The organism is Pseudomonas sp. RC10 (assembly GCF_038397775.1).
In the GTDB taxonomy this organism is placed as follows: Bacteria; Pseudomonadota; Gammaproteobacteria; order Pseudomonadales; family Pseudomonadaceae; genus Aquipseudomonas; species Aquipseudomonas bambusae.
On the sequence record NZ_CP151650.1, the window covers coordinates 3869112 to 3926628 of the forward strand.

Here is a 57517-nt window from a genome sequence, read left to right on the forward strand (position 1 = left end):
GCCGAACGTGCGCTTGGGTAAATTGCGTCAGGATCAGTTCGCCTATGAGGAATTCACGGTCATCGACACCGTGATCATGGGTCACGAGGAGCTGTGGAAGGTCAAGGCCGAGCGCGACCGTATTTATTCGCTGCCGGAAATGAGCGAAGACGACGGCATGGCCGTGGCCGAGCTGGAAACCGAGTTCGCCGAGATGGATGGCTACACCGCCGAGTCCCGTGCCGGTGAGCTGTTGCTGGGTCTGGGCATTCCACTGGAGCAGCACTTCGGCCCGATGACCGAAGTCGCGCCGGGTTGGAAGCTGCGGGTGTTGCTGGCGCAGGCGCTGTTCTCTGATCCGGAAGTGCTGCTGCTCGACGAACCGACCAACCACCTGGACATCAACACGATCCGCTGGCTGGAAACGATTCTGACGGCGCGTAACAGCACCATGATCATCATTTCCCACGACCGTCACTTCCTGAACAGCGTGTGCACCCACATGGCTGACCTGGATTACGGTGAGCTGCGTCTGTTCCCGGGCAACTACGACGAGTACATGACCGCGGCGACCCAGTCCCGCGAGCAGTTGCTGTCGGACAACGCCAAGAAGAAAGCCCAGATCGCCGAACTGCAAACGTTCGTCAGCCGCTTCTCTGCCAACGCCTCGAAAGCCAAGCAGGCCACCTCCCGCGCCAAGCAGATCGACAAGATCCAGTTGGCCGAGGTCAAGCCGTCGAGCCGTGTCAGCCCGTTCATCCGTTTCGAGCAGACCAAGAAGCTGCACCGTCAGGCTGTGACCATCGAGCACATGTCCAAGGGCTTCGACGGCAAAACGCTGTTCAAGAACTTCAGCTTCACCGTCGAAGCCGGCGAGCGCGTCGCGATCATCGGCCCGAACGGTATCGGCAAGACCACCCTGCTGCGCACGCTGATGGGCGAGCTGACCCCGGACGCCGGTTCGGTGAAGTGGACCGAAAGCGCCGAGCTGGGCTACTACGCGCAGGATCACGCCCATGACTTCGAAGACGATATCAGCCTGTTCGACTGGATGGGTCAGTGGACGTCGGGCGAGCAGATCATCCGTGGCACCCTGGGCCGGATGCTGTTCTCCAACGACGAGATCCTCAAGTCGGTCAAGGTCATCTCCGGTGGTGAACAAGGGCGCATGCTGTTCGGCAAGCTGATTTTGCAAAAGCCGAACGTGCTGGTGATGGACGAACCGACCAACCACCTGGACATGGAATCCATCGAAGCGCTCAACCTGGCGCTGGAGAACTATCCGGGCACGTTGGTGTTCGTCAGCCACGACCGCGAGTTCGTGTCCTCCCTGGCCACGCGCATCATCGAGCTGAGCCCGAACGGCGTGACCGACTTCAGCGGCACGTACGACGATTACCTGCGCAGTCAGGGCGTCGTGTTCTAAATCGCCTGGCGTGATCAAAAGCCCTGTCCACGTGACAGGGCTTTTTCGTGGGCGGTAAAAACCCCGAGGATGACGCTGTCATCTCTGACGTCTCCTACAGGGTTGATGGGGAAAACAGACAGGGGTGCCGAACGTTATTTCTGCGCCACCTGATGACTTTCGGTGGCATCCCAACCGCCGCCCAGTGCCTTGTAGATCCCCACGATTCCTCGGTACTGATCGGTTTCGCCCTGGGCCTGTGCGTCTTCGGCTGTCAGCCGTTCGCGTTGCGCGTCGAGCAGCACCAGGTAATCGGCGGTGCCTTCACGGTACTGGATCGCGGCGAGGTCAGCGGCCTTGCGGCTGGACTCGCTTTGACGGACCAGTGACAGCAAACGTTGTTGGCGCTTGCTGTAATCGCTGAAGGCGTCGTCCGACTCTTCCAGCGCGAGCAATACGGTCTGCTCATAGGTCGCCATCGCGCCTTCCGCGTTGGCCTTGGCCCCGCGCAAGCGCGCCCGAACGCTGCCAAGGTCGAACGCCGCCCAACTGATCTGCGGTCCCAGTCCCCACGCTTGTGCCGCCGATGAGCCGATCTGCGAACCACGGGCCGCCGTGAACCCGAGGAAGCCGCTCAGGCTCACCCGGGGAAACAGATCCGCCGTGGCTACACCGACGTTGGCCGTGGCCGCCGCCAGTTGCCGCTCGGCGCTGCGCACATCACTGCGCCGTTGCAGCAACTGGGCAGGGTCGCCAATGGGCAGATTCTTCGAGATGGCGGGCAGGTCTTTCGGCTGCAAGTCGACGCTCAACTGATCAGGCCGTTCGCCCAGCAAGGTCGCGATGCGATTGCGCTGATGCACCTGTTCGGCCTGCAACGCGGGAATCGTCGCTTCCACCGCCGCCAGTCGCGCGTCGGCGCGGACCACGTCGATTTCGTTGCCCAGGCCTTCGTCTCGCAGTTGCGCGGTCACGCCTCGGGAATCCTGCTGATTTTTCAGGTTGTCCCGGGCGATGCGCTCACGCAGTTGCGCGCCTCGCAATTGCCCGTAGGCGTCGGCCAGTTCGGCGATCATGCTGACTTTCAGCTGTTCGAGGTCGGCCAGCGCCGCGTCCTGTTGCGCCGTGCTGGCTTCCAGTTCGCGCTGGATACGCCCGAACAAGTCGATTTCCCAGGCCATGTCCAGGCCCAGATCGTACCGCTCGATGTTGACGCGGTGCTCGGTCTGGCCCGGCACTTGGGCCCGGCCGAGGTCGCTGCTGGCATGGCTGGTGACCACCGGCAGCGCGTCATTGCTGATGTCGTCGCGAATCGCCCGGGCCGATTTCCAACGGGCAAAGGCCACGCGCAAATCCCGGTTACCTTGCAGCGAACGACTGACCAGTTGATTAAGGGTCGGGTCGTCGAATTGCTGCCACCAGACGCTTTCGAAATGGCTACGGTCGTACTGGCCGACTTGCGCCGACGTGACGTTGGCCGCCGCCGTCTCCGGTGTCTTGTAATCCGGGCCGACCGCACAGGCTGCCAAAGCCAGCACCAACAGGCTCGGCATGAACAGTTTCAAGGTTTTCATCAATGAGCCTCCGGTTTCAGCGAGCGCACGGCATGAGACCGGGCCGCGTTGCGCGCTTTGCCGCGCTCGACGAAGTTACGAATCAGGACGAAGAACACCGGGGTCAGCAACAGCCCGAAGAAGGTCACGCCGAGCATGCCGGAGAACACCGCAACGCCCATGGCATGGCGCATTTCCGAACCCGCGCCCGTGGAGGTCACCAGCGGAATAACGCCCATGATGAACGCGAACGAGGTCATCAGAATCGGCCGCAGACGCATGCGGCAGGCTTCCAGCACCGCGTCCAGCGGCGACAGCCCTTCGTCCTGTTTGTCCTTGGCGAACTCGACGATGAGGATCGCGTTCTTACACGCCAGGCCGACGAGGACGATCAGGCCGATCTGGGTAAAGATGTTGTTGTCACTGCCGGCGATGATCACCCCGGCAATGGCCGACAGCAGCGTCATGGGCACGATCAGGATCACCGCCAGCGGCAGGCTCCAGCTTTCGTATTGAGCGGCCAGCACAAGGAACGCCAGCAGCACGCAGAGCGGGAAGACGAACAGCGCGGTGTTGCCCGAGAGGATTTGCTGATAAGTCAGGTCGGTCCACTCGTAGGTCATGCCGTGGGGCAGTTCCTCGGCCAACAGTTTTTCCATCGCCGCCTGGGCCTGGCCCGAGCTGTAACCCGGTGCGGGGCCGCCGTTGATTTCGGCGGTGATAAAGCCGTTGTAGTGCATCACGCGGTCCGGGCCGGAAACGTCGCTGACCTTGACGAAGGTCGCCAGCGGGATCATCTCGCCCTTGTCATTGCGCACCTTCAGCTGGCCGATCTGCTCAGGGTCCTGACGAAACTGCTGCTCGCCTTGAACGTTGACTTGATAGGTGCGGCCAAAGCGGTTGAAGTCGTTGGCGTACAGCGAACCGAGGTAAACCTGCAGCGTGTCGAAAATGTCGCTGATCGCCACGCCGTGGGTCTTGGCTTTTTCCCGGTCAATGGCGGCGTCCACTTGGGGCACGTTCACGGTGTAGCTGGTGAACAGGTTGGCCAGCTCAGGGATGCTGCGGCTCTTGCCGATGATGTTCATCGTCTCTTTGTAGAGCTCTTCGTAGCCCAGATTGCCCCGGTCTTCGATTTGCAGGCGGAACCCGCCAATCGTGCCGAGGCCCATGACTGGCGGCGGTGGGAACACGGCCGTGTAGGCTTCCTGAATCCCGGCGAATTTGTGGTTCAGGGAACCGGCGATGGCGCCCGCGGACATGCTTGCGTCTTTACGCTCGTCGAACGCGCTCAGGCCGATGAACACCACGCCGTTGTTGGGGCTGTTGGTGAAACCATTGATCGACAGGCCGGGGAACGCCACCGCGCTGTCGAAGCCCGGTTCCTTCATGGCGATGTCGCCCATGCGCTTGATCACGTCTTCAGTTCGGTCGAGGCTCGCGGCGTCCGGCAGCTGAGCGAAGGTCACCAGGTATTTCTTGTCCTGGGTCGGGACGAAGCCGGTCGGCGTTGTGGAAAAACCGAGGTAGGTCAGCGCGATCAGCCCGGCATACACCACCAGCGCGACGCCACTCAGGCGCACCACCCGTTTGACGGTGCCGACGTAGCCGTGGCTGGCCTTTTCGAAGACCCGGTTGAACGGTCGGAACAGCCAGCCGAACAGCGAATCCAGCACCCGCGAGAAGCGGTCTTTCGGCGCGTCGTGGCTTTTGAGCAACACGGCGGCCAACGCAGGCGACAGGGTCAGAGAGTTGAAAGCCGAGATCACCGTCGAGATGGCGATGGTCAACGCGAATTGCTTGTAGAACTGCCCCGTCAGGCCGGAAATAAACGCTGCCGGGACGAACACGGCGCACAGCACCAGCGCCGTGGCGATGATCGGGCCGGTCACTTCGCCCATGGCCTTTTTGGTCGCGGACACGGGGTCCAGACCGAGTTCGATGTTTCGCTCGACGTTCTCCACCACCACGATGGCGTCGTCCACCACGATGCCAATGGCGAGGACCAGCCCGAACAGCGACAGCGCATTGAGCGAGAAGCCGAACGTGTGCATCACGGCGAAGGTGCCGATCAGCGACACCGGCACGGCCACCAGCGGAATGATCGAGGCGCGCCAGGTTTGCAGAAACAGGATCACCACCAGCACGACCAGAATCAGCGCTTCGAACAGCGTGTGCACCACCGCTTCGATGGAGCTGCGCACGAAGATCGTCGGGTCATAGACGATGCTGTAGTCCATGCCTTCGGGGAAGCTTTTCTTCAGCTCGGCCATCTTCGCGCGAACCTGATTCGACACGTCGATGGCGTTGGAACCGGGGCGCTGGAAGATTGGCATTGCCACTGCCTGTTCGTTATTCAAGCGGGAACGCAGCGCGTAGGCACTGGAGCCCAGCTCGACCCGGGCGAGGTCTTTCAGGCGTGTGATCTCGCCATTGGCACCGGCACGGATCACCACGTTCTCGAACTCTTCCTCGGTGACCAGACGGCCTTGGGTGTTGATCGACATCTGAAAGCTGGTGGCGCTCGGCGACGGCGGCGCGCCCAGTTGTCCGGCCGCGACCTGACGGTTCTGCTCACGAATCGCGTTGACCACGTCGGTGGCGGTCAGGTTGCGCGAGGCGGTCTTGTTCGGGTCCAGCCAGACCCGCAGCGAATACTCGCCCAGACCCCAGACCTGCGCGTCCCCTACCCCGTTCAGCCGCGCCAGTTCGTCCTTGACGTTCAGCGTTGCGTAGTTGGACAGGTACAGCATGTCGTAGCGTTTGTCCGGCGAGGTCAAGTGCACCAGCAGCGTCAGTTCCGGGGACGCCTTGTCCACCGTGATGCCGATACGGGTCACCTCCTCCGGGAGTTTCGGCTCGGTGCGGGTCACGCGGTTCTGCACCTGCACCTGCGCGTTGTCCAGGTCGGTGCCCAGCGCAAAGGTGATGGTCAGGGTCAGCTTGCCGTCCGCCGTGGATTGCGAGGACATGTACAGCATGTTCTCGACGCCGGTGATCGCCTGCTCCAGCGGCGCGGCAACAGTTTCACCGATGACCTTGGGGTTGGCGCCGGGGAAGTTGGCCTTGACCACCACCGTGGGCGGCACGACTTCGGGGTATTCGCTGATCGGCAACTGGAACAGCGAGATGGCGCCTGCGATGAGGATCAACAGCGAGAGCACCGCCGCGAAAATCGGTCGCTGGATGAAGAATTGGGAGAATTTCATCGTCGTCGGCCTTTATCCGCGTGGGCCGGAAGCGCTGGCGATTTTCGCCGACGCTGCGGATTTGGCCGAGGGCTGATTGCTCGCCTCCAGGGCCTGGCGTTGTTGCGCAAGGGCGGCGAGGGTTTCGTCGCTGGCCATCGGGCGGTCTTGCGGATCGACGGGCGAACCCGGACGCACGCGCTGCAAGCCGTTGATGACGATGCGATCGTCTTTCTCCAGACCGCTGCGCACGATGCGCAACCCTTCCAGCTTCGGCCCCAGCTCGACGCTGCGGTAGGTAGCCTTGTTGTCCTTGTCGACCACAAGCACGAATTTCTTGCCAAGGTCAGTACCGACCGCCTCGTCCTTGATCAGCGTCGCGGCGTAGGTGCCGCTGCCAACCAGCTTCAGACGTGCATACAGGCCTGGGGTGTAGCGCCCGTCGGCGTTGTCGAACACGGCGCGACCGCGAATGGTGCCGGTGCGCGGGTTGACTTGGTTGTCGACGAAATTCATCTGTCCGAGGTGTTTGTTGTCCGCTTCGTTGGACAGGCCCATGTACACCGGCGTCGCGGCGCCGCGCTTGCCGTCGCGGGAGAGCTGGTTGTATTTGAGGAACACGCGCTCGTCGGCGTCGAAATAGGCGTAGACCTTGTCGGTAGAGACCAGGCGGGTGAGGATGCTTTGGTCGGCCGTCACCAGGTTACCGGCGGTGATCTCGGCGCGGCTGACACGGCCGGTGATCGGCGCAGCGACATGGGTGAAACTAAGATTGAGACGCGCCAGGTCCAGCTGCGCCTGGGTTGCCGCCACAGCGGCCCGGGCCTCTTGCGCGGTGGTGGTGCGCGACTCGGCGATCTCGGCGGAAATCGCGTTGTTGGTGCGCAACCGCTCGCCGCGCTGGGCTTCGGCGTCCGTACGCACGACGGTGGCTTTCACCTGTTGCAACTGCGCTTCGAGGCGATGCACTTCGGCTTCGAATGGACGCGGGTCGATCTGGAACAGCAGGTCGCCCTTCTTCACCAATGCCCCATCGACGAACGCCACGGAATCGATCTGCCCGGAGACCCTCGGCCGCACTTCGACGGTTTCGGGGGCTTCGAGACGGGCGGTCACTTCGTCCCATTCGATCACCGGTTGCTGCAGCACTTTGGCGACATCCACCTTGGGCGCACTCGGCGCCTGGGCTGTGGCTGCGGGGCCTTTGTCGCAGGCGCTGAGTAATACGAGCGCCAGTCCGGCAAGGGGATAACTAAAACGGGTCAATGGCTGTTGCATGGGAAAATCCGCCGAAGGTTATAAGAATTGCCGCGGAGTGTGTGGGACGCCACACCGGTCCACGAATTGAATGGATTCAATGTTGATATCAACTCAAATGATAGTTGTAATATTAATTGACGAAACGGGATGAGACGCTCTGCCACGGGGCTTACAGACGATTCAAGAACATGGGTCTGACACGCGGGTGGACGACCCGTCGCTGAGAAACAGGCCGATTCGCGAACGCAGCCACCGTTCGGATTCGTCGTTGTCCTTGGCCGTGGTCCAGACCATGTGCAGCGGGAAATCAGCCAGTTGCACCGGCAACGGCTGGCTGCGTAACCGACCACTCGCGGTCAGCACATCGGCTGCGTATTCCGGCACGGCCGCCACCAGATCAGTGTCTTCCAGCAGCGCGCCAAGGCTGTTGAAATGCGGCACCGCGAGGACCACTCTGCGCTGACGCCCGATCAGACGCAGCGCCTCATCAACAAACCCCACCGTGCCGCCACCAAACGACACGAGGGCGTGTGGCCGTTGGCAAAAATCATCCAGGCTCAAGTCGCCAGGCACGTCATCACCGCGCAATAGCACGATGCGGGTGCTGAGCAAGGTCCGACGTTTGGCGTTGGCCGGCAGCTCAGTCGTAAAGCCCACGCCCACGGTCACCTCGCCGCTGGCCAGCAGCCTCGGCATTTGCAGATAACTGGCACGGCGAACCACCAGCGACACCCCCGGTGCTTCCGCCCGGATACGCTTAAGCATCGACGGCAGCAAGGCAAATTCAACGTCGTCGTTCAAACCGATGCGAAACACCCGGTCGCTGGTCGCTGCATCAAACGCCTCGGGCCGCTTGACCGCCATGGCGATGGATTCGAGCGCAGGGCCGAGCAGCAACGCAATTTCCTGCGCCCTGGGCGTCGGCTCCATGAAACGACCTGAACGCTGGAACAGCGGGTCGTTGAACAGCAGCCTCAATCGGCCGAGCGCAGAACTCACGGCGGGCTGGCCGAGGTACATGCGTTCAGCGGCCAGACTCACGCTCCGGGCTTTCATTAACGCTTCAAAGATCAACAACAGATTGAGGTTGATATGGCGCAGGTCGCTGCGATTCATGGGGAGAAACCTGCTTTAGATTATATGTGTAATACTGGCAAATTCCAGGTCGTTAAGTCAAAGGTTAAAAGCGTCGAGGGGTTGGCGTTGGAGGGTGACTCTGTTGCCCTGGCGGGCCTAATCGCGGGCAACAGAGTAGCCATCCAGAGCCAACCAAAAAAAACGCGCCAGGGATCACCCATGGCGCGTTTTTTCGATCAAAAGTTCTGACTCAGTAGCTCAACAACACTTCGGCCCGGCCTTCCCGCCATAACGCGCATCCTGGCGTTCCCGAAAGAACACTTCGTACGACATCACCGGCTGGTCTGGGTGGGTCTTCTGCATGTGCTCGACGTAATTGTCGTAGTCAGGCATGCCCACCATCAGGCGGGCGGCCTGCCCGAGATATTTGCCGAGGCGACTCAGGTCATTGAACATCAGTGCGCTTCCGGCATCGCCTGGAACGGCGCTTCCTTGTCGCTGCGCTCTTTCTTGACCCACGCCGCACGGCCCACTTTCACGGCGTAGAACAGAATGCTCAGCACCACGAACAGGAACAATGTGGTCAGCGCTGCGTTAGTGTACGCGTTGAAGATCACGTGCTGCATCTGATCAACGGTCTTCGCCGGAGCGATGACCTGGCCAGCCTCCGCCGCTGCACTGTATTTCTTGGCCAGGGCCAGGAAGCCAACGGCCGGGCTCGGGTCGAACAGCTTGATGAAGCCTGCGGTCACGGTGCAGATCAGCAGCCATGACGCTGGCAGCATGGTCACCCACACGTACTGTTGACGCTTCATTTTGATCAGCACGACGGTCGCCAGCATCAGCGCGATACCCGCCAGCATCTGGTTGGAGATGCCGAACAGCGGCCACAGGGTGTTGATGCCGCCCAGTGGATCGATCACGCCTTGATACAGCAGGTAACCCCACAACGCCACGCAGCCGCCGGTGCCAATCACGTTGGCGGTCCACGACTCGGTGCGTTTCAGGGCAGGCACGAAACTGCCCAGCAGGTCTTGCAGCATGAAGCGACCGGCACGGGTGCCCGCATCAACCGCCGTCAGAATGAACAGCGCTTCGAACAGGATCGCGAAGTGGTACCAGAACGCCATGGTGTTCTGGCCTGGCAGCACTTGGTGCAAAATCTGCGCGATACCCACGGCCAACGTTGGCGCACCACCGGCGCGAGCCAGTACGGTGTTTTCGCCGATGTCCTTGGCCACAGCGGTCAACGCTTCAGGCGTGATGGCAAAGCCCCAACCGGTGATGGTCTGAGCGACTGCAACGACGTCGCCGCCGACCACTGCCGCCGGGCTGTTCATGGCGAAGTAGACGCCTGGGTCGATGACCGAGGCCGCGACCATCGCCATGATGGCGACGAAGGATTCCATCAGCATGCCGCCGTAACCGATGTAACGGGCGTTCTTCTCGTTATCCAGCAGTTTCGGCGTGGTGCCCGAGGAGATCAGCGCGTGGAAACCCGACACCGCACCACAGGCGATGGTGATGAACAGGAATGGGAAGAGCGCGCCTTTCCAGACCGGACCGGTGCCGTCGGTGAACTGAGTCAGGGCCGGCATTTTCAGCTCAGGCGCAAGGATCAGGATGCCGATCGCCAGGGCGACGATGGTGCCGATTTTCAGGAAGGTCGACAGGTAGTCACGTGGCGCGAGCAGCAGCCAGACCGGCAGCATCGCGGCAACGAAGCCGTAGCCGACGAGCATCCAGGTGATCTGCACACCGGTGAAGGTGAAGACGTGCGCCCACTCAGGGCTCGCAGCCACTTGGCCACCGGCCCAGATCGACAGCAGCAACAGCACGACGCCGATGATGGAAATCTCACCGATGCGGCCCGGACGGACATAGCGCATGTACACGCCCATGAACATCGCAATCGGGATGGTCGCCAGCACGGTGAACATGCCCCACGGGCTTTCAGCCAGGGCCTTCACCACGATCAGCGCCAGCACCGCAAGGATGATGATCATGATCAGGAAGCAGCCGAACAAGGCGATGGTGCCGGGAACGCGGCCCATTTCCTCGCGGACCATGTCGCCCAGCGATCGGCCGTTACGGCGAGTGGACAGGAACAGGATCATGAAATCCTGCACCGCACCGGCCAGGACCACACCGGCGATCAGCCAGAGCGTGCCCGGCAGATAGCCCATTTGCGCGGCGAGCACCGGGCCGACCAGCGGACCTGCGCCGGCGATGGCGGCAAAGTGGTGACCGAAGAGAATGTGTTTGTTGGTCGGCACGTAGTCCAGACCGTCATTGTTGATCACCGCCGGGGTGGCCCGGGTCGGATCGAGCTGCATGACGTGATTGGCGATGAACAGGCTGTAGTAGCGGTACGCAACCAGATAAATGGCGACGGCGGCGACGACGATCCAGAGTGCGTTGATGGCTTCGCCGCGACGCAGCGCGACGACACCCAAGGCGCAGGCCCCAAGGGCTGCAACGGCGAACCAACCCAGATGTTTGGTCAGTCGGGTCATTGTGGGTCTCCTGCCGAAGCTCATGGCTTGCGGCGTAATTGTTATTGTGTGATCCGGGGTAACGGAGCGTTGCCACTATCCGCGCAGTTGTCAGCAAGAGAAATTCGTACTACTACGGTTTCGTCTGCGTAGTTCTACGCAGACACACTTAGCGAGGCAATTTCCCTGTGTGGAGCCGGCTTGCTGGCGAATGCGGTCTGCCTGTACCTCATCAGGCGACTGACACGCCGCCTTCGCCAGCAAGCCGGCTTGTATGTTTAGACTTGATGGGGTGGGAGGGACGGAAAGCCGAATCTGACTCTAGCCAGTACAGACCGTTGGGAGACTTCCAGCCCCACCCTGTCACCTACAAGCGCCGATATGGAATGCATCGGCCTGGACCGACGATAGAAGCAAGCCAGCGCTTACGGTGAACCCCCAGCAAGCTCTTCAACCCTAACTCGGAGGGTGTGACATGGCAATCCTTGATGCAGCGGCGATTGTGGGTGTCGATGTGGCGATGGCGGAACTTGTCACCGCTCAGCGTGGTGTGGATAAAACTCATTGTTTGGTCAATGAGCGAACTTCGATTCACCACTGGCTCAAGACATTGCCTCAAGGCAGTGCCATCGCCCTCGAGGCGACCAATACCTACCATCTGGACCTAGTGGAAATGGCCCATGACATGGGGCACCTGGTGTTTGTCGTCGATGCGGCACGCGTAAGCAAATATCGAGAAAGTCTGGGCAAGCGCGCCAAAACAGATGCGTGCGATGCACATCTGCTGGCTCGCTATCTGGAAAAGGAAGGTGACGAGCTGCGTCAGTGGAGCCCGCCACCCCAGTTGCACACCCAGCTCAAGCATCTGCTGCATCGCAGGGCCTCGCTGGTCAATAGCCAGACGTCACTGCGCCAAGGCTGGAAGGATGAAAAAGACCTCAGGAAGGGGTTCGAGAAGTTGATGCGTCGCTTCAGCCATCTGATCAAAGATATCGAGAAACAGCTCAAGCAAGTGCTGATCAAGTCCGGTGAAATGGATCAGGTCAAACGTTGCCAGGGCATCGAAGGCGTCGGGTTCCTGACCGCCACAGCGCTGTTTGCGGCATTCCTTCGAGGCGAATTCAAAAACGTAGATGCGTACATCGCCTATCTGGGGCTGGATTTGCGGGTGTCGGATTCCGGGAACAAATCCGGTCGCCGCCGGCTAAGCAAGAAAGGCGACCCCGAGGTACGCCGGCTAGGCTACAACGCTTCAATGGCCGCCTGCCGATCGGCGACATGGAAACCGTATTACGAGAAGAAAATAGGCGAGGGGAAAGCCAGAACTGAAGCGTTGACGATATTGAGCAGGAAGCTCGCAGGGGTGGCCTTCTCGCTGATGAAGAAACGGGAAGAGTACGACTCTACGAAACGTTTGGGGGTTGCCCCCCAAACATAGAATCTCCCACAGTTTGAACCGTGTACACCTCGGTTTATGCGGCCACGCCTTTCTCCTGTGGGAGCGAATTCATTCGCGAAAAGATGTTCCAGTCGCCCCGGATGTTCATGCTGTAATACGCCCACAACAACACCCGCTCCCGCCGGACATCCCACGCCATGCAACTCAAACACAAGATCGTCGCCCTTGGCATCCTGCCGCTGATCCTTGCCGTGTGCGTGATCTGCGCGCTGGTGATCGTGCAGAACCAGCGTCTGGGCGAGCAGCAGGCGCAGTTGATCGAGGACAGCATTCTGTCCAGCAAGCGCGCCGAGTTGAAAAACTACGTGGAGATGGCCATGAGCGCCCTCGCCCCGATCTACGACAGCGGCCGCAATGACGAACAGACCAAGCAGCAGGTATTGGAAGAACTGGCCAAGCTCAGCTTCGGCATCGATGGCTATTTCTTCGTCTACGACCAGAGCGGCCGCAACCTGATGCATCCACGGCAGGCAGCGCTGGTGGGCAAGGACTTGTGGAACATGACCGACCCGCAAGGGCTGCTGGTGATCCGCGCACTGCTGCAAAGCGCGGAGTCCGGCGACGGTTTCCAGCATTACGCCTGGGAAAAACCGTCCACCGGGCAGATCACCGACAAACTCGCCCATGTGGTCATGCTCAAGCGCTGGGGCTGGATGCTCGGCACCGGGATCTATCTGGAAGACGTCGAACGGGCCACGCAACAGGCCCGACAGGAAGTCGCGCGGGGCATCTACGCGACCATGCTCGACATCGGCGGCGTCGCCCTGATCGCCGTGCTGCTGGTGTTCGTCTGCGGTGTGACTCTCAACGCCAGCGAGCACCGTCTGGCCGACCGCAAGCTGCAGATGCTCAACCAGCGCATCATGAACCTGCAGGAAGAAGAGCGCTCGCGGCTGTCACGGGAATTGCACGACGGGATCAGCCAGGTGCTGGTGTCGATCAAATTTCAGTTCGAGCTGGCCGGTCTGCAACTCGAGGGCCACGACCCGCTCGGCCTGGAGACCCTGCGTCACGGCACCGAACGGCTCGGCGAGGCCATCGGCGAAATCCGCACCATCTCCCACGACCTGCGCCCTTCCCTGCTCGACACCCTGGGGCTGGCGGCGGCGGTCACGCAACTGGTGGCGGAGTTCGAGCAACAGACCGGGCTGACCATCCAGTACACCCACAACCTCAGCAAGTTGAAGCTGGCAGAAGGTGCACCGGTGGCGCTGTTCCGGATTCTGCAAGAGGCGCTGACCAACATCGAGCGTCACGCCCATGCACAGAACGTCTACATCGACTTGCGCAGCACGAAAAAACAGGTGCAACTCACTGTGCGCGACGACGGCGTGGGCTTCCGGGTCGACGTCGAGCGTTTGCAAGAGATACAGGGCGGCATCGGTTTGCGTAATATTCGCGAACGCGTCGAGCATTTCCAGGGCCAGCTCAATCTCTACTCGGTCCCCGGCCACAGCGAACTGACCGTGACCATGCCCATCAACGTCGCCGCCTGACCCTTCATTTCAGACAGGAACCCGCACCCCATCATGACCGCCAGCCAGACCATCCGCATTGCCCTGGTCGACGACCATTCGCTGGTCCGTGACGGCGTGCGCGCCCTGCTTGCCACCCGGCCTTTGTTCGAGGTGGTAGGCGAAGCCGAGAACGCGGCGCAGGGACTAAAGATGTGTGAAGAGGTCAAGCCGGACATCCTGCTGGTGGACATCGGCCTGCAAGACATGAACGGCCTGGAACTGACGCAACTGATCCGCCAGCGCTGCCCGACGATCAAGATTCTGATCCTGAGCATGTACGACAATCAGGAATACGTCGCCACGTCGATCCGCGCCGGGGCCAGCGGTTACGTGCTGAAAAACGCACCGTCCCGGGAAATCGTCGCGGCCATCGAGGCGATTGCCACCGGCGGCACGTTCTACAGCGCTGAGGTGACCCTCAAGCTGGTGTCGAAAAAGACCGACGAAAACGAACTCACGCCCCGTGAAGTGCAGGTGCTGGTGGGTCTGGCCAAGGGGCTGGACAACAAAACCCTCGCCCGCGACCTGGCCATCAGCGTCCGCACCGTCGAAACCCACCGCCTGAGCATCCGCCGCAAACTGAAAGTCGACAAACCGGCGGGGCTGGTGAAATATGCCATGGAGCATGGGTTGTTGTTGCCGTGACCCTGTGTCGCCGCCGCTGAACCTGTGGAGAGGTCCTTCATGTCGCCGCCGAACCTGTGGGAGCGAATTCATTCGCGAAGGTGGGTCAGGCAACACAGCTCCATCGACCGGACGGGCCTCTCGCGAATAAATTCGCTCCCACAGTGGGTCGACGTTGACCGCGAAGCCGTTCACTCCCTCGGCAACACCCGCTCCGCCGTTTCCTGATCCACCGGCAGTGCAAATCGGAATGTCGCACCCTGCCCCGGCACGTCGATCAGCTCGATCCGGTGCCCATGCAGTTGCAGAATCTGGTGCACGATTCGCAACCCCAGCCCGCCATCTCGCCGTGCACCGCCAATATTAAACGGACGCAGAAACAGCCCTTCACGCAACTCGGCGGCAATCCCCGGCCCGGTGTCGCTGATCGTCACCTCGACAAAACGCGCCTTCGGCAATAACGCCACCTTGATCTCGCCGCCCTGGGGCGTGTGCCGCAGGGCGTTGTCCAGCAGGTTGGTCATCACCCGCTCGATCAGCCCCAAGTCGGCATGCACGCCGGGCACCGACGGCGCAAAGCTCGGGGTCAGGGTCACGGCCTTGGACTCGGCGCCGAGTTCGAACTTCTGGAAAATGTCCTGCACCAGATCGGTCAGCGAAAACCGCTCCACCACCGGCACCACGAAACCATGCTCCAGCCGCACCAGTTCCAGCAGCGACTGCGCCAACCCGCCCACCTTGCGGCTCTGGTCCAGCGCGATGCCCAGATAACGCCGCCGCTCCTCGGGCGTGAGGCTGGCGTCCTTGACCGACAGCACCTCCAGATAGCCGTGCAGCGATGCAAGCGGGGTGCGCAGGTCATGGGAAATGTTCGCCACCAGCTCGCGGCGGTCCTGGCTTTGGCGGGTCAGGGTTTGCCATTGCTCGCTCAAGCGGTTCTGCATTTGTTTGAACGTTGCGTCGAGCACGGCGATTTCATCGTGGCCCTGCCGAGCCGATTCGGTCGAAGACGCGGGCAACGGCACCGGCGCAGCATTGATGTCGAAATGGCTCACCGCGTAGGTCAGTCGCCGCAGTGGCCGGGTGATCCAACCGAACGCTGTTAGACCCGCCAACAGGCACAGCAAGGCAATCAAACCAATCGACCACAACGCCGTGTTCAGGGCCTCACTGGTGGCGCCGCGCTCGGCAAAGCGGTCATGGGCCTCGCCCAGCAGCACCACGTACAGAAAACCCGCCGGTTTGCCCATGACCATCAACGGCGCGGCGCTGAACACCTTGCGCGTGTCCATGCTGCGCGGGTCATCCCCCAGAATCGGCAGCGGCTCTCCGGCCAGCAGCTTGCGCACGGGCGCCAGATCGACTCGGTCCCGCAGCATGTGATCCTTGGGCGCGGCGTCGCCGACGATCTTGCCTTCGCCGTCGAGCAGGTACACCTCGACGCTGGGGTTCACCAGCATCAACTGGCTGAACAGCTCGCGCACGGCATCGGGTTTCAGGCCGTTGGCGTCCATCAATTGGGTGTCGCGGGCGATGTGCTGGGCGAGGTCGCGGGACAGGCCCTGCACCACCTCCAGCTCATGCATTTTGTTGGAGCGCACCTGCAACAGCACCGACGTGCCGCAGCAGATCAGCAACAGAAACGCGAAGACCAAGGACAGCCGCTGGGTCAGGGTCATGTTCACGACGCCTCTCCCGCATCGGCGAATTTATAGCCGCGCCCCCACACCGTCAGGATGCGCAACGGCTGGGCCGGGTCGTTCTCGATCTTGGCGCGCAGCCGGTTGATGTGGGTGTTGACGGTGTGCTCGTAGCCTTCGTGGTTATAGCCCCAGACCGAGTTCAGCAGGTCCAGCCGCGAGAAGACCTTGCCCGGCTGGCGGGCAAAAAAATACAGCAGGTCGAATTCCCTCGGCGTGAGGTCCAGCAAGCGGCCTTCCAGCGAGGCTTCGCGGGTCAACGGGTCGATGAACAATCCGGCGCTGTCGAGGCTGCCGGTGTCCATCTTCAGGTTGCGCGCCATGGCATCGACCCGCCGCAGCAGCGCCTTGACCCGCGCCACCAATTCCATCATCGAGAACGGTTTGGCCAGGTAATCGTCCGCCCCCAGCTCAAGGCCGAGAATCCGGTGCATCTCACTGGAGCGCGCGCTGGTAATGATGATCGGCGTGTAGCGGGTCATGGCCCGGGCACGGCGGCAGATCTCCAGGCCGTCGACGCCGGGCAGCATCAGGTCGAGGATCAACGCGTCCCAGCCGCCCTGCTCCAAAAGGCGCAAGCCTTTTTCCCCGTCGGCGCTGTGCACCACGTCGAAATGTTCGTCCCGCAGGTGCAGGCAAATCAGGTCGGCGATATGGCTATCGTCCTCGACCACCAGAATGCGTTTGGGCTGATCCATGGAAAGCAAACCTTGCCAGTGCTGAATGCGCGATGCCGCCATTGTGCCGATTTTGCGGTCGATCAGTTATCACGAATTGTTTAACTCTCGGTGAGGATTCCGGGAACAGCCCGGCCCTACTCTGGCGTCATCACATGACAAGCCTGCCCCGTGCAGGCGGCGCCAAGGAGACACCTCATGCTTTCGAGAAGACAGTTCATGGTCCTGAGCAGCAGCGCTGGCGTCGCGGCCATCGCTCTGGGCGTGCTGCCGAAGTTCGCGGACGGCGAAACCCTCGTACCGGCGGATTCGGCCGTGGGCACGTTCGAAGTCAGCCACAGCGACGCCGAATGGCACGCGTTGCTCAGCGACGACCAGTTTCAGGTGTTGCGTCGCGAAGCCACCGAGCGCCCTTACAGCAGCCCGCTGAACGACGAGCACCGCACCGGCACGTTCGCCTGCGCCGGTTGCCAGTTGCAGCTGTTCTCGTCGACGACCAAATTCGACAGCCACACCGGCTGGCCGAGCTTCTGGCAGCCGCTGGACAACGCCACCGCCATCCGCACCGACACCTCGTTCGGCGTGCTGCGCAAAGAAGTCCATTGCCGCCGCTGTGGCGGGCATTTGGGGCACGTCTTCACCGACGGACCGAAGCCGACCGGGTTGCGCTATTGCATGAATGGTCTGGCGATGACATTCGCCGAGTCGGCGACATGAACAACCAATCACAGGACTAGGCCCGGTGTAGGAGTGAGCTTGCTCGCGATGGCGGGATATCAGTCACCTCTCAATTGACTGAACACATGCATTCGCGAGCAAGCTCACTCCTACAGGTACGTCGTCCGCCACACTGCACGTAACTCTTTGATCCACCAGAAGGGAATTGACCCATGCTCCTGATCATCCTTGCCTACCTCGGCGGCGTTCTGACCATCGTCAGCCCGTGCATTCTGCCGGTGCTGCCGTTTGTCTTCGCCCGCACCGGCCAACCCTTCGTCCGCAGCGGCCTGCCGTTGCTGGTGGGCATGGCCGTGACCTTCGCGCTGGTCGCCACCCTCGCGGCAGTCGGCGGGGGCTGGGTCGTGCAGCTCAACCAATATGGCCGTGGCCTGGCGCTGATCTTCGTTGCGCTGTTCGGCCTCACCTTGCTGCTGCCGAAACTGGCCGAGCGCCTGACCCGTCCGTTGGTGGCCGCGGGCAGCCGACTGTCTGAAAACGCAGGCGTGCAGGCCAAACCCAGCCCGTGGGCCTCGTTCATGATCGGTGTTGCAACGGGCCTGCTCTGGGCGCCGTGCGCAGGCCCGATCCTCGGTCTGGTGTTGACGGGCGCGGCATTGCAAGGCGCGAGCGTCGGCACCACCTTGCTGCTGCTGGCCTACGCCGCGGGCGCCGCCACGTCACTGGCACTGGCGTTGTTGCTGGGGGGCAAGGTGTTCAGCGCGATGAAGCGTTCGCTGGGTGCTGGCGAGTGGATTCGCCGGGGGCTGGGCGCCGCGATGCTGGCGGGTGTCGCCGCCATCGCGCTGGGTCTGGACACCGGGATTCTGGCCCGTGTCTCGACCGCCTCTACCGGTGGCCTTGAACAATCGCTGGTGGGTCAGCTCACCGGCAAGGGCAAAGACAGCAACGTGATGCAAGGCGGTGCGATGATGGCGCAAAACATCCCCGGCAAGGATGAAGCGGGCGCGAGCATGCAAGCTTCTGGCGCGATGATGATGGCCGCGAAAAACAGCACATCGAGCCTGCCGGTCGAAGGCCAGCTGCCGTCCCTCGCCGGAGCAGTGCAATGGCTAAACTCCGCCCCACTGACCGCCGAACAGCTGAAAGGCAAGGTGGTGTTGGTGGATTTCTGGACCTACTCCTGCATCAACTGCCTGCGCACCCTGCCCTACGTCAAAGCCTGGGCTGACAAATACCGCGATCAAGGCCTGGTGGTGATCGGCGTGCACGCCCCGGAATTCGCCTTCGAGCGCGACGTGAAAAACGTCACCAAGGCCATGGCCGATCTGGGCATCCATTACCCGGTGGCCATCGACAATGACTACAAAATCTGGCGCGCCTTCGACAACCAGTACTGGCCTGCCCATTACTTCGCCGACGCCAAGGGTCAGATTCGCTATCACCACTTCGGCGAAGGCGCCTATGACGAATCCGAGCGCGTGATTCAGGAGCTGTTGCGCGAAGCAGGCAATACTCAGATCACCACCGACCTGATCGACGCCAACGGCAATGGCGTGCAACAGGCCGCCGACATGGGCGAGGTTAAGTCGCCGGAAACCTACCTGGGCTTCGAGCGCGCCGAAAACTTCGTGTCGCCGGGCGGCGCCAAGGCTGATCGGGTCGCCAGCTACAGCACCCCGCAAAGCCTGTCGCTGAACAATTGGGGCTTGGACGGCCAATGGAACATCAGCTCCGAGCGCGCCAGCCTGAACGCGCCCAACGGCAAGATCGTCTATCGCTTCCACGCTCGCGACCTGCATCTGGTGCTCGGCCCTGGCAGCGACGGCAAGCCGGTGCGCTTCAAGGTCTCCCTCGACGGCAAGGCGCCGGGGGATGCACACGGGACCGACATCGCGCCCGACGGCAATGGCACCGTCACAGAACAACGCCTGTACCAACTGGTGCGTCAGCCCGGCGACGTGGCGGACCACACCTTCAGCATCGAATTCAGCGATCCGGGCGTGTCCGCATACGCCTTCACCTTCGGTTGATTCCACCCCGTTTCAGGAGTGTCAGACATGAAAAAATTCAACGTTTCCACCCTTCGCGCCGCGCTGCCTGACGGCCGCCGCATGGGCCTGCGCGTGCTACTGGGCGCTGCCCTGCTGCAAACCGCCGCCTGCTCCTTCGCCGCCGAAGACGCCGTGAGCATCGCCCCGCCTATAAAGGATGAAGCCGTGAAGACCGCCGGGACCGAGACCGCCGTGTTTGCGGGCGGTTGTTTCTGGGGCGTTCAAGGCGTGTTCCAGCACGTGCAAGGGGTGAAGAAAGCTGTATCCGGTTACGCCGGGGGCAAGGCCGACACCGCGCAGTATGAGCGCGTAAGCGAAGGCGACACCGGGCATGCCGAGTCGGTGGAAGTCACCTTCGACCCGTCGCAAGTCAGCTACGGCACGCTGCTGCAAGTGTTCTTCTCCGTGGCCCACAACCCGACGGAGCTCAACCGTCAGGGGCCGGACCGTGGCACGCAATACCGCTCGGCGATCTTCCCGGAAAGCCCCGAACAGCAAGCCGTGGCCCAGGCTTATATCGCGCAACTGGACAGCGCCAAATCGTTCAATGCGCCCATCGTGACCAAGATCGAGACCTATAACGGTTTCTATCCGGCGGAGGACTACCACCAGAATTTCCTGACCACCCACCCGACCTACCCGTACATCGTGATCAACGATTTGCCCAAGGTCGGCCAGCTCAAGCAACTGTTCGCCGACCGCTACAGCGAACAGCCGGTGCTGGTGAAATAACCCGCAGCACTTGTTACAGCGGGCCGCACCGCCCGCGAGCCCTGCGTACACACCCCGAACTCTCCTCGTTTGGCGCCCTTATCGGGCGCCTTTTTTTGCGCGTGTAAAAATCGTCATCGATTTTTTAGCCCGTGACATCCGTCTGTCGCCAAAGCCGGGCTACGCTGATTCAACCTTCGCCGCCGCACGATCCCTTGCCTGCCTGGAATGTATTCGAAAGCGGGCCGGTCGAAGCGCTCTGGATGGCGCGTTACAGCCAGCCGCACTGTCCATTCCCACGTCAAAAGAGGCGCACGAGCGTCCAATACAGCCGTGACGTATTCAGCAAGACTCACCGTTCAAAAAACCGGAGCCTGATCATGAATAAACTGACCACCGTGGCGGGTGCACCCGTCGTCGACAACCAGAACTCGCAGTCCGCCGGCCCTCGCGGCCCGCTGATGCTGCAGGACGTGTGGTTGCTGGAAAAACTGGCGCACTTCGACCGTGAAGTGATCCCGGAGCGTCGCATGCATGCCAAGGGTTCGGGCGCGTTCGGCACCTTCACCGTGACCCACGACATCACGCGCTACACCAAAGCCAGGCTGTTTTCGGACATCGGCAAGAAGACCGATATTTTCATCCGTTTCTCGACCGTGGCCGGTGAGCGCGGCGCGGCCGATGCCGAACGTGACATTCGCGGCTTTGCGGTCAAGTTCTACACCGAACAAGGCAACTGGGACCTCGTCGGCAACAACACCCCGGTGTTCTTCCTGCGCGACCCGCTGAAATTCCCCGACTTGAACCACGCGATCAAACGCGACCCGCGCACCAACCTGCGCAGCGCTGACAACAACTGGGATTTCTGGAGTTCGTTGCCCGAGGCACTGCACCAGGTAACGGTGGTCATGAGTGACCGAGGCTTGCCGAAATCCTATCGCCACATGCACGGTTTTGGCAGCCACACCTTCAGTTTCATCAGCCCGCAGAATGAGCGCTTCTGGGTCAAGTTCACTCTGAAAACCCAACAGGGCATCGAGAACCTGACCGATCAGGAAGCCGCTGATCTGGTGGCTGGCGACCGCGAAACGCACCAGCGCGACCTGTACGACAGCATCGAAAACGGTGACTTCCCGCAGTGGAAGCTGTTCGTGCAGATCATGCCGGAGCAGGACGCCAACACTTACAAAATCCACCCGTTCGACCTGACCAAAGTCTGGCCGCACGCGGACTATCCGCTGATCGAAGTCGGCACCCTGGAGCTGAACCGCAACCCGGAAAACTATTTCCACGACGTCGAGCAGGCCGCGTTCAACCCGGCCAACGTGGTGCCGGGCATCAGCTTCTCGCCGGACAAAATGCTGCAGGGCCGTCTGTTCTCTTATGGCGATGCGCAGCGCTACCGTCTGGGCGTCAACCATCACCAGATCCCGGTCAACGCTCCGCAGTGCCCGGTCAACAGCTACCACCGCGACGGCCAGATGCGGGTCAACGCCAACGCAGGCGGCACCATCGGCTACGAGCCCAACAGCAAGGGCGCGTGGGTCGAGCAGCCGGATTTCTCCGAGCCACCGCTGGAACTGCACGGCGCGGCAGCGAACTGGGATTTCCGCAAAGACGACGATGACTATTACTCTCAGCCTCGCGCCCTGTTCCGCCTGATGACGCCAGCGCAGCAACAGGTGCTGTTCGACAACACCGCACGGGCCATCAGCGGCGCGTCGGCGCTGGTCAAACAGCGTCACATCGGCAACTGCACCCAGGCCGATCCGGCGTACGGCGCGGGCGTTGCAGCGGCCATCGAGAAGCTTGGCTAACGCAACGTCAGCGTTGACAGAAAGGGGTGTTCAGGCCACGGTACTGACACCCCTTTTTTCTTGAGTGCTGCCCGTCAGCGCTCTGTGACCGAGCTTTCGCCATGAACGAACTCCAGCAATTGAATGAAAGCCACGGCCTGCTGCTGGTGTTCGTCAACGTGCTGCTGGAGCAGATCGGTCTGCCGGTTCCGGCGTACCCCACCCTCATCGTCACAGGCGCATTGGCCATGCAGAGCAAACCACTGCTGGGCGCCGGGGTGCTGGTGGCGATGTTCGCCTGCCTGATCGCCGACACCCTCTGGTACTTCGCGGGCAAGCGCTATGGCGGCGTGCTGCTGAAGTCCATCTGCAAGATTTCCCTTTCTCAAGACACCTGCATCCGTCAGGGCTTGAATGTCTACGACCGGGTCGGACCCCGGGCGATGCTGCTGTCCAAATTCCTGCCCGGCGCGGGCGCGCTGGTGACGACGGTCGCGGGCATGAACGCCACGCCGTTTGCGCTGTTCATGCGTTATTCGCTGGCAGGGTCGTTCATCTGGGCGGGATCGGCGCTGTTGCTGGGCATGCTGTTTACCGATGCGATCATCCCGTTGCTGGGGTGGCTGACGGGTTACCTGCCGCTGGCCATCGGCGGTGTGCTGCTGGCACTGGCGCTGTTCATCGGCTGGAAATACTGGAAGCGCCGTCGCCTGATGAAGCGCACGTCGAAGGTGCCACGCATCACCGTGCCGCAACTGCTGGCCCTGCGTGACACGGTCGACATGCCGCTGATCATCGACGTTCGCCCCACATTTCACACCGCCGTGGTCGAAGGCATACCCGGTGCGCTGTCCATCAGCCTCGAAGAACCCCTCGACCCGTGGCTCGATCAGTTGAGCGATGTCGACATGGTGTTTTATTGCGCCTGCCCCAACGAGCTGTCCGCAGCGTTGTTGGCGGAAAAGCTGCGGGCACGCGGGCTGACGCGGGGCAAGGCGCTGATCGGCGGTCTGGACGCCTGGCGCGAGGCGCACCCTGACCAGAACATCCCCGGACAGGCCGCCACCGCCTGATCATTCGGCGACGCCGGACGTCTGTAGGAGCGAATTCATTCGCGAGGCGGCGTTTCGGACGGTGAATATTCATCGTCTGTACTGGCCAATCGCGAATAAATTCGCTCCCGCAGAGGTATGCGCCGAGCCTTGAGCCCCCGAAACGGTGCCAGATACCGTCAAGCCGTCAGGGCTTATTGAATCGCGCCGACGTTAATGCAACACACTCTGCAAAAACTGCCGGGTCCGAGGATGCTCCGGTGCCGAAAAGATCTGCGCCGGAGGGCCCATTTCGACGATTTTGCCGCCGTCGAAGAACACCACGCGGTCGGCCACTTCACGGGCGAAGCCCATTTCATGGGTGACGACGATCATGGTCATGCCCTCCGCCGCCAGGCCCTTCATCACGCTCAGCACCTCGCCGACGGTTTCCGGGTCCAGCGCGGAGGTCGGCTCATCGAACAGCAACAAACGCGGCTTCATCGCCAGCGCGCGGACGATCGCCACCCGCTGTTGCTGCCCACCGGACAACTCGCTGGGGTAACCGTCGGCCTTGTGCTTGAGGCCCACCCGGTCCAGCAACGCCAGCGCATTGGCCTGAGCATCGGCCTTGCTCACACCCTTGACCTTGACCGGCGCCAGAATCATGTTGGCCATCACCGTCATGTGCGGGAACAGGGTGTAATCCTGAAACACCATGCCAATGTCCTCGCGCAGACGGGCCATGGCCTTGCGGTCGTCTGCCCGCACCGACTCGCCACCGCCGACCACCACACTTCCCGCAGACGGCGCTTCGAGGCTGTTGAGGCAGCGAATGAACGTGGACTTGCCCGAACCGCTGGGGCCGATGATCACCACCACCTCCCCTTGCGCCACGTCCAGATCGACGCCCTTGACCACTTCCACCGACCCGAAGTGTTTATGCAGTCCACGGACTGTCAGCATGCTCTTCATAGGCCGGCCTGCGCACGGGTGGCCGCCTGGAGTTTTTCCTGCGCGGCAAGCAGACGATCACGGCGCGCCTGATTGGCCTGACGCTCGACCTGCAACCGGGCGTCGGCGCGCAGCAGGCTCGGGCGCAGGGACGACAACGCCGGGCCTCCCGCCGAATCCCGGGACTGCACGTTGGCGGTCGGGTCCAGGCACTCGCGCACCTTGCCGGCGGGCAGGTTCAGTGCGTGCCCGAGTTGCTCCATCGCGCAGATGTCGACCATGTCGGTGTCGATCCGGTGCGCCGGTAGACCGGCGTCCATGGCCATGCGCACCGCCGCGCCAACGATGTGATGGGCCTCGCGGAACGACAGGTCGGCTTCGCGCACGATGAGGTCAGCCAGCCCCGTTGCCGTGGAGAAGTCTTCACCGGCGCGCTTCACCGCCAACTCGACATTCGGCGTCGCGGTGCGCAGCACCAGATCGAGCAGTTTCAGGCAGCGCAGGCTTTCTTCCGCCGCCTCCCAGAACCCTCGGGTGCCTTCACGGTTGGCGTCGCCGGTGTGGGAGAAGTTGCTGCCCTTGACCGTGACGCTGGCCGCCATCAGCAACCCGATGATGTGCCCGCTGCGGCCCTTGAGGTATTCCAGCACCGTGGGGTTTTTCTTTTGCGGCATGATGCTCGACGTCGCCGCGACGCTGTCGGGGAAGTCGATCAGGCTGAATTCGTGGGTGCTCCAGACGAAATAATCCTGCGCCACCCGACTCCAGAACACCGACAGCAAACTCAGGTGCGACAGGCTTTCGAGGATGAAATCCCGCGACCCCACGGCGTCCAGCGCATTGTCGAGGTAGCCGTCAAAGCCCAGCAATTCAGCCGTGCGTGCCCGGTCAATGTCGAACGGCGTCCCGGCGAAGGCCGCCGCGCCCAGCGGGCTCTGGTTCATCGACGCCAAGGTCTGGGTCAGGCGCTGGCAATCACGGGCCAGGGCCTGCTCCACTGCCGACAGGTAATAACCATAGGTGATCGGCTGCGCCGGTTGTAGGTGGGTGTAACCGGGCATCACCACTTCGGCGAAAACCTCGGCGTTGTTGAGGGCGGTCTGACGGGCTTGAATCAGCGCGTCGATCAACGCCATCAACACCTCGCGGCAGCGCAGCCGGTCGAGGGTCGCGAGGATGTCATTGCGGCTGCGACCGGTGTGCAGGCGGCCGCCGACGTCGGTGCCGATCTGCTCGATCAAATGCGCTTCGTAATTGAAATAGGCGTCTTCGCGGGACGGGTCGAGGGTGACCACGCCAGGCCCCGCCGCCTCCATGTCCAGCACGCCCTTGGCCAGGGCGGTCGCGTGTTCGTCGCGAATCAGGCCCTGTTCGGCGAGCATCAGGATATGCGCCTTGTTGACGTTGCCCAGGTTGAGGAAGCCATCGGCAAACCCTTCCAGACGGGGCCGGTAAATGTACTCGTTGACCTCGGGGGCGGTGGCTTCTTTCAAGCGACGACTGACTTTGGATTCTTGCATGATCACATCCCTTAACGAGTGGTGCGCATCGCCGGGCGACCCAGGCGACGTTCGAGATAACGGCTGAGCCAGCTCAGCAATGAACAGATGACGAAGTACACCAGCAGCACTGCGCCGTAGACCGCGAAGGCAGGGCTGACGCCGGTCATGACCGTGGAACGCTCGACGATGATCTGCCCGACTTTAAGAAACTCGCTGACGCCCACCAGTGCACCCAGCGATGTGGCTTGCACCAACATCGTCAGCAGCCCGGTGTACGCCGGCAAAATGGCTTTCATCGACTGCGGCGCAATGACGTGCAGGTAGATCTGCCAAGGGCGCAGGCCCAGGGTCCAGGCGCTTTTCCACTGGTGCCGGTTCACCGACTCCAGTCCGCCGCGCACGATTTCGATACCATTGGCGCTGCCCCATAACGTCAGGCCCGTGACCACCGCTGCGAACGGACTCAGGTCGAGGCCGAACATCGGCGCACCGAAGAAAATGAAGAACACATTCACAATCAGCGGGATCGAGCGGAACAGCTCGACGTAGCCGTGAATCGTCCACCACAGCAGCCGGTTCTTGAGGGTGGCGAGCACCCCGAACACCGTTGAGATAAGCGTGGTGAACAGCAGGATCACCAGCGCCAGGCGCACGGTCATCCACAGGCCCTTGAGGACGAAGCCCCAGTTTTCGATCAGAAAGTTCATGGGGCCTCAGTGCCGGAAAGGCCGTTGCAGGTGGGCAGACAAGCGACCGGTCAGCAAGGACAGGATCGCCACCAGAATCAGGTACATCACGCAGATCGCACTGAACATCTCGATGGCCCGGAAATCCGTGGCGATGCGGTCCACCGCCACGAACGTCAGCTCCGCGAGACCGATGGCCTGCAAGTACGACGAGTTCTTCAGCAGCGAAATCGACGTATTCAGCACGGCCGGCAAGCTGGTACGAAACGCGATCGGCAAGGCCACCAGATAAAAATACTGATGAGGCTTGAGGCTCAGCGCCATGCTCGCTTCACGCATCTTGTGCTCCACCGTGGCCAGCCCGCCGCGCATGTTCTCCACCTGATAGGCCCCTGCCCACAGCGACAGGCAGACCACGCCGGACCAGAACAGCGACAGCTCCAGGCCAATCGCAGGCAGGCCGTAAAAGATGAAGAACAACTGCACCAGAATCGGCGTGTTGCGGATCAGCTCCACGTACAGCACCACGATCTGCGACAGCAGCGGGATGCGGAAGGACCGCACCGCGCCGCCGAGAATGCCGATCAGCAGCGACGCCCCGATGGCCAGCAGCGAGACCCGCAGCGTCATCAACACGCCGTCGAGCAAAGCTGGCCATTGCGCCACCAGGTAATTGAAATCGAAGTCCATGGGGGTGCCCGATCAGAGTTTTTCTTCAGGCTTGGCCTGTTCGAACACGCTCAGGTAATAGCTCTGGATGTTTTCTGGCACGTATTGCTGAACCCAACCACGGAACAGTTTTTCTTCGTGCATCCGGGCAACCGCGGCGCTGAGGTAATCGCGAAACGCTTCGTCGTTCTTGCGCACGCCAATGGCCGCGTCGGAGATCTGGAAGGGTTCGTTGATCAGCCGTGCATCGCCGTCGTTGGCCGCAACCACCACCAGCGTGGCGGCGTCGTGGGTGTAAGCGTCGGCGCGGCCCTGACGAAAGGTCTGCAAGGCATCGGCGGCGCTGTTCATGCGCAGAGTCTTGACCTCGGGCATGTGATCCTCGAACCACTTGGCCTGCACCGAGCCCTTGAGGGTGGCGAGGGTCTTGCCGTTGAGGTCCTTGATCGACCTGATCGGGCTGTCTTTCTTCACCACCACGTCGCTAGCGCCCCAGCGGTAAGGGGTGGTGAAGTCGATGACCCGCTGACGCTCAGGGGTGACGCCGAGGGTCGCGATGAGGAAGTCGACCTTACGCCCCAGCAGCTGCGGCACGCGGTTTTCGGCGGTGACACAGGTGAACGTCACTTTGTCCTTGGAGCCCAGCGCCCACAGGGCAATTTGCCTGGACATCTCAACTTCGACGCCCGCGAAGTCGCCGTTGTTGTTCTGGAAGCCATACGGGGGCTGGTCGCAACGGACCCCGGCACGCAATTGGCCGGCCGCTTTGATTTCATCGGGCACCGGCGGCAATTCAGCGGCATGGACCTGCGCCATCCCTGCCAGGGACACACACGACAGAGCCATGACACGAACGAGGGATTTCAACGAAAACGACATATTGCCTCCTGGTTAACTACCAGCGCAGCGACGAGCAAAGACGTCACCACGCAACGATTTCAAGGGCAGAGGATTCAGCGAGATTGCGGCGTCTGAGGACGCCGGGGCATCGTGTCCGTCTGCGCGAACTATCGATGTCGAAAACAGTTATAAAGCCTCTGGCTCATGCCAACAAATGACAATACAGTGGTCGTCCATACCGAATTGATATGGTCAGCCATGAACTTCAAACAAGTCGAAGCCTTCCGCGCCGTGATGTTGAGCGGCTCGATGACCGCTGCCGCCGAGTCGCTGCACACCTCACAACCCAACATCAGCCGCTTGATCGCGCAACTGGAGCGGGCCAGTGGTTTCAAATTATTCGAACGCGTGGGAGGCCGCCTGTTGCCTACGGATGAAGGCGCGGCGTTGTTTGTCGACGTGGAGCGTGCGTTCGTGGGGCTGCAAAGCCTGGAGCATTCGGCGCAGAACATCCGTCGCGGCGGCACGGGGCAATTGCGGATTGCGGCGGTGCCATCGCTGTCGTTGACGCTGTTGCCCAGGGTCATTCAACGCTTTCGCCAAGAAAACCCCGAGGCGGCGATTTCCATTCACACCAACGATTCGCCCATGGTCGCGCACTGGGCGGCCTCGCAGTTCTGTCACGTCGGCTTGGCGTCTTACGTCGGCGATGACATGCCGGGGGTGCGCACGCGCAAGATCTGCGACGTGCCGGGGGTGTGCGTGTTTCCAAAGGGGCATCGGCTGTCGGCGCTGGCGGCGGTCAAGCCTGAAGACCTGTACGGCGAAGAGTTCATTTCGCTGTCGTTGAACGATGGTTCGCGCACCCGCGTGGACCGGGCGTTCGCGGGGGACAAGGAGCATCGCAAGCTGAACCTGGAGACGCCGTATGCCGCGACGGTCTGCTCACTGGTGGCGTTGGGATTGGGGGTGAGCATCGTCAGCCCGATGGTGGCGCAGGAATACCTGCACATGGGCATCGAGACCCGGCCCTTCGCGCCGCAAATCCGGTTTTCCACCTACCTGCTGCTGCCCGAAGACCGGCCACAGAGCGTGTTGAGCCAGCGATTCAGCGTGCTGATCGAAGAGATGCTCACCGAGGCGAGCAAGGCGTGGCAGGTGTGAATGAAAGGCCCGCACGGCTGAAGCCGTATCAAGACGCCCCCTTCGCGGCACCACCGCGCACCTGTGGGCGCGAATTCATTCGCGAAAAATAGTCCAGGCGATAGAGATGTATCGCCCGTACCGGACCCTTCGCGAATGAATTCGCTCCCACAGTGTGAACCGTGCCGTACCGCACCTCATGCGGCGCTCCCACAAGGTGGTGTACACGTCAGACGTATCTGTGAACCCGCCGGATCAAATCCCCTGCAACGCCAAATCCATCGCGAAATACGTGAAGATCAGGTCCGCGCCTGCCCGCTTGATCGCCCCGAGGGTTTCGCGCACGACGCGGCCTTCGTCGATGGCGCCTGCCTGAGCGCCGAACTTGATCATCGCGTACTCGCCACTCACCTGATACGCCGTCAGCGGCAGGTTCGAGGCTTCGCGGATGTCACGGATGATGTCGAGGTACGCGCCCGCCGGCTTGACCATCAGCGCATCAGCGCCTTCGGCTTCGTCCAGCAGCGACTCGCGCAGGGCTTCGCGGCGGTTCATCGGGTTCATCTGGTAGGTCTTGCGGTCGCCTTTCAGCGCCGAACCGCCCGCCTCACGGAACGGGCCGTAGAGCGACGACGCGAATTTGGTCGAATAGGCCATGATCGGCGTGTTCGTGAACCCGGCCGCATCCAGCGCAGCGCGAATCGCCCGGACTTGCCCGTCCATCGCCGCCGACGGCGCAATCACGTCAGCACCGGCGCGAGCGGCCATCACCGCTTGTCGGCCGAGGTTTTCGATGGTCGCGTCGTTATCGACGTGGCCGTTGTGCATCACGCCGCAATGGCCGTGGTCGGTGTACTCGCAGAAGCAGGTGTCGGACATCACGATCATTTCCGGCACGGCGTCCTTGATGGTGCGGGAGATGCGCGACACCAGGCCATTTTCCTGCCAAGTGTCGCTGCCGCTGGCGTCCAGATGGTGGGAAACACCAAAGGTCATCACCGACTTGATCCCGGCGCGGGCATAGCGCTCGACTTCCTGGGCCAGCTTCGACTCCGGGATGCGGCTCACGCCCGGCATGCTGTTGATCGGCACGAAGTCATCGACTTCTTCTTCGACGAAGATCGGCAGTACCAGATCGTTCAGCGTGAATTCGGTTTCCTGGAACAGCGCACGGAAGTTTGCGTGGCTGCGCAGGCGACGTGGACGGGCGGCGGGAAACAGACTGGACATGGCAGTTCCTGAACAAAAATGGCGAAAAACGGCACACAACGAGGCGTGACCGTCATCAATGGCGCGAAGCTTATGCCTGCCTCGCTCCGGATTCAAATTTCGGGGCGATAAAGACAATTGTGGTGCGTGTAACAGTCCGGCACCTTGGGTCGAACGAATTCAGCGCTCGACAGGTCATTAATCGGGAGCAGCGTGCACTTAAGGCTGCGCGACCCACTTGGCGAGGCCAGCCTTGAACACCCCTTCCGATCTTCGTAACAACCGCTCGCTGGACGGCCTCAATTTCTTTCTGGCCGACGTGCGCGACGGACTGGGTCCATACCTGGCGATCTACCTGCTGGCGGTGCACAAATGGGACCCGGCCAGCATCGGCCTGGTCATGACGCTCGCCGGTATAGCCGCTTTGGTCACCCAGACGCCAGCGGGTGCGCTGATTGACCGCACCCGCAGCAAGCGCCTGGTGGTGGTCATCGCCGCGCTGCTGGTGACCGCCAGTTGCGTGATTCTGCCGTTCATCCACAGCTTTACCTGGGTGGCGATCACTCAGGGACTGGGCGCGATTGCCGGTTCTGTGTTCGCCCCCGCCATTGCGGCGATCTCTCTGGGCATCACCGGTCCGAAAGCCTTCACTCGCCGAACGGGCCGCAACGAAACCTGGAACCACGCGGGCAATGCCTGCGCCGCGCTGCTGGCGGGCGGCCTGTCGTGGGCGTTCGGGCCGATTGCAGTGTTTTACCTGATGGCATTCATGGCGATCGCCAGCGTGGTCGCCGTCAGCTTCGTCGATGGGTCGGCCATTGACCATGACGTCGCCCGGGGTTTCGACCCTCGACAAGAGAACGGCGCCGAACAGCCCAGCGGCGTGTCCGTGCTGATCCACAACCGCCCCCTGCTGGTATTCGCCATCTGCTGCGGCCTGTTTCATCTGGCGAACGCCGCGATGCTGCCGCTGGTCAGCCAGAAGCTCTCACAGATCGACCTCAACCTCGCCACGCCCCTGACCTCGGCCTGCATCGTCGCCGCACAACTGGTGATGGTGCCGGTGGCGTGGCTGGTGGGGACGAAGGCTGACAGCTGGGGGCGCAAACCGTTGCTCCTGGCGGGCTTCGTCATCCTGCCGCTGCGGGGCGTGCTTTACGTGCTGTCGGATAACCCTTACTGGCTGGTGGGCGTGCAACTGCTCGACGGCATCGGCGCAGGGGCGTTCGGGGCGCTGATGCCGTTGGTGGTCAAGGACCTGACCCAAGGCACGGGCCGCTTCAACGTCAGCCTCGGGGCAATCTCAACGGTATTCGGCCTCGGCGCCGCGCTGAGCAATGGCCTCGCCGGTTGGGTGGTTCGCGAAGCGGGTTACAACGCGGCGTTCCTGACGTTGGCGGCGATTGCGGCGGTGGCATTCGTGCTGTTGTGGGTGGCGGTCCCAGAGACCTCGGAGATTTCCGACCGCCCGGTCGAAACCCCGTTACCCGGGGCCAACCCGAGCGTTTGAAAGAGGCTATCGGTGAGGCGTGCTGCTTGCACCCTCTCCCAGCTCGCGCTGCATGATCACGGTGTCGAGCCAGCGGCCGTGCTTGAAGCCCACCGATTCGAACACCCCGACCTTGCGAAACCCCAGACGCTCATGAAGCCGGATCGAGGCCACGTTTTCACTGTTGCCGATGATCGCAACCATCTGCCGTCGACCGTCATCGGTGCACTGCTGAATCACCGTTTCCAGCAACTGCTGGCCAATCCCCAACCCGGCCATGCCTTCGCGCACGTATACCGAATCTTCGACGGTGAAGCGATACGCCGGACGTGGCCGGTACAACGTGGCATAGGCGTAACCCACGATTTCGCCTTCGTGCTCGGCGACCCGATACGGCAGGTCGTTGGCGCGGATGTCGGCACGCCGCTGGAGCATCTGTTCCAGGGTCGGCGGCTCCAGCTCGAAACTGGCCGTGCCATGCAGCACGTGGTGGGCGTAAATGGCCTGCACGGCAGGCATGTCGTCGTCGCGGGCGTCGCGCAGGATCAGGGATTGAGACATGGACACTCTTCTTTCAAAAAAACGCAAAGGCCGTCGGCAAGCCGTGCGGTGATGAGGTCTTGTATTGTTCGCAAATAACGGACACAACACCAGACCTGTAGGAGCAGCCGGAGGTTACGACGGCCGCGAAAGCGGCGCCCCGTTTGCCACTGAGTCGCCAGACACACCGCTTTCGCTGCCGTCGTAACCTCCGGCGTCTCCCACAGGGGTGCGAGCGGATTCCAACACAGCGCCTTGTCTGCAATCGATGGGATCAGGCACTTGTGGTCGAGTTAGGTTTAGAATGCCGCCCCTTTCCACTGCCGACCCGCCGCCACCCGATGAATCCCGACGCGCTGAACACCCTCAACGAGCACCTGCTCACCGCCCTCGCCCCTGCGCCCACGGAAACCCGTCGGCTGTTTCATGGCCGTGGCCGCCGCTGGCCGGGCCTTGAGCAACTGACGGTGGACTGGATGCAGGGCGTGGTGCTGGTGTCGCTGTTCAAGGAACCGGCGGCTGACGAGTTAGTGGGTTTGAAGCGTCTGCTGGCGGAGCTGATTCAGACGCCCGTCTGGAAAGACAGACTGGCGCATACCCTGCTCTTGCAACACCGCTATCTGCCCGACAGCCACACCGAAACCCTGCACGGCGAGATGCCGGACGAGTGGACGCTGACCGAAGGCGGCCTGCGCTACCTCGTGGATTTCGGCAAGAAGCAGAACACCGGGCTGTTTCTCGACATGCGCTACGGCCGTGATTGGGTGCGTGCGAACGCGGACGGGAAGCGAGTGCTGAACCTGTTCGCTTACACCTGCGGCTTTTCGGTCGCAGCCATCGAGGGCGGCGCGGCGTTCGTCGTCAACCTGGACATGTCACGGGCGGCGCTGAGCCGGGGGCGCGACAACCATCGCTTGAATGGCCACGACTTGAGCAAGGTCAGCTTTCTCGGCCACGAGCTGTTCAAATCCTGGGGCAAGGTGAAGAGCAGCGGGCCGTATGATCTGGTGATCATCGACCCGCCGTCGTTTCAGAAAGGCAGTTTTTTGCTGACCAAGGACTACCAGCGCGTGCTGCGCAAACTCCCCGAGCTGCTGACAACCGACGGCACCGTGCTGGCCTGCATGAACGACCCGGCGCTGGGGGCGGATTTCCTGATCGAGGGCGTGACGCGAGAAGCGCCGGGGTTGCGCTTTGAACAGCGGCTGGAGAACCCGCCAGAGTTTGCCGACATCGACCCCGATGGCGGCCTCAAAGCCCTCGTGTTCCGCCAGACCTGACGCGGTCCCTTGTAGGAGCGCGCTTGCCCGCGATGCGTCCGATCAGACACTACGTCTTCGTCTGTCATCCCCTATCGCGGGCAAGCGCGCTCCTACAAAAAGCGGCGAGTCACGCGGGAGCAAAATCGCCCACGCCCACTTGCAGCTTGACGCTCGACACTCGCCGCTGCTTCTAGGCGCTGAGCCGCGAAATCACGTCGTTCAACCCCACCGACAACTCATGCAGGTCCTGGCTCGCCGTCTGGGTGCGCTGCACGTTGCTCTGGTTGGTGGTGGCAATCGCGGTGATTTCGGTCAGGTTGCGCGAGATGTCCTCGGCCACGGAGGTCTGCTCTTCGGCGGCCGTGGCGATCTGGCGGTTCATGTCGCGAATCGCTTCCACCGCCGTGGTGATGCGAGTCAGCGACGAACTGGCCAGGGCGACCTGATCGACACTCTCCTGACTGCGCGCCTGACCGCTCTCGATGGCCTGCGCCGCGTCGATGGCGCCGGTCTGCACCGAATTGATGATCTGGTTGATTTCAGCCGTCGACGCGGCTGTGCGTTGGGCCAGCGTGCGCACTTCATCCGCCACGACCGCGAACCCACGTCCGGCATCCCCGGCCCGCGCCGCTTCGATGGCCGCGTTCAGGGCCAGCAGGTTGGTCTGCTCGGCGATACCGCGAATCACTTCCAGCACCTTGCCGATGCGCCCGCTGTCGCTCTCCAGACGACGAATCACGTCGGCGGTGTTGCTGATCTCTGTGCGCATCTGGGTGATCGCGGTAATGGTCGCGCTCATCACCTTGCCGCCATCCTGAGAGCTGCGATCCGCTTCATCAGCGGCATGAGCCGCTTGTGCCGCATGGCGCGCAACTTCCTGGGCCGTGGCCGACATCTCGGTCATCGCCGTGGCCACCTGATCGGTGCGTTCGAACTGCTCGTGAGTGCCTTGAGCCATCAGCGACGCAATGGCTTTCAACTCACCGCCCGCGCTGTCCAGGTCGGTGGTGCTGCGTTTCAGACGGGTGAAGGTGTCCGCGAGGAAATCGCGCAAGGTGTTCGCCGCCACCGCCAGACGGCCGAGTTCGTCCTGACGGGTCACGCTGACCCGGTCGCTGAAGCGCCCGTGGCTCAGTTGCGCCACGTATTCGATCAACAGGCTGATCGGACCGACGATGTTGCGGTTGACCATCCACAACGCCAAGACACCGACCAGCAACGCCGACGCCAGCATGACGAGGGTGCCTATGAGAATGGTCCGATCGGCCGTGCTGCTGATCACCTTCGATTGCTCGTCACTGAGGGTGCGCAGGTTGCCCACCAGTTCGCTCATCTGCTCGCTGGCGGCACGGTCCACGCCCTTCACCGCCTGATCACCGGCCACCGGATCGCCGCCCGCCGCGACGAACGCGTCGCGGCCCTTGCGATAAGCCACGCCCAGCGCACGGTGCTCGTCACGCAGCTTGTCGACCTGGGCCTTGCTCGTCGCATCCAGACCGGCCATCCCGCTGAGCTGACCCAGCGTGGTCTGCACCAGACGCTCCTGCTCCTCGAACTGGCCCCAGAACTTGTCCCGGTCCGCAGGCTGTTTGCCGCGCAGCAGAACGTTTTTCCATTCCTGAACCTGAATCTTGAATTGAAGGTTGGCCTGATCGACCCGTTGCGAGGCCTGCAGCGGACCGTCCAAAAGGCCGCGGTACGCGTGAACGTTGCTGGAGAGGAACTGGAAACAGGCCAGTGCGATCAGCAGCACCAACGCCAGGCTGCCGCCGAGCAGCGCCAGGATCTGCAATCTCAGGGATTTGGACATACGGAAAATCTCATCAGGGGGGACTGCGGTTTTCGGGATTGCCCGAAAATGCCTGCTTGCCACATCCCTGTGCCGCCGTGTCAAAAACGGAGGGCTTACACAGCCTGATTCGACCCCGCCGAGCGCTTCTTTAAACACGACGCAAGCAGCCCGACGAACGGTCAGAAAGCGTCAATCCCGTGGCGAAAAGACGGGTCAATAAACCGACGAATCAGCACCTAACCCCTTGAATATACGTGCTTTTTTGTATACGCATTCAGTTGACCACATGCCTTTATCTGTAGGAGCCGGCTTGCTGGCGAATGCGGTGGCTCAGACACATGTATGTTCGCTGATACGCCGCGTTCGCCAGCAAGCCGGCTCCTACAAGGAATTGTGCATCTATGTCGGCACACCACCTTGTCTGTGGGGGGGCCACGTCCTGATCATGCCTCCTTCTGCCCAAACACCTGCGAAGGCCGGCGCAACACCGGGTCGAACGGGTTGATCCTTTGCCCGATGGCAGCCGCTTCGCGCTTGAGCATGTCCACCACGGTGGGCATGCGTTCGGCGTTGAGGCGGTCGCTGATAGTGGCGACGCTGAGGGCCGCCACAGCCCGGCCTTCGCGGTCGAGGATCGGCACCGCAAGGCCGGCCATGCCTTCAAGTACACCGGTGTTGCGCGCGGCATAGCCCAGCCGCCGGACGTTGTCGATTTCCGAGCGCAGCATCACTTCGTCGTACAGATGAAAATCTCGCAGGCGCGGCAGGTTGTAGCGGATCACCGTGTCGCGCTCGTCTTCCGGCAAGAACGCCAGAATCGCCAGACTGCCCTGCCCCACGCCCAACGCCACGCGGCCGCCAATGTCGCCGGTGAACGTGCGGATCGGGTACGGCCCTTCACTGCGGTCCAGGCACACCGCGTCAAAACCGCTGCGCGCCAGCAAAAATAGCGAATCCCCCAGCGACGCCGACAGCCGCAGCAAACTCGGTCGTACCACGTCCCGCAAATTCCCGGTCTGTCCCGCCTTCGCCGCCAACGCGAAGAACTCCAGGCTCAACCGGTAGCGTTTGCTGCGTGCGTCCTGCTCGACCATGCCTTCGTCCATCAGGCTGCGCAGCAACCGGTGAGTCGTCGGCTGCGACAAGCCCACTTGCTGCGCCAGTTGCGTGACCCGATCACCGCCTTCGGGGCATTCACCCAGACAGCGCAGCACGGCAAACAGTCGAGACACAGCGCCAACGCCTGTTTCTTTTGTCGATTCATTCCGCTCAGTGGAATCCACTTTCTATATTTCCCTATTTACATTCACTGATTGAATAAATCTGAAAATACTACTCGCTCAATGGAATTCATCGTTGAGCCCATCCTAGTCTTCGGCCTAGGATCAGTCCACCAGGGCGATTTGAATAACAGCGGCAGCCGACACCGATCGAGCGCCAGCGTCCATTGAGCATGCCGACATGCATCGGCACGCCGTCTCTCTTCGCATCTGCCCATAAAAAACGCATGCCCCCGGCGTGCACGAAAAAGGTGGAACGAAGCCATGGCATTTCTTCAACTCCAGGCACTCTGCAAACGTTACGGCCCGGTCGATGCGGTAGTCGCCACTGACCTGTCGGTGGAAAAAGGCGAATTCGTGTCCCTGCTCGGCCCGTCCGGCTGCGGCAAGACCACCACCCTGCAAATGATCGCCGGGTTCGTTGATGTCACCTCGGGCAAGATTCTGCTTGATGGACGCGACATCACCCACGCCAAACCCGCCAGTCGCGGCCTCGGCGTGGTGTTTCAGTCCTACGCGCTGTTCCCCCACATGACCGTGCGCGACAACGTGGCCTTCGGCCTGAAGATGCGCAAAGTCGCCGCTGACGACATCCAGCGCCGCGTCGCCCGCGTGCTGGAGCTGGTGCGCCTGCATCAACACGCCGAGCGCTACCCTCGCGAACTTTCCGGTGGTCAACGCCAGCGTGTGGCGCTGGCCCGAGCGCTGGTGATCGAGCCGCCGGTGCTGTTGCTCGATGAGCCGCTGTCCAACCTCGACGCCAACTTGCGCGAAGAGATGCAGTTCGAGATCCGACGCATCCAGCGCGAAGTAGGCATCACCACGCTGATGGTCACCCACGATCAGGCCGAAGCCCTGTCCATCAGTGATCGCGTGGTGGTCATGCAGGCCGGGCGCATCACGCAGATCGACGAACCGTACAAGCTCTACGAACACCCGCGCACCCGTTTCATTTCCGGGTTCGTCGGCAAGGCCAACCTGTTGCGCGGCGACCGTGATTCGAGCGGCGTGGCCCAAGTACATCAGAGCCAGAGTCAGGGCAACGGCGACGGCGAACTGACCCTGAGCCTGCGCCCGGAAAAGATTGACCTGGTGACCGCCGGTGAAGGCCGTCTGCAAGGCCGGATCATCACCCGTTATTTCCTCGGCAGTCAGTGGCTGTACCGCATCGAAACGCCGATTGGCGAGTTGACCGTCGTGCGCCGCAACAACGGCGATGCGCCGATGAACGAAGGCACAGCGGTGGGTCTGGACTGGCCGTCGGAATTGCTGCGCGTGCTGGCCGCTGACGAGGTGTCGGCATGAGTGTGCTGCGCGACAGCGGTCGCGGTTATCTGCTCTCGACCCCGGCATTGGTGCTGTTCGTCGGCCTGCTGGTGGTGCCGCTGCTGTTGACGCTGGTGCTGTCGTTCAACGTGTTCGACTACACCGTGGGCGTCAAAAGCGGCAGCTGGACCTTCGCCCAATACGTGAATCTGGTCACTGATTCGTACTTTTACGAGATCTTCTTTCGCACCTTCTGGATCAGCGCGCTGGTCACCCTGCTGTGCGTGGTGATTGGCGTGCCCGAGGCCTACATCCTTAGCCGCATGGGCACGCCGTGGCGCTCGATCTTTCTGATCCTGATCCTCACGCCGCTGCTGATTTCGGTGGTGGTGCGCGCCTTCGGCTGGAGCCTGCTGCTCGGCGCCGACGGGCTGGTGAATCAGGCGATTCAGGCCCTCGGTGGCCGGCCGATCAAAATGCTCTACACCCCGTTCGCGGTGGTGCTGGCGCTGGTCCACGTGATGCTGCCGTTCATGATCATCCCGGTGTGGACCTCGTTGCAAAAGCTCGACCGCTCCGCTGAACAGGCCGCGCTGTCGCTGGGGGCGAGTCAGACCAAGGTCATGCGTCTGGTGGTGCTGCCGCAAGTCATGCCCGGCGTGCTGTCCGGCACCTTGATCGTCTTCGGGCTGTCGGCCAGTTCGTTCGCCATCCCCGGCCTGCTCGGCGGACGCCGCCTGAAAATGGTCGCCACCACGGTCTACGACCAATACCTCTCGGAACTCAACTGGCCCATGGGCGCCGCCATTGCCGTGGCGCTGTTGCTGATCAACCTGCTGGTGATGCTGTCGTGGAACCGGCTGGTCGAAGGCCGCTATAAAAAATCCCTGGGGGAATGATCGATGTCCAAGAATGGTCCTCTGGCCCTGTCGTTTCACGCCCTGATCGTGGTGTTCATGCTGGCGCCGCTGGTGGTTGTGTGCCTGGTGGCGTTCACCCCGGAAAACACCCTGAGCCTGCCGTGGCACGGTTTTTCCCTGCGCTGGTTCACGGCGGTATTCGAGCGCGCCGACTTCATTCAGTCGTTCTATAACAGCCTGATTCTGGCGGTGGTCGCGGCCACCCTTGCGACCCTGATCGCCGTGCCCGCCGCGCTGGCGATCACCCGCTATCAGTTTCCGGGGCGCAACTTCCTCAACGGCCTGTTCCTGTCGCCGATCATCATTCCGCACCTGGTGCTCGGGGTGGCAGTGCTGCGCCTGTTCGCGCTGATGGGGGTCAATGGCAGCTTCGTCTGGCTGATGTTCGCCCACGTGGTGGTGATCACGCCGTACGTGCTGCGGCTGGTGATCGCGGCGGCGATTGGCGTCGATCGCAGCGCCGAGCAGGCCGCGGAATCCCTGGGCGCCAGCCGCTTCACGCTGTTTCGCCAGATCACCCTGCCGATGATCTTGCCGGGGGTGGCCGGAGGCTGGCTGCTGGCGTTCATCAACAGCTTCGACGAAGTGACGCTGTCGATCTTCGTCACCTCGCCCTCAACGCAGACCCTGCCCGTGCGCATGTACGTCTACGCCACCGAATCCATCGACCCGATGATGGCCGCCGTGTCGGCGCTGGTCATCGCGCTGACGGCCATCACCATGATCATCCTCGACCGGGTCTACGGCCTGGATCGCGTACTGGTGGGGCGCCACTGATGCCTTTGATTTCAATCACCCAACGCCTTTCAGGGAACGCACCATGGCTTTGCTGAAACGACTGGCCGAACACGACCGCGAGGTTCTGCCCTTCACGCTTGACGGCCAGCCCGCCAGCGGCCTCGCAGGCGACACCCTGCTCACGGCAGTGCTGACCACCTCGGACCACCTGCGCGGCAGCGATTTCAGCGCCGAACCCCGCGCCGGTTTCTGCCTGATGGGCGCCTGCCAGGATTGCTGGGTCAAGCTGGGCGACGGGCGCCGGGTGCGGGCCTGCGCGACGCTGCTGGAGCCGGGCCTGAACGTCAGCCGCGAGCCGGGGCGCAACCTATGAAACAGAACGAGATTGTCATCGTGGGCGCAGGGCCTGCCGGTATCCGTGCCGCGCAAACCCTGGTGGCCTACGGGCTGCAACCCTGCCTGATCGACGAAAGCCTGCGGGGCGGCGGGCAGATTTATCGTCGTCAGCCGGAGAACTTCAAACGCTCGGCGAAGGCCTTGTATGGCTTTGAAGCGTCGAAAGCCCAGGCCATGCATTCAACGCTGGATCGCCTGACAGCCGACATCGATTACCGCCCGGAAACCCTGGTCTGGAACGCGGAATCGCACACGCTGGACACCCTGTCCAACGGCGTGGCGGCGCAGGTTCGGTACAAGCACCTGATCGTGGCGACTGGCGCCACGGACCGGATTTTGCCCGTGCCCGGCTGGACGTTGCCCGGTGTTTACAGTCTGGGCGCCGCGCAGATTGCGTTGAAGTTTCAGGGCTGTGCCATCGGCGAGCGTGTGGTCTTTGCGGGAAGCGGGCCGTTGCTGTATCTGGTGGCTTACCAGTATGCGAAGGCCGGGGCGAAGGTGCTGGCCGTGCTCGACAGCGCGCCGCTGTCGGCCCAGACCCGCGCCCTGCCCGCCTTGCTCGGTCAGCCTGCCACCCTGGCCAAAGGGATGTTTTACCGGGGCTGGCTAACGGCCCGTGGCATTCCCGTGCATCAGGGCGTCGCGCTGGACAGCATCCACGGCCAGCAACGGGTGGGCAGCGTGCAGTGGCGCGACGGTGCGCACCTCAAGCGGCTCGACTGCGACGCCGTCGCCTTCGCCCACGCCTTGCGCAGCGAAACCCAATTGGCCGACCTGCTCGGCTGCGAGTTCGACTGGAGCGCGCTCAACCGCGCCTGGCTGCCGGTTCGGGACGCCAGCGGTCGTAGCTCTGTCGAGGGTGTGTATCTCGCAGGCGACGGCGCTGGAATCATGGGTGCCGACGCGGCAGAAATGGCCGGAGAACTCGCGGCTTTGACGCTGCTGAGCGACACCGGGCATCAGGTTGATCCGAATCGCAGTAGCGAGCTGCAACGCAAACTCGGAGGCATTCAACGCTTCCGACACGGTCTGGAAACGGCGTTCCCATTCCCTGAACAATGGGCTGCCACCGCGCCAGACGAAATGACCGTCTGCCGCTGCGAGGAAGTCAGCGCGGGGGACATACGCCAGACCGTCGCCGAGGGACACTGGGAGATCAACCGGGTCAAGGCCATGTGCCGGGTCGGCATGGGACGCTGTCAGGGCCGCATGTGCGGGCTGGCGGCGACCGAACTCGTCGCGCACGCCTCAGGTCGCGACATTGCCAGCGTTGGCCGGTTGCGCGGTCAAGCGCCGATCAAGCCGTTGCCCTTCGGTGTGGAGATCGAGCCATGAGCCTGCCTGTCGAAGTGGATGCCTTGGTCATCGGCGGCGGCATCGTCGGTTCCTCCGCCGCGCTGTTTCTGGCCAGGGCGGGCAAACGCGTGGCTCTGCTGGAGCGGGATTTTTTCGGCTCGCATTCCAGTGGCGTCAACTACGGCGGTGTGCGACGTCAAGGCCGCCCCCTGTCGCAATTGCCATTGTCGCAGCGGGCCCACGGGATCTGGAGCGACCTGAAAAACCTCATTGGCATCGACGGCGAATACCTGCGCTCCGGCCATCTGAAACTGGCCCGCAGCGATCAGGACATGGCCGCGCTGGTGGCCTACGAACAGGCGTCTCGGGGCTTTGGTCTGGACCTGCAATTGCTCGACCGTGCGCAACTGCGCGCCCGTTTTCCGTGGGCGGGGGATGTCGCGGTGGGCGCCTCGCTGTGCGCCGACGACGGCCACGCCAATCCGCGGCTGGTCTCTCCGGCGTTCGCGTTTGCCGCCCGCCGCGCCGGGGCCGAGGTGTTCGAACAGGCGCAGGTCACCCAGGTGAGCCACAACGGCCAGGCCTTCGACGTACAGACCGCCGAAGGCCACCGGTTTCAAGCGCCGTGGCTGCTGAACTGCGCCGGGGCCTGGGCAGCGGCGCTGGCCGAACAGTTTGGCGAACCGGTGCCGATGCGCTCCGGACACCCGGCGATGCTGGTGACCGAGCCACTGCCCATGTTCATGGACGTCAGCACCGGCGTCGAAGGCGGCGGGATTTATGCCCGTCAGGTCGCACGGGGCAACTGCGTGCTGGGCGGCGGACAGGGCTTCCCCCTCGACCCGACCACCGCGCGCCCCGGCCAGGCCGCGATCCTCGACATCCTGCGCAACGCCGTCGAACTGTACCCGCCGCTGGCTGGTGCACAGGCGATCAGAACGTGGAGCGGCACCGAAGGTTATCTGCCGGACCGCGAACCGGTGCTCGGCGCAAGCTCGACCCAACCGGGCCTGTTGCACGGGTTCGGTTTTGCGGGGTCTGGTTTCCAGATCGGCCCCGCCGCCGGGGAAGCGCTGGCGCAGATCGTCTGTCACGGCGAACCGGCCATTGCTCTCGACGTTTTTTCCATCCGCCGTTTTCAACCCGCTTCACAGCCTGTACAGCCCGCCACCGCCGTGCCCAAGGGCGCGGTCAACGTTATCCCTTTGTTCAGAGGAAGATCACACCCATGAAAACCATGAACAGCGTCAAACGTTTCGCCCTCACCGGGCTGTCTTGCGTCCCGCTCGCCGCGTTATTGGCGTCGGGCACGGCACAGGCGGAAACCACGCTTTACCTCGGCATGAACGGCGGCACCATGGAGCGCCTGTACGCCGATCAAGTGCTGCCAGCGTTCGAGAAGGCCAACAACGTCAAAGTGGTGATCGTACCCGGGACGTCGTCCGACATTCTGGCCAAGGTGCAGGCGAGCAAGGACAACCCGCAGATGCACGTGATGTTTCTCGATGACGGCATCATGTACCGGGCGATTTCCATGGGCCTGTGCGGCAAGCTGAAGCCCAGCGCGACGCTGGCGGACATTCCGGACAAGGGCAAGATCAAGGACGAAGCGGTGGCCGTGAGCCTCGGCGTCACCGGCCTCGCGTACAACACCAAAATGTTCCAGGAGAACGGCTGGAGCGCCCCGACGTCGTGGGGCGACATGGCCGACAAACGCTACAAGGACAAGCTGGTGTTCCAGTCCCTGGCGTCCTCGACCTTCGGTCTGCATGGCTTCCTGATGTTCAACCGTTTACAGGGCGGTGACGAGACCAACGTCGAACCGGGCTTCAAGGCCTGGCCAAAAACCGTCGGCCCGAACGTGCTGGAATACATCGCCAGTTCGGCGAAGATTTCCGAGATGGTACAGACCGGCGAAGCCGCGTTGTTTCCGCTGACGCCAACCCAGGTGACAGCACTGAAACTGAAGGGCATCCCGGTCGAATACGCCCCGCCGAAAGAAGGCGCCGTGGTGTTGAACGTGGCTGAATGCACCATCGCCAACAACGACCAGCCGGAACTGGCGCAGAAGCTCGCGGAATTCCTGCTGACCCCGGAAGCCCAGGCCCCGGCGCTGGAATTGGGCGACCAGATCCCGTCCAACCCGAAAACCCCGACCAGCGACCGCACCCGTGGCCAGGTCGAAGCGATGAACAAATACCTGGAAACGGCCGTGACCATCGACTGGGACAAGGTCAACCTGATCCGGCCCGAGTGGAACGCACGCTGGAGCAGGACAATCGAGCGGTAAAACGGGCTGACAGCGGAGCGAGGGTCAGTCTGACCCATCGCTTTCGCCGCCGTCGTCCCTCCGGCGTCTCCCACAAGGTACGTTCAAGTCTTCAGGATCGTGATGCAGGCCCCCTTTCGATATGAGGGGTTCAAGGCGATCACTGCATGGCGAAACGCTACAAAACCTGCGGAAGACGCTGGAGGGACGACGGCAGCGAAGACGTTGGATCGGGCAACGTCCAGGCATCAGGCCAACCCCATCTTCTGCCCCTTAACATTCTTTATAACTATCCCCCACCCGCACAGTCACACAAAGAACCCACTCCTTCACGCTCGATGAGGCCGGATGAGTTTTATTCTTTGCATGACCGTGCTGGGCGTCCTTCTGATGCTCCTGGCGTTGACCTCTTCCTACCTGCGCTGGCTGCCTGTCACTACGTCGGCGGTGTGTCTGGCGTTTGGGGCGTGCATCGGCCCGTGGGGGCTGGATATAGTGCAGCTGGACGTCCGTGAATCCCGGCACTGGCTGGAACGCCTGACCGAAGTCGCGGTGCTGTTTTCGCTCTTCAATACCGGCATCAAACTGCGCTTGCCACTGCACCGCTCGGCCTGGCATTCGGCCTACCTGCTGGCGGTGCCGGTGATGCTGGCGACCATCGTCGGCGTCTGCCTTGCCGCGCACTTCCTGTTGGACCTGCCATGGGCCGTGTCGCTGCTGCTGGGCGCCATGCTCTCCCCGACCGACCCGGTGCTCGCCGGTCTGGTGCAGGTCAATAACGCTCAGGATTTTGACCGCGTGCGCTTCGGCCTCTCGGGGGAAGCCGGGCTTAACGATGGCAGCGCGTTCCCCTTCGTGATCTTCGCCCTGCTGTTCCTCACCCACGGCACCGCCGATTTCAACTGGGTGCAGGGCTGGCTGCTGAAAAACATTCTGTGGGGCGTGCCCGTGGGCCTGTTGCTGGGCTACGGATTGGGGCGCGGCGTCGGTCACCTGATGATCTACCTGCGCATCAAGAACGCCGACAGCACCACCTCGCCAAACGATTTTCTCGCGCTGGCGCTGATCGCCATGGCCTACGCCATCGCAGAAGCATTGGGCGCGTATGGGTTCCTGGCCGTGTTCGCCGCCGGATTGGGCCTTCGCCGGGCCGAGGTGCGGATCACCCAGTCGGAAGTCCCGTCCGAACACGTCGCCAAACCAGTGCTCGGGCACATGGACAGCGACCCCCAGGCCGCCACGGTGACCGACCACGAAGAACTCTCCGAATCGCAACTGGCGGCCGGGGTGATGATGGGCGATATGCTCGCGTTCGGCAGCCTGGTGGAGCGCGCCATGGAGGTGCTGCTGATCACCCTGCTTGGAGCCGCCATCGCTTTTTATTGGGACTGGCGCGCGCTGGTGCTGGGCCTGGCATTGTTCTGTGTGATCAGGCCGTTGAGCGTCTGGCTTCTGATCAGTCGACGCCTGCTCAGCCGTCCGCAAAAGGCGCTGGTGGGCTGGTTCGGCATTCGCGGCATCGGTACGCTGTACTACCTGTGCTACGCCCTTTCCCACGGCCTGCCGATGGACGCGGTGCCTACCACCATAGGGCTGACGCTTTCGGTCGTGGCGCTGAGCATTCTGTTACACGGCATCAGCATTCAACCGCTGCTCGAACGCTACGAGCGCAGCATGGCGCCAACCGCTGATCGGTGACGCGATAGAGCCGGTCGATCAACTCATCGGAACAAGCGATTGGACGCTCTGGCACGGGATCGGTAGCTTGCTCATCAACTGAACACGTCCGTCCTGGCGATTCTGCCATGTGGCCTGGCGTTGCACTATTGCCCTACGAGGACTGGCGCCCGTCCCCCGAGACCTGACGCATCAAGACCGGACGCTTGAACACTGCCCTGACTTCCTCGGCAACGCGGTGGGGGGTGCAATTTTCGTCGGGCTGGCGTATTACGTGTCTTACTTGAAGGCCATTGAAGCCTCGGCGACGGATGCCAAGGCCACTCGCCTTGAACAACCGGCCAGCCAAAAATAATTTAACGATTCCTGCGTGCGACGATCCGAATGGACTGACGCACGTTTTGCTTCTGCCACGCCACACGCTGTCGAGAAACGCAATGTCTGATCGGGTTCTGCTGGACGGGTTTTCACGCAAGGTCGATTACGTTCGAATGTCGGTGACGGATCGCTGCGATTTCCGCTGCGTGTATTGCATGGCCGAGGACATGACCTTCCTGCCCCGTCAGCAGATTCTCTCGCTGGAAGAAATCCAGCAGATCGCCGAGCGCTTCGTCGAGTTGGGCACCAAAAAAATTCGCCTGACCGGTGGCGAGCCGCTGGTGCGTGCGGGCATCGTCGGTTTGTGCAAGAACATCGCCGCCCTGCCCGGCCTGCGTGAACTGTGCATGACCACCAACGGCTCGCAGCTGGACAAGCTGGCGGCGCCGCTGTTCGAAGCCGGACTCAAACGCCTCAATATCAGCCTCGACAGCCTCGACCCTGCGCGCTTCAAGGAACTGACCCGTACCGGTGACTTGAGCAAAGTCATTGCCGGCATTGATGCGGCCAACGCAGCCGGGTTCACCCACACCAAGTTGAACTGCGTGGTGATGCAAGGGCGCAACGATCACGAAATCAATGACCTGGTGGCCTTCGCCATCGATCGCGGCCTGGACATCACCTTCATCGAAGAAATGCCGCTGGGCATCATCAGCGAACACAGTCGTGCCGAGTCGTTTTTCTCCAGTGATCAAGTGCGCGAGCGGATTGCCGAACGCTACACCCTGATCAACTCCACGGAATCGACCCAAGGCCCGTCGCGCTATTGGCGCCTGGCCGAAGCCCCGGACATCCGCGTCGGCTTCATCTCACCCCACAGCCACAACTTCTGCGCCACCTGCAACCGCGTGCGAGTGACCGTGGAAGGCCGCTTGTTGCTGTGCCTGGGCAACGAACATTCCGCCGACCTCAAGGCCGTCCTGCGTGCCAATCCCGGCCAGCCGGAAAAGCTCGAAAGAGCCATCGTCGACGCGATGAAACTCAAACCGTATCAGCACAATTTCGAAATCAACGATGACGTGCAGGTGGTCCGGTTCATGAACATGACCGGCGGCTAACGCCTTACCGACCGAGCGGCTACCCGATCCAGCAACGCCTGCGCCACATCGACCATGCGCTGCCCGCAATCCATGGACGACACGCGCAAGCGCTCGTACGCGTCGTTCTCGGTCAGCTGGAATTCATCCATCAATAAACGCTTGGCCCGCTCCACCACTTTCCGCTCGCTCAACGCTTTGCGGGCCTCGTCGCGCTCGTCGTTGGCGCTCATCAGCCGTTGGGTCTGGGTCTGCAGCATATCGAGGACCGAACGCCCGACGTGATGCCCCAAGCCGTCTTGCGGCGGGCTGTCCAGATCAACCGCCTGTACGTTGAACAGCACGGCCTGATCCAGGCAACCGGCCGTTTCCAGACTGATCAAGCGGTTCAGCAAGGTCCGGTGATTCTCCAGATCCGCGCGGGCTTGCTTGATGCTCGCCTGACAACTCTGCAACAGGACCTCCGCCAGACGGGTCTCCACGGCGCGCATGGCATCGATGCGCAAGGTCGCGAGCTCAAACCACATCGGCGACAGCGCGGGGTCAACGCGTTGGCTTTCCGATGTTTTCAGCGCCACGCCTCGCAAACGAGACACCTGAGCGGTTGTCTCACCCGCCTGTTGGTTGCGCCACAACGTCGCGGCGTCATTCTCGCCAAACTCGATGAACGTCTGGAAACACCGTTCCTGACCGTGCACCAGGTGCTCGATCCGCCCGCGCAACGTCGCGTCGAAGAAGCCCGCCGAGAACCCGGCCACCCCGGCTGCCCGTTCTTGTCCAGCCAGTTCCTTGCCTTGCATGAAGTTGAACAATGCCACCAGCACCCGTGTGATCTGCGGATCGACCGCCGTGTCTGCCGCTTCGAACACCACGGCCAGCAAGCCGCCGATCAGCCGGGTCAACGCCGTCGTGGCGTCCACCGCCGTCAACCGCTGATCACGAATACGCCGGCGCAAACCGGGCAACTCATCCAGCGCATGCATCACGAACGCCAGCCGGTTGAACAACCGCGCGCGATCAGACGCCGCATGCGGCTCCAGGTCGATACCTTGAAAAAACGTCACCACTTGGTGCTCGATCGCTCGCGCTTCGGCACTCAGCGCATCAAGTTGGGGCAGATGGTGCGCGTCAGGGCACCCGAGATACACATTCGAATACCCGCGCTCGCGTTGAAGCACATGGACCAGCCTGCTGATGGACGTCACCAGCTCGCAGGTCTGCGCTAACCCTTCAAGCCCCGCCAGCTCACTGCGTCGGGCAGCCAGCATGAAACGCAGGGCGGGAGGCATGTGGGTGTCGGTCATGGGCATCGGGGTCTTGAGAGGACGATGAAGGGGGCTATGCAAGACCGGGGCCTTCGAGGTGTTGCGGTGCCGGGGGGGGGAATATTCCTACATGATCTGTCGTTTCCGAAACACCGTCATATGTATAGCGATGGGTTGACTCAAGTTTCAGATCCGGTAGCCTTCCGTTCCGCAGGTGGGTAAATCCTGAATCACCGCGAAGTGCCGAATGCAGGCGCATCGTAAGCACGCTATAAGCGACGCCGGCTTCAGGGACCGCCACTTTTTCCGATAGCTCCTTCCGAGGGGCTATTTTTTTGCCCATGTGAAACGGATTTCACTGTGAATTTTTATATGGACGAAAGTGGTGACTTGGGCTGGTCGTTGCTCCAGCCCTACACCAGTGGCGGCTCCAGCCGGTTTCTGGTGATCGCCAGCGTCGGCGCGCCCAACGATCTCGACGTCAACGTCAATCGCACTGTTCGCCAGCTTTACGACCGATTTGGCTGGAACACACGACGTGAAAAAAAGTGGACGGACATGGGCGTCAAAGCTCGCCTGGCTTTCGCGCAGGCGGCGCTGAGCCTCAAATGCAGAAAACCGGATATTCAATACAGAGCGATAGTGGTCCGGAAAGCCGAGGTGGCCGCGCATCTGCGACGCGATGGGAATCTGCTCTACAACTTCATGACGAAGGAACTGTTGGTCGATGAGATGTCCAGGCACGACTCCGTGCGACTCGTCCCGGACCCTCGCTCACTCAAACAGCAAAGCGGCAACAGCCTGCCCGAGTACCTCAGAATTCAGCTCCTGTTCGAAAAAAATGTGGACACTCGACTGCATTACCATCCCGTCGATAGCTGCCACAGCTTGCATCTGCAATTTGCCGACATGCTCGCTGGCGTGGTCTCAGCTCACTACGAGTTCGGTGAACAGCTAGGGTTCAATCTGCTGAGGCCCGCCTTTACCGAGCTCAAGGAACTGCAACTGGGTGCGCCTTCCTGCGAGGCTTGAGCTCGCCAGCGGCAGGCCTTGCCAAGGCGTAGCGCACTCAGGCTCGCTGCCGCCGGTAAGCCGGGGCTGCGCTCTTCCAGGCCTCTCGCCAATAGCTGGACGATTCTGCGCCCGGCAACTCGCGAATCGCGACCGGCCAGAACCGGGGGTAAACACCATTCCCGTTTGACACCCGCCCACGACTCCCCGAAGCTGCTGTCCACGCAGAAACGGAAATCGGTATGTCAAAAGCGTCTTCGCAGCACTCTCCACGGCATTCGAACGCCCGGCGCCGCTGGAAGATAGCGATTACAGCCGTCATCGTCGCGACGGTCGTAGCCCTGGGATGGCTTGTGCGCGCCTGGCATGCACCGCCCCCGCCGCCCGTCGTCAATCACAGTTACGCCGAAGCCCTTGAACAGGCCCATGACGGCAAACCCGGCGCAGCTCGCGTCCTTTATCAGCAATTCAGCCGCACTGACCTGTCCGACATTCGCAGGGCGGGTTTGCTCGTTGAGCTGGCGAATTACCCCAGCGCACACGCTTTGAAAATTCTCGATGCGGACCTCAAACGTCAGGTGCCGCTGGTCCAGCAGGCCGCCATCGACACGGTCACCGCCATTGTCCCCGAAGCCCAGCGCAGCCTGCTGATCGGCCCTTTGCTGGACGACCCCGACCAAGGCGTTCGCTTCAGCGCCGTTCGTGCCTTGCAGGGCCTGACGCCTGACGATATCGGGCTTTATTACGGTGCTCTCCAGGAAGCCGCCGAGCAATACGAAAGCACCCTCGCCTCTCAGCCGCCCAGCGGCCAGAGCCAGTTGCAACTGGCGAAACTGCTGATCAATCGTGGCGAAGTTCGTCGGGCCGCAGACGCCCTCGATCTGGCATTGAAACTGGAACCCAATAACCTTCAGGCGGGCCTCGCCCAAGTGCAACTGCTGGACCAACAAGGGGAAGCGGACCGATCCCGGCAGCTGTTGGCGACGCTGCAAGAAAAACACCCGCAATCCTCGCTGTTGCAGCATGCACTGGGCCAGTGGCTGTTGCGTCACCATCAAAATGAGTACGCATTGCTGGCATTGGCCAAAGCGGTGGAGCTGGAACCCGAAAACACCGCCTATCGGTTCGAACTCGCGGTCGCGCTGCACGACTTACAGCAGGTCGAACCCGCGCAACGACAACTGGAAGACATCCTGCAACGTCAGCCCGCGAATCGCAGCGCGAGGATATTGCTCATCCGCTACTGGAAGGAAACGGGGCAATTGCAGAAAGTACAGGTATTGCTCGCCGAGCTGGAGCAGTTGAACCCTGATGATCCGGCGCTTCAACAGGGGTTATAGCGAACAGGGCCACTTGTGGCCGTCGCTGCCGGACTGTTTCCAATAGCCGCGTAGTTTGAGAAATTACTTACAAAGATAAGCGTCGCTCGCGCGTCAATTGTCAGACGTGATTGTAGTGAGCCTCAAGTTTCATATAACAAATGCACGCTGCCTATTTTCCAACTCGGAAAAAACGTGCATTATTTACCCCGTAGCGAATCACAACTACCCCGTGGTCCACGGAACGCTGACTGATCAACGTTAGTTTCTTCATCCGCAGACATTGTCAAGGCGCAGAGGGGTCGTCACACAATGAGCACAAGGCCTTTAATTACGTCTATGTTGCTTGCGTCGGGCTGACAACAGCCATTTACCGCCGGAGTACTATTTTTTGTCCAGACTTGCCGAGTTTCGCGCAGCAGAAAAAGCCCTTCAGGAGCAGCTGGCTCAGCTGGAGAACCTGAAGAATGATGCAGGGCTGAAAAAAGAGATCGAATTCGAGCAGAAGCTCCAGGCCTTGATGAGCACCTACGACAAGAGCCTGCGTGACGTCATTGCCATTCTCGATCCAAATCCGTCTGCTACCGCCGCCGCACCTGCGGGCCCTAAACGCCGCCGTGCGCGCGTAGTCAAGGTTTACCAAAACCCGCACACCGGCGAATTGATTGAAACCAAGGGCGGCAATCACCGGGGACTCAAATCCTGGAAAGAGCAATACGGTGCCGAAACCGTGGACAGCTGGCTACGGGGTTGATCGATAACGCACTCAGCCGTTGCCTTATAAGAAGCCCCTCCCCAGGGGCTTTTTTTATGGGCCGACCGTTGCACCGAAGCAGGCATTGCTCACGGATTCAGCATGAATACCGTGAACACTGCCGCCGTGCCTGACATCGTTCAATAACGTTCCAATGAGTGATAACGCCCAGCTGATTACATACACCGGGCACTCTGCGCTGTGCCGTGCCGACATCGATATAAATGAGTAATGCGTGAGTGTTATTACTGACATTGATAGTACAAGCCGAACTAAGCCTGTACAGGATTCAGATCAATCTATTCTCAAAATAGCGGGCTGAGGGCTGAAGCAGGTAAATGTCTTCACGTTTTTTTCACACCCAATTCTACAGGATGAAGACTGCTAAAGGATTAGCGCCCCATGCCCGCTTCGGCGGGCTTCTTTATGCCTGTCTTTTATGCCTGCCCTTTTCGTTACGAGGGGGCCTCATGGCACGGCGTTGAGTCGCAAGCTGTCCCTGATACGCATGACTTCATCCTTGTTCGCGGCATAGCCATCGGCTGAACCTGCATAGGACAACGACCACGCCGTTTCTTTATTGGCCGCCGCCACCAGCGTCTGCGTCATGACATGGGCACCGTTCTGGGTAATGGTGCAGGTCGTTTCCATGGCCGGAACGTCGCTCAAGGTGCTGGCTTTCATTTTCGTGCAAACGCTCTGAAAGCCACCCCGCACGAAATTGACTTGGACCGCCTTGCGCATCTCCAGCAGCACACCTTCAACGTTGACTTCGTGTCCGGGTTGCAAGCGGGTCTGAGTCAACTCGACGACCATGGCGGGATCACCGTTGTCATGGTTTTTCACCGCCCGCTGACGGATTTGGACCGATGGCCGGTCAGGGCTGGACTCCGGCTGTGGAAGGGCTTCGACTTCCCAGTCACTGGGCCAGACGATCATGGCATCCGCGGCCAGCGCGGCGTTCGCACCCAAGGCCAGACACAGACCTGTCAAAGCAAACATACGGAACATGGAAAACATGAGCGATACCTGAACGTCGAGCCCGAAAGTTTGAGCCACGCTCGCTATGCCGACAAGGCCTGCGACACTGAAGACGCACTTTCGGGTTTGGCTCGGCGTCTGCGTCCCGTATCATGGTGCAACATTTACAGGATTACCCGGAGTCATCATGAGTCTGCACGAACTGAACACATTTCCCGGCGTCACTGCTCAGCCGGACGCCGCCACGGCCCAATTCGTGTTCAATCACACCATGTTGCGGGTCAAAGACATCACCGCTTCGCTGGACTTCTATACCCGTGTTCTGGGTTTCAGTCTGGTGGAGAAGCGCGACTTTCCCGAAGCCGAATTCAGCCTGTACTTCCTCGCTCTGGTGGACAAGGCGCAGATCCCGGCCGACGCCGCTGCCCGCACTGTCTGGATGAAAGGCATTCCTGGCATTCTTGAATTGACCCACAACCACGGCACCGAAAACGACCCCGCTTTTGCCTATCACAACGGCAATACTGACCCGCGCGGTTTCGGCCACATTTGCATTTCAGTACCTGACGTTCACGTGGCCTGCGCCCGTTTCGAAGCGCTGGGCGTGGACTTCCAGAAACGCCTGACCGATGGCCGCATGAAAAGCCTGGCGTTCATCAAAGACCCGGATGGCTATTGGGTCGAAATCATCCAGCCAACGCCGGTCGCCGAATAATCGTTCGCCGGGCTGGACACGGATTCTGGCCGAAGGCCGTAGGAGCCGGCTTGCTGGCGAATGCGTCGGGTCAGCGACATGGATGTCACTGATCCAACGCTTTCGCCAGCAAGCCGGATCCCACAGGCTCGAAAGCGTTTGAATCGGCTGAACACGAAAAAACCTCATGATGGCTCATGAGGTTTTTTTGTTTTTGCGGGTGATTCAGTCAGCCATCACGCCGGAGCGCTGGTGCGGATCAAGTGATCGAAAGCGCTCAGCGAAGCTTTGGCACCCTCGCCCAACGCAATCACGATCTGCTTGTACGGCACGGTGGTGACGTCACCGGCAGCGAAGATACCGGGAATCGAAGTTTCGCCACGGTTGTCGACCACGATCTCGCCACGGGGCGACAACTCGATGGTGCCTTTCAGCCATTCGGTGTTCGGCAGCAAACCGATCTGCACGAAGATCCCCTCCAGCTCGACATTGATTTCTTCGCCGGTGATGCGGTTTTTGTAGCGCAGGCCGTTGACCTTCTGCCCATCGCCGGTCACTTCACTGGTCAACGCGCTGGTCAAAACGGTCACATTCGGCAGGCTATGCAGTTTGCGTTGCAGCACAGCGTCCGCACGCAGCGAGCTGTCGAATTCCAGCAAGGTCACGTGAGACACGATCCCGGCCAAGTCGATCGCCGCTTCCACACCGGAGTTGCCGCCACCGATCACCGCCACGCGCTTGCCTTTGAACAGCGGGCCGTCGCAGTGCGGGCAGTACGCCACGCCTTTGTTGCGGTACTGCTGCTCACCCGGCACGTTCATTTCGCGCCAGCGAGCGCCGGTCGCCAGAATCACGGTTTTGGATTTCAGCACGCCGCCGCTGGCGAACTTGACCTGATGCAGCGCGCCATCCTTGCCCGGAATCAGCTGATCGCCGCGTTGCAGGTTCATGATGTCGACTTCGTATTCCTTGACGTGTTCTTCAAGGGCAACGGCCAGTTTCGGACCTTCGGTGTGTTGGACCGAGATGAAGTTCTCGATGGCCATGGTGTCCAGCACCTGACCGCCGAAACGCTCAGCGGCCACACCGGTGCGGATGCCTTTGCGCGCGGCGTAGATCGCTGCCGCGGAGCCGGCCGGGCCACCACCGACCACCAGCACGTCGAAAGCGTCTTTGGCGTTCAGCTTCTCGGCCTGACGATCACCGGCACTGGTGTCGATCTTGGCCAGAATCTCTTCCAGATTCATGCGGCCCTGGGCGAACAGTTCGCCGTTCAGGTAGATGCTCGGCACCGACATGATCTGACGGTCAGTGACTTCTTGCTGAAACAGACTGCCTTCGATGGCCACGTGCTGCACGTTTGGATTCAGCACGGCCAGGAGGTTCAGCGCCTGAACCACGTCTGGGCAGTTCTGGCAGGTCAGCGAGAAGTAGGTTTCGAACTTGAAGTCACCGGTCAGTGCACGGGCCTGCTCGATGGTTTCCTCGGTGGCCTTTGACGGGTAGCCGCCGACTTGCAGCAGCGCCAGCACCAGCGAGGTGAATTCGTGACCCATTGGCAAGCCGGCAAAACGCAACTTGATGTCTTGGCCCGGGCTGTTCAGGGCGAAGGACGGCGTGCGTGCATCGCTGCCATTGGTGTCGAGGGTGATCTGATTGGAGCTGCTGACGACGTCGTTCAGCAGGGCCAGCATTTCCTGGGATTTAGCGCCGTCATCGAGGGACGCGACGATCTCGATTGGGCGAGTGATACGCTCCAGGTACGATTTCAATTGAGCTTTAAGATTGGCGTCCAACATGATTCGGCTTCCTTTTCTTCACATTCAGGGTCTGAACTGCAGTGCTTGAAATAAAAACGCCCAGGCGATGACCGCCCGGGCGTTTTTTGGGGGCGATGCGGTTTACGTGCTTATGGGCTCATCGCCCCCGGTCCTGACATGAGGACTTAGATCTTGCCGACCAGGTCCAGCGAAGGTGCGAGAGTGGCCTCGCCTTCTTGCCACTTGGCTGGGCAGACTTCGCCTGGGTGAGCAGCGACGTACTGAGCGGCCTTGATTTTGCGCAGCAGCTCGGAAGCGTCACGGCCAACGCCGCCGTCGTTCAGTTCAACGATCTTGACCTGACCTTCTGGGTTGATCACGAAAGTACCGCGGTCAGCCAGGCCTGCTTCTTCGATCAGCACGTCGAAGTTGCGGGAGATGGTCAGGGTTGGGTCACCGATCATGGTGTACTGGATTTTGCCGATGGCTGGCGAGGTGTTGTGCCAGGCAGCGTGAGCAAAGTGGGTGTCGGTGGACACGGAGTAGATTTCAACGCCCAGTTTCTGGAACGCGTCGTAGTTGTCAGCCAGGTCTTCCAGTTCAGTCGGGCAGACGAAGGTGAAGTCGGCTGGGTAGAAGAACACCACAGACCATTTGCCTTTCAGGTCAGCATCCGAAACTTCAACGAAAGCGCCGTTTTTGAAAGCAGTAGCTTTGAACGGTTTTACTTGGCTGTTAATGATAGGCATCGGGTGGATCTCCTTAGGGTTGTTGAATAACTGCATTTGAATTCGATGGGAAGGATCTTACGCACAACCTCCGATTAAGGCTCATTGGCAAACCTGATATCGGCGATTGGTTTTCGCTATGAAGGCACACTATAAATAGAAGAAATCAGTGACACCTTCGCGAACCCTCGGTCATGGATTCCACTCCAGCCTAACCAGTTCCTCCTTCGATGTTCAAGCCAGTGCAGACAAGCTTCACAGAATGACGCAAAATGCCGCGTTTTGATGGTATGTAATCCGTGATACGTACCTGCCTCATCTTTCAGGAGTTGTCATGTCCCGAAGCGGCGTTAACAAGGCTGATGTGCAGGCTGCACGTCTTTCGATCATCGCTCGGGGCGAACACCCCAGCATCGATGCAATACGTATCGAACTGGGTAACACCGGCTCCAAATCCACCATCCATCGCCTGATGCGTGAGCTCGACGGACCGACAAACGTCCCTTCTCCGGCACCGATCGATGACGAGCTGAACAGCCTTGTCGCACGGCTGGCGCAACGTTTGAAAGCCCAGGCGCAGGAACAGCTCGACGAAGCGCTGGCCCGACTCGACGCTGAAAAGAAAGCCATGCAGGACGAGTTGAACAGTGTCGAGCGCCGCCTTGCCGACTTGATCGAGCGACACGCTGCGCAAACGACGAAACTCGGCACCCAGACCGCGACCCTGCTGGCGACTCAAAAAGCCCTGCAAACGGAACAGAAAGAGAATGCGCGACTGACCCAAGCAGCCCACGACAGCGCTGCCAGGCTGCAAGACAAGGACGATCAGATCCAGGCGCTGAAAGACCAGCACTTGCAAGCCCACACTCAATGCGCGCTGTTACAGGAGCGTCTGCAGAATGCCCTGAGCGAGAGCGAGAAGATTCAGTCGCGCCTGACCGAGCGCGATCAACAGAATCGCGTGCTGGAGCTGATTCTGATCAAGACCGAGGTCGCGCTGGAGAACTCGCGCGCAGGGCGTCCAGACGGCCAGGAGACGCCGCAGACCTAAGGCGCTTCGATCAGCCCGCGAACCCGCTGGGCCAGGTCATCGATGCTGAACGGCTTGGTCAACATGTCCATCCCCTGCTCCAGAAAATCGCCACGCACCTGGGCGTTTCGAGCGTAACCGGTCATGAACAGCACGCGTAACTGCGGCCGATGCTGGCGAGCGATTTCTGCCAACTGCCGGCCGTTCATGCCGGGCAAGCCGACGTCGGTGACCAGCAGATCGATGCGCCCCGCGTCCTGCAGATACGGCAATGCCGAGGGGCCGTCAGCGGCGACCTCCACCGAGTAACCCAACTCACGCAACACATCGACCACCAGCATGCGCACGTCGGGTTCGTCCTCGACCACCAGCACCCGCTCACCCTGCCCGGCCCTCGGCGTCGCGGCATCCTCAGGCGGCGGCAGGTGCCGCCCGGCGGATTCAAAATGGCACGGCAAGTACAAATCGATCCGCGTGCCCCGGCCTTCGACACTGTCGATCTGGACCTGCCCGCCGGTCTGGTTGATAAAGCCATACACCATCGACAAGCCCAGCCCCGTGCCCTGCCCGATCGGCTTGGTGGTAAAGAACGGGTCGAACGCCCTGGCGATGACCTCGGCCGACATGCCGGTGCCGGTGTCCTGCACGCTCAGCCGCACGTAGTCCCCCGGCGTCAGGGCGTCATGCAAGACAGCGACATGAATGACCTCGGTCTGGATCAGCAAACGCCCACCCTCGGGCATGGCATCCCGTGCATTGATCACCAGGTTCAGCAACGCGTTTTCCAGCTGGTGCTCATCGGTGTTGGTCAATCGCAGCGCGCTGTTCAGGTCGATTTCCAGCTCGATGCTTTCGCCCACCGTCCGGCGCACCAGTTCCTCCATCGACACCACCATCTGGTTGACGTCCACGGGGCGCGGGTCCAGCGACTGGCGACGGGCGAACGCCAGCAACCGATGGGTCAAGGACGCGGCACGGTTGGCCGAACTCATGGCCGCTTCGATATAGCGGTCGATTTCCGACACCCGCCCCGCCGCCACCCGACGCTGAATAAGGTCCAGCGCGCCAAGCACACCGGTCAACATGTTGTTGAAGTCATGGGCGATGCCACCGGTCAACTGGCCGATGGCGTCCATTTTCTGTGCATGACGCAAGGCTTCTTCGGCCTGCGCCCGTTCACTGATTTCCACTTGCAGGCGCTCGTTGATCTCGGCCAGCTCACGGGTGCGCTCTGCCACGCGCCGCTCCAGGCTTTCGTTCAACTCGCGCAACGCATCTTCGGCGCTGACCTGCGCCGTGATGTCGGTGCTGGTCCCGAGCCAGTAGGTGATGTTGCCCTGCTCGTCGCGGATCGGCAGCGCGCGGCACAGAAACCAGCGGTACAACCCGTCCTTGCCCCGCAGTGGAAAGGTGTCTTCCCAGATTGAG

At 61.6% G+C, this 57517-nt stretch carries 46 protein-coding genes and 2 pseudogenes (2 of these 48 only partly in view); 26 read left to right on the forward strand and 22 right to left on the reverse strand.

All coding sequences use genetic code 11. The features are described from left to right. Window positions 1-1405, forward strand: the 3' portion of a protein-coding gene (locus tag AAEO81_RS17730) for an ABC-F family ATPase (protein ID WP_341958260.1). Its footprint begins 182 nt before the window's first position; the window shows 1405 of its 1587 coding nt (coding positions 183-1587); its start codon lies beyond the left edge, outside the window; the stop codon is at window positions 1403-1405. Window positions 1406-1539: 134 nt separating this feature from the next. Here the strand turns inward: AAEO81_RS17730 and AAEO81_RS17735 are convergent, their stop codons facing one another. The 6 genes from AAEO81_RS17735 to AAEO81_RS17760 form a co-directional block, all read right to left on the reverse strand. Then, window positions 1540-2958 carry a TolC family protein gene (locus tag AAEO81_RS17735; protein ID WP_341958262.1) on the reverse strand — a complete coding sequence of 473 codons (1419 nt, stop codon included), beginning with the start codon at window positions 2956-2958 and terminating at the stop codon, window positions 1540-1542. Next, window positions 2958-6146, reverse strand: coding sequence for an efflux RND transporter permease subunit (locus AAEO81_RS17740; RefSeq protein WP_341958264.1), 3189 nt, complete (start codon window positions 6144-6146; stop codon window positions 2958-2960). Before AAEO81_RS17740 ends, AAEO81_RS17735 begins: the two co-directional genes overlap by 1 nt. A 12-nt stretch (window positions 6147-6158) precedes the next feature. Next, complete coding sequence (mexE, locus tag AAEO81_RS17745) at window positions 6159-7403, reverse strand: multidrug efflux RND transporter periplasmic adaptor subunit MexE (RefSeq protein ID WP_341958266.1); 1245 nt, start codon at window positions 7401-7403, stop codon at window positions 6159-6161. Window positions 7404-7565: 162 nt separating this feature from the next. Further along, window positions 7566-8501 carry a LysR family transcriptional regulator gene (locus AAEO81_RS17750; RefSeq protein ID WP_341958268.1) on the reverse strand — a complete coding sequence of 312 codons (936 nt, stop codon included), beginning with the start codon at window positions 8499-8501 and terminating at the stop codon, window positions 7566-7568. Window positions 8502-8720: 219 nt separating this feature from the next. Continuing rightward, window positions 8721-8918 carry a YbdD/YjiX family protein gene (locus tag AAEO81_RS17755; RefSeq protein WP_166598714.1) on the reverse strand — a complete coding sequence of 66 codons (198 nt, stop codon included), beginning with the start codon at window positions 8916-8918 and terminating at the stop codon, window positions 8721-8723. After that, window positions 8918-10978 carry a carbon starvation CstA family protein gene (locus tag AAEO81_RS17760; RefSeq protein WP_341958270.1) on the reverse strand — a complete coding sequence of 687 codons (2061 nt, stop codon included), beginning with the start codon at window positions 10976-10978 and terminating at the stop codon, window positions 8918-8920. The genes AAEO81_RS17755 and AAEO81_RS17760 overlap by 1 nt, the downstream gene beginning before the upstream one ends. 454 nt (window positions 10979-11432) lie before the next feature. Here AAEO81_RS17760 and AAEO81_RS17765 point away from each other — a divergent pair, with 454 nt between their 5' ends. From AAEO81_RS17765 to AAEO81_RS17775, 3 genes are all read left to right on the forward strand, one after another. After that, window positions 11433-12395 carry an IS110 family transposase gene (locus tag AAEO81_RS17765; protein ID WP_341958274.1) on the forward strand — a complete coding sequence of 321 codons (963 nt, stop codon included), beginning with the start codon at window positions 11433-11435 and terminating at the stop codon, window positions 12393-12395. Between the two features lie 158 nt (window positions 12396-12553). Then, window positions 12554-13912 carry a cache domain-containing protein gene (locus tag AAEO81_RS17770; protein ID WP_341958277.1) on the forward strand — a complete coding sequence of 453 codons (1359 nt, stop codon included), beginning with the start codon at window positions 12554-12556 and terminating at the stop codon, window positions 13910-13912. Window positions 13913-13945: 33 nt separating this feature from the next. Further along, entirely contained in the window at window positions 13946-14578 is a 633-nt protein-coding gene (locus AAEO81_RS17775; RefSeq protein WP_341958279.1) for a response regulator transcription factor, read from the forward strand. A gap of 170 nt (window positions 14579-14748) precedes the next feature. On the opposite strand, the gene AAEO81_RS17780 is transcribed toward AAEO81_RS17775, so the two are convergent. Both AAEO81_RS17780 and AAEO81_RS17785 read right to left on the reverse strand, forming a co-directional pair. Beyond that, entirely contained in the window at window positions 14749-16242 is a 1494-nt protein-coding gene (locus AAEO81_RS17780) for a HAMP domain-containing sensor histidine kinase (protein ID WP_341958282.1), read from the reverse strand. Then, entirely contained in the window at window positions 16239-16955 is a 717-nt protein-coding gene (locus tag AAEO81_RS17785) for a response regulator transcription factor (protein WP_341958283.1), read from the reverse strand. Before AAEO81_RS17785 ends, AAEO81_RS17780 begins: the two co-directional genes overlap by 4 nt. A gap of 177 nt (window positions 16956-17132) precedes the next feature. Between AAEO81_RS17785 and msrB the strand changes: the two genes are divergently transcribed. From msrB to AAEO81_RS17810, 5 genes are all read left to right on the forward strand, one after another. Next, window positions 17133-17651: a peptide-methionine (R)-S-oxide reductase MsrB gene (msrB, locus tag AAEO81_RS17790; RefSeq protein WP_166598720.1), complete on the forward strand. Its 519-nt coding sequence runs from the start codon at window positions 17133-17135 to the stop codon at window positions 17649-17651. 173 nt (window positions 17652-17824) lie between these two features. After that, window positions 17825-19645 (forward strand): cytochrome c biogenesis protein DipZ, encoded by a 1821-nt coding sequence (locus tag AAEO81_RS17795; RefSeq protein WP_341958287.1) that lies wholly within the window; start codon window positions 17825-17827, stop codon window positions 19643-19645. An 81-nt stretch (window positions 19646-19726) separates the two neighbouring features. Next, window positions 19727-20398, forward strand: a complete 672-nt coding sequence (gene msrA / locus AAEO81_RS17800; protein WP_341964557.1) for a peptide-methionine (S)-S-oxide reductase MsrA — start codon at window positions 19727-19729, stop codon at window positions 20396-20398. 359 nt (window positions 20399-20757) lie between these two features. After that, window positions 20758-22194, forward strand: coding sequence for a catalase (locus AAEO81_RS17805; protein WP_166598722.1), 1437 nt, complete (start codon window positions 20758-20760; stop codon window positions 22192-22194). A gap of 101 nt (window positions 22195-22295) precedes the next feature. Continuing rightward, on the forward strand, window positions 22296-23246 hold the full coding sequence (locus tag AAEO81_RS17810) for a VTT domain-containing protein (RefSeq protein ID WP_341958291.1): 951 nt from the start codon (window positions 22296-22298) through the stop codon (window positions 23244-23246). Window positions 23247-23438: 192 nt separating this feature from the next. On the opposite strand, the gene AAEO81_RS17815 is transcribed toward AAEO81_RS17810, so the two are convergent. The 5 genes from AAEO81_RS17815 to AAEO81_RS17835 are packed head-to-tail and all read right to left on the reverse strand — an operon-like array spanning window position 23439 to window position 27894. Continuing rightward, entirely contained in the window at window positions 23439-24179 is a 741-nt protein-coding gene (locus AAEO81_RS17815; RefSeq protein WP_306167766.1) for an amino acid ABC transporter ATP-binding protein, read from the reverse strand. After that, window positions 24176-25678 carry an argininosuccinate lyase gene (gene argH, locus AAEO81_RS17820; protein WP_341958295.1) on the reverse strand — a complete coding sequence of 501 codons (1503 nt, stop codon included), beginning with the start codon at window positions 25676-25678 and terminating at the stop codon, window positions 24176-24178. Before argH ends, AAEO81_RS17815 begins: the two co-directional genes overlap by 4 nt. A gap of 11 nt (window positions 25679-25689) precedes the next feature. Beyond that, entirely contained in the window at window positions 25690-26367 is a 678-nt protein-coding gene (locus tag AAEO81_RS17825; protein WP_166598725.1) for an amino acid ABC transporter permease, read from the reverse strand. Window positions 26368-26373: 6 nt separating this feature from the next. Next, complete coding sequence (locus AAEO81_RS17830) at window positions 26374-27036, reverse strand: amino acid ABC transporter permease (protein ID WP_166598726.1); 663 nt, start codon at window positions 27034-27036, stop codon at window positions 26374-26376. Between the two features lie 12 nt (window positions 27037-27048). Continuing rightward, window positions 27049-27894: a transporter substrate-binding domain-containing protein gene (locus AAEO81_RS17835; RefSeq protein ID WP_341958297.1), complete on the reverse strand. Its 846-nt coding sequence runs from the start codon at window positions 27892-27894 to the stop codon at window positions 27049-27051. 219 nt (window positions 27895-28113) lie between these two features. On the opposite strand from AAEO81_RS17835, the gene AAEO81_RS17840 reads away from it, so the two are divergent. Beyond that, window positions 28114-29019, forward strand: coding sequence for a LysR substrate-binding domain-containing protein (locus AAEO81_RS17840; protein ID WP_341958299.1), 906 nt, complete (start codon window positions 28114-28116; stop codon window positions 29017-29019). Between the two features lie 234 nt (window positions 29020-29253). Here AAEO81_RS17840 and hemB read toward each other — a convergent pair whose 3' ends face one another. Then, complete coding sequence (gene hemB / locus AAEO81_RS17845) at window positions 29254-30228, reverse strand: porphobilinogen synthase (RefSeq protein WP_341958302.1); 975 nt, start codon at window positions 30226-30228, stop codon at window positions 29254-29256. Between the two features lie 232 nt (window positions 30229-30460). On the opposite strand from hemB, the gene AAEO81_RS17850 reads away from it, so the two are divergent. Then, window positions 30461-31717: an MFS transporter gene (locus tag AAEO81_RS17850; protein WP_341958304.1), complete on the forward strand. Its 1257-nt coding sequence runs from the start codon at window positions 30461-30463 to the stop codon at window positions 31715-31717. A gap of 6 nt (window positions 31718-31723) precedes the next feature. On the opposite strand, the gene AAEO81_RS17855 is transcribed toward AAEO81_RS17850, so the two are convergent. After that, window positions 31724-32347 carry an N-acetyltransferase family protein gene (locus AAEO81_RS17855; RefSeq protein WP_341958306.1) on the reverse strand — a complete coding sequence of 208 codons (624 nt, stop codon included), beginning with the start codon at window positions 32345-32347 and terminating at the stop codon, window positions 31724-31726. A 230-nt stretch (window positions 32348-32577) separates the two neighbouring features. On the opposite strand from AAEO81_RS17855, the gene AAEO81_RS17860 reads away from it, so the two are divergent. Beyond that, window positions 32578-33516 carry a class I SAM-dependent methyltransferase gene (locus AAEO81_RS17860; RefSeq protein ID WP_341958308.1) on the forward strand — a complete coding sequence of 313 codons (939 nt, stop codon included), beginning with the start codon at window positions 32578-32580 and terminating at the stop codon, window positions 33514-33516. Window positions 33517-33688: 172 nt separating this feature from the next. On the opposite strand, the gene AAEO81_RS17865 is transcribed toward AAEO81_RS17860, so the two are convergent. Together AAEO81_RS17865 and AAEO81_RS17870 are read right to left on the reverse strand one after the other, a co-directional pair. Then, entirely contained in the window at window positions 33689-35308 is a 1620-nt protein-coding gene (locus tag AAEO81_RS17865; RefSeq protein WP_341958310.1) for a methyl-accepting chemotaxis protein, read from the reverse strand. Between the two features lie 425 nt (window positions 35309-35733). Then, window positions 35734-36573 carry an IclR family transcriptional regulator gene (locus tag AAEO81_RS17870; RefSeq protein WP_341958312.1) on the reverse strand — a complete coding sequence of 280 codons (840 nt, stop codon included), beginning with the start codon at window positions 36571-36573 and terminating at the stop codon, window positions 35734-35736. A gap of 261 nt (window positions 36574-36834) precedes the next feature. Here AAEO81_RS17870 and AAEO81_RS17875 point away from each other — a divergent pair, with 261 nt between their 5' ends. The 9 genes from AAEO81_RS17875 (at window position 36835) to moaA (ending at window position 46568) form a co-directional block, all read left to right on the forward strand. Further along, window positions 36835-37875, forward strand: a complete 1041-nt coding sequence (locus AAEO81_RS17875) for an ABC transporter ATP-binding protein (protein WP_341958314.1) — start codon at window positions 36835-36837, stop codon at window positions 37873-37875. Next, on the forward strand, window positions 37872-38735 hold the full coding sequence (locus AAEO81_RS17880) for an ABC transporter permease (protein WP_341958316.1): 864 nt from the start codon (window positions 37872-37874) through the stop codon (window positions 38733-38735). Before AAEO81_RS17875 ends, AAEO81_RS17880 begins: the two co-directional genes overlap by 4 nt. 3 nt (window positions 38736-38738) lie before the next feature. Beyond that, window positions 38739-39533 (forward strand): ABC transporter permease, encoded by a 795-nt coding sequence (locus AAEO81_RS17885; protein ID WP_341958318.1) that lies wholly within the window; start codon window positions 38739-38741, stop codon window positions 39531-39533. A gap of 43 nt (window positions 39534-39576) precedes the next feature. Further along, the gene (locus AAEO81_RS17890) at window positions 39577-39867 is read left to right on the forward strand and encodes a (2Fe-2S)-binding protein (RefSeq protein WP_341958319.1); all 291 of its coding nucleotides are present in this window, start codon (window positions 39577-39579) and stop codon (window positions 39865-39867) included. After that, window positions 39864-41225, forward strand: a complete 1362-nt coding sequence (locus AAEO81_RS17895; RefSeq protein ID WP_341958321.1) for an FAD/NAD(P)-binding oxidoreductase — start codon at window positions 39864-39866, stop codon at window positions 41223-41225. Before AAEO81_RS17890 ends, AAEO81_RS17895 begins: the two co-directional genes overlap by 4 nt. Then, entirely contained in the window at window positions 41222-42418 is a 1197-nt protein-coding gene (locus AAEO81_RS17900; protein ID WP_341958323.1) for an FAD-binding oxidoreductase, read from the forward strand. Before AAEO81_RS17895 ends, AAEO81_RS17900 begins: the two co-directional genes overlap by 4 nt. Before the next feature lie 5 nt (window positions 42419-42423). Beyond that, window positions 42424-43476 carry an ABC transporter substrate-binding protein gene (locus tag AAEO81_RS17905; protein ID WP_341964558.1) on the forward strand — a complete coding sequence of 351 codons (1053 nt, stop codon included), beginning with the start codon at window positions 42424-42426 and terminating at the stop codon, window positions 43474-43476. Between the two features lie 327 nt (window positions 43477-43803). After that, on the forward strand, window positions 43804-45153 hold the full coding sequence (locus AAEO81_RS17910; RefSeq protein WP_341958325.1) for a cation:proton antiporter: 1350 nt from the start codon (window positions 43804-43806) through the stop codon (window positions 45151-45153). A 416-nt stretch (window positions 45154-45569) separates the two neighbouring features. After that, entirely contained in the window at window positions 45570-46568 is a 999-nt protein-coding gene (gene moaA, locus AAEO81_RS17915; protein ID WP_341958326.1) for a GTP 3',8-cyclase MoaA, read from the forward strand. Here moaA and AAEO81_RS17920 read toward each other — a convergent pair. Further along, window positions 46565-47851, reverse strand: coding sequence for a nitrate- and nitrite sensing domain-containing protein (locus AAEO81_RS17920; protein WP_341958328.1), 1287 nt, complete (start codon window positions 47849-47851; stop codon window positions 46565-46567). The two genes, moaA and AAEO81_RS17920, sit on opposite strands and share 4 nt — an antisense overlap. 333 nt (window positions 47852-48184) lie before the next feature. On the opposite strand from AAEO81_RS17920, the gene AAEO81_RS17925 reads away from it, so the two are divergent. From AAEO81_RS17925 to AAEO81_RS17935, 3 genes are all read left to right on the forward strand, one after another. Continuing rightward, window positions 48185-48844 (forward strand): DUF3800 domain-containing protein, encoded by a 660-nt coding sequence (locus AAEO81_RS17925; protein ID WP_341964559.1) that lies wholly within the window; start codon window positions 48185-48187, stop codon window positions 48842-48844. 221 nt (window positions 48845-49065) lie between these two features. Continuing rightward, a complete protein-coding gene (locus tag AAEO81_RS17930) occupies window positions 49066-50163 on the forward strand; it encodes a hypothetical protein (protein WP_341958330.1) in 1098 nt (365 codons plus the stop codon). Window positions 50164-50533: 370 nt separating this feature from the next. Then, window positions 50534-50896, forward strand: a complete 363-nt coding sequence (locus AAEO81_RS17935) for a histone-like nucleoid-structuring protein, MvaT/MvaU family (RefSeq protein ID WP_166597733.1) — start codon at window positions 50534-50536, stop codon at window positions 50894-50896. Window positions 50897-51364: 468 nt separating this feature from the next. Here the strand turns inward: AAEO81_RS17935 and AAEO81_RS17940 are convergent. Next, window positions 51365-51995 (reverse strand): annotated as a pseudogene (locus AAEO81_RS17940) (DUF4946 domain-containing protein). Between the two features lie 69 nt (window positions 51996-52064). Between AAEO81_RS17940 and gloA the strand changes: the two are divergent. Beyond that, window positions 52065-52592 carry a lactoylglutathione lyase gene (gene gloA / locus AAEO81_RS17945; RefSeq protein ID WP_341958332.1) on the forward strand — a complete coding sequence of 176 codons (528 nt, stop codon included), beginning with the start codon at window positions 52065-52067 and terminating at the stop codon, window positions 52590-52592. A gap of 215 nt (window positions 52593-52807) precedes the next feature. On the opposite strand, the gene ahpF is transcribed toward gloA, so the two are convergent. Together ahpF and ahpC are read right to left on the reverse strand one after the other, a co-directional pair. Next, complete coding sequence (ahpF, locus tag AAEO81_RS17950) at window positions 52808-54370, reverse strand: alkyl hydroperoxide reductase subunit F (protein WP_166597730.1); 1563 nt, start codon at window positions 54368-54370, stop codon at window positions 52808-52810. Window positions 54371-54516: 146 nt separating this feature from the next. After that, window positions 54517-55080 carry an alkyl hydroperoxide reductase subunit C gene (gene ahpC, locus AAEO81_RS17955; RefSeq protein WP_166597729.1) on the reverse strand — a complete coding sequence of 188 codons (564 nt, stop codon included), beginning with the start codon at window positions 55078-55080 and terminating at the stop codon, window positions 54517-54519. A gap of 313 nt (window positions 55081-55393) precedes the next feature. Here ahpC and AAEO81_RS17960 point away from each other — a divergent pair, with 313 nt between their 5' ends. Then, window positions 55394-56110, forward strand: a complete 717-nt coding sequence (locus tag AAEO81_RS17960) for a DNA-binding protein (protein WP_341958338.1) — start codon at window positions 55394-55396, stop codon at window positions 56108-56110. On the opposite strand, the pseudogene AAEO81_RS17965 reads toward AAEO81_RS17960, so the two are convergent. Then, window positions 56107-57517, reverse strand: a pseudogene (locus AAEO81_RS17965) (response regulator); its annotated part runs 224 nt beyond the window's last position; the annotation flags it as partial. The gene AAEO81_RS17960 and the pseudogene AAEO81_RS17965 overlap by 4 nt on opposite strands.

What these genes read in the sequence shown, in the direction of transcription:
- AAEO81_RS17735 (WP_341958262.1), bottom strand. Translation starts at nt 2,958, where the DNA reads ATGAAAACCTTGAAACTGTTCATGCCGAGCCTGTTGGTGCTGGCTTTG.
- AAEO81_RS17740 (WP_341958264.1), bottom strand. Translation starts at nt 6,146, where the DNA reads ATGAAATTCTCCCAATTCTTCATCCAGCGACCGATTTTCGCGGCGGTG.
- mexE (WP_341958266.1), bottom strand. Translation starts at nt 7,403, where the DNA reads ATGCAACAGCCATTGACCCGTTTTAGTTATCCCCTTGCCGGACTGGCG.
- AAEO81_RS17750 (WP_341958268.1), bottom strand. Translation starts at nt 8,501, where the DNA reads ATGAATCGCAGCGACCTGCGCCATATCAACCTCAATCTGTTGTTGATC.
- AAEO81_RS17755 (WP_166598714.1), bottom strand. Translation starts at nt 8,918, where the DNA reads ATGTTCAATGACCTGAGTCGCCTCGGCAAATATCTCGGGCAGGCCGCC.
- AAEO81_RS17760 (WP_341958270.1), bottom strand. Translation starts at nt 10,978, where the DNA reads ATGACCCGACTGACCAAACATCTGGGTTGGTTCGCCGTTGCAGCCCTT.
- AAEO81_RS17765 (WP_341958274.1), top strand. Translation starts at nt 11,433, where the DNA reads ATGGCAATCCTTGATGCAGCGGCGATTGTGGGTGTCGATGTGGCGATG.
- AAEO81_RS17770 (WP_341958277.1), top strand. Translation starts at nt 12,554, where the DNA reads ATGCAACTCAAACACAAGATCGTCGCCCTTGGCATCCTGCCGCTGATC.
- AAEO81_RS17775 (WP_341958279.1), top strand. Translation starts at nt 13,946, where the DNA reads ATGACCGCCAGCCAGACCATCCGCATTGCCCTGGTCGACGACCATTCG.
- AAEO81_RS17785 (WP_341958283.1), bottom strand. Translation starts at nt 16,955, where the DNA reads ATGGATCAGCCCAAACGCATTCTGGTGGTCGAGGACGATAGCCATATC.
- msrB (WP_166598720.1), top strand. Translation starts at nt 17,133, where the DNA reads ATGCTTTCGAGAAGACAGTTCATGGTCCTGAGCAGCAGCGCTGGCGTC.
- AAEO81_RS17795 (WP_341958287.1), top strand. Translation starts at nt 17,825, where the DNA reads ATGCTCCTGATCATCCTTGCCTACCTCGGCGGCGTTCTGACCATCGTC.
- msrA (WP_341964557.1), top strand. Translation starts at nt 19,727, where the DNA reads ATGGGCCTGCGCGTGCTACTGGGCGCTGCCCTGCTGCAAACCGCCGCC.
- AAEO81_RS17805 (WP_166598722.1), top strand. Translation starts at nt 20,758, where the DNA reads ATGAATAAACTGACCACCGTGGCGGGTGCACCCGTCGTCGACAACCAG.
- AAEO81_RS17810 (WP_341958291.1), top strand. Translation starts at nt 22,296, where the DNA reads ATGAACGAACTCCAGCAATTGAATGAAAGCCACGGCCTGCTGCTGGTG.
- AAEO81_RS17815 (WP_306167766.1), bottom strand. Translation starts at nt 24,179, where the DNA reads ATGAAGAGCATGCTGACAGTCCGTGGACTGCATAAACACTTCGGGTCG.
- argH (WP_341958295.1), bottom strand. Translation starts at nt 25,678, where the DNA reads ATGCAAGAATCCAAAGTCAGTCGTCGCTTGAAAGAAGCCACCGCCCCC.
- AAEO81_RS17825 (WP_166598725.1), bottom strand. Translation starts at nt 26,367, where the DNA reads ATGAACTTTCTGATCGAAAACTGGGGCTTCGTCCTCAAGGGCCTGTGG.
- AAEO81_RS17830 (WP_166598726.1), bottom strand. Translation starts at nt 27,036, where the DNA reads ATGGACTTCGATTTCAATTACCTGGTGGCGCAATGGCCAGCTTTGCTC.
- AAEO81_RS17835 (WP_341958297.1), bottom strand. Translation starts at nt 27,894, where the DNA reads ATGTCGTTTTCGTTGAAATCCCTCGTTCGTGTCATGGCTCTGTCGTGT.
- AAEO81_RS17840 (WP_341958299.1), top strand. Translation starts at nt 28,114, where the DNA reads ATGAACTTCAAACAAGTCGAAGCCTTCCGCGCCGTGATGTTGAGCGGC.
- hemB (WP_341958302.1), bottom strand. Translation starts at nt 30,228, where the DNA reads ATGTCCAGTCTGTTTCCCGCCGCCCGTCCACGTCGCCTGCGCAGCCAC.
- AAEO81_RS17860 (WP_341958308.1), top strand. Translation starts at nt 32,578, where the DNA reads ATGAATCCCGACGCGCTGAACACCCTCAACGAGCACCTGCTCACCGCC.
- AAEO81_RS17865 (WP_341958310.1), bottom strand. Translation starts at nt 35,308, where the DNA reads ATGTCCAAATCCCTGAGATTGCAGATCCTGGCGCTGCTCGGCGGCAGC.
- AAEO81_RS17875 (WP_341958314.1), top strand. Translation starts at nt 36,835, where the DNA reads ATGGCATTTCTTCAACTCCAGGCACTCTGCAAACGTTACGGCCCGGTC.
- AAEO81_RS17880 (WP_341958316.1), top strand. Translation starts at nt 37,872, where the DNA reads ATGAGTGTGCTGCGCGACAGCGGTCGCGGTTATCTGCTCTCGACCCCG.
- AAEO81_RS17885 (WP_341958318.1), top strand. Translation starts at nt 38,739, where the DNA reads ATGTCCAAGAATGGTCCTCTGGCCCTGTCGTTTCACGCCCTGATCGTG.
- AAEO81_RS17890 (WP_341958319.1), top strand. Translation starts at nt 39,577, where the DNA reads ATGGCTTTGCTGAAACGACTGGCCGAACACGACCGCGAGGTTCTGCCC.
- AAEO81_RS17895 (WP_341958321.1), top strand. Translation starts at nt 39,864, where the DNA reads ATGAAACAGAACGAGATTGTCATCGTGGGCGCAGGGCCTGCCGGTATC.
- AAEO81_RS17900 (WP_341958323.1), top strand. Translation starts at nt 41,222, where the DNA reads ATGAGCCTGCCTGTCGAAGTGGATGCCTTGGTCATCGGCGGCGGCATC.
- AAEO81_RS17905 (WP_341964558.1), top strand. Translation starts at nt 42,424, where the DNA reads ATGAACAGCGTCAAACGTTTCGCCCTCACCGGGCTGTCTTGCGTCCCG.
- AAEO81_RS17910 (WP_341958325.1), top strand. Translation starts at nt 43,804, where the DNA reads ATGAGTTTTATTCTTTGCATGACCGTGCTGGGCGTCCTTCTGATGCTC.
- moaA (WP_341958326.1), top strand. Translation starts at nt 45,570, where the DNA reads ATGTCTGATCGGGTTCTGCTGGACGGGTTTTCACGCAAGGTCGATTAC.
- AAEO81_RS17920 (WP_341958328.1), bottom strand. Translation starts at nt 47,851, where the DNA reads ATGACCGACACCCACATGCCTCCCGCCCTGCGTTTCATGCTGGCTGCC.
- AAEO81_RS17925 (WP_341964559.1), top strand. Translation starts at nt 48,185, where the DNA reads ATGGACGAAAGTGGTGACTTGGGCTGGTCGTTGCTCCAGCCCTACACC.
- AAEO81_RS17930 (WP_341958330.1), top strand. Translation starts at nt 49,066, where the DNA reads ATGTCAAAAGCGTCTTCGCAGCACTCTCCACGGCATTCGAACGCCCGG.
- gloA (WP_341958332.1), top strand. Translation starts at nt 52,065, where the DNA reads ATGAGTCTGCACGAACTGAACACATTTCCCGGCGTCACTGCTCAGCCG.
- ahpF (WP_166597730.1), bottom strand. Translation starts at nt 54,370, where the DNA reads ATGTTGGACGCCAATCTTAAAGCTCAATTGAAATCGTACCTGGAGCGT.
- ahpC (WP_166597729.1), bottom strand. Translation starts at nt 55,080, where the DNA reads ATGCCTATCATTAACAGCCAAGTAAAACCGTTCAAAGCTACTGCTTTC.
- AAEO81_RS17960 (WP_341958338.1), top strand. Translation starts at nt 55,394, where the DNA reads ATGTCCCGAAGCGGCGTTAACAAGGCTGATGTGCAGGCTGCACGTCTT.